Origin of the sequence: Streptomyces sp. NRRL WC-3618, assembly GCF_001280005.1 — a bacterium.
In the GTDB taxonomy this organism is placed as follows: Bacteria; Actinomycetota; Actinomycetes; order Streptomycetales; family Streptomycetaceae; genus Streptomyces.
Genome location: NZ_LGDW01000469.1, coordinates 1 through 48,905, shown reverse-complemented (window position 1 = coordinate 48,905; position 48,905 = coordinate 1). Strand labels below are relative to the sequence as shown.

Annotated in this window: 41 protein-coding genes and 2 pseudogenes; 16 read left to right on the top strand and 27 right to left on the bottom strand. The window is 71.3% G+C overall.

Annotated elements, in window-relative coordinates:
• Window positions 1–57: 57 nt before the first annotated feature.
• The 5 genes from ADL01_RS35340 to ADL01_RS35320 form a co-directional block, all read right to left on the bottom strand.
• A complete protein-coding gene (locus tag ADL01_RS35340) occupies window positions 58–765 on the bottom strand; it encodes an aspartate/glutamate racemase family protein (RefSeq protein WP_053746151.1) in 708 nt (235 codons plus the stop codon).
• 10 nt (window positions 766–775) lie between these two features.
• Window positions 776–1,120 (bottom strand): GNAT family N-acetyltransferase, encoded by a 345-nt coding sequence (locus ADL01_RS35335; RefSeq protein WP_053746145.1) that lies wholly within the window; start codon window positions 1,118–1,120, stop codon window positions 776–778.
• Window positions 1,121–1,173: 53 nt separating this feature from the next.
• A complete protein-coding gene (gene panD / locus ADL01_RS35330) occupies window positions 1,174–1,593 on the bottom strand; it encodes an aspartate 1-decarboxylase (protein ID WP_053746144.1) in 420 nt (139 codons plus the stop codon).
• A gap of 112 nt (window positions 1,594–1,705) precedes the next feature.
• Window positions 1,706–2,128 carry a DUF4267 domain-containing protein gene (locus tag ADL01_RS35325; protein WP_053746143.1) on the bottom strand — a complete coding sequence of 141 codons (423 nt, stop codon included), beginning with the start codon at window positions 2,126–2,128 and terminating at the stop codon, window positions 1,706–1,708.
• 44 nt (window positions 2,129–2,172) lie between these two features.
• Window positions 2,173–2,619 (bottom strand): DUF1772 domain-containing protein, encoded by a 447-nt coding sequence (locus tag ADL01_RS35320; RefSeq protein WP_053746142.1) that lies wholly within the window; start codon window positions 2,617–2,619, stop codon window positions 2,173–2,175.
• Between the two features lie 90 nt (window positions 2,620–2,709).
• Between ADL01_RS35320 and ADL01_RS35315 the strand changes: the two genes are divergently transcribed.
• Together ADL01_RS35315 and ADL01_RS35310 are read left to right on the top strand one after the other, a co-directional pair.
• Window positions 2,710–3,288, top strand: a complete 579-nt coding sequence (locus ADL01_RS35315; RefSeq protein WP_053746141.1) for a TetR/AcrR family transcriptional regulator — start codon at window positions 2,710–2,712, stop codon at window positions 3,286–3,288.
• A gap of 376 nt (window positions 3,289–3,664) precedes the next feature.
• Window positions 3,665–6,166, top strand: coding sequence for a glycosyl hydrolase family 95 catalytic domain-containing protein (locus tag ADL01_RS35310; RefSeq protein WP_078960944.1), 2,502 nt, complete (start codon window positions 3,665–3,667; stop codon window positions 6,164–6,166).
• Between the two features lie 95 nt (window positions 6,167–6,261).
• Here ADL01_RS35310 and ADL01_RS35305 read toward each other — a convergent pair whose 3' ends face one another.
• Together ADL01_RS35305 and ADL01_RS35300 are read right to left on the bottom strand one after the other, a co-directional pair.
• A complete protein-coding gene (locus ADL01_RS35305) occupies window positions 6,262–6,978 on the bottom strand; it encodes a glycoside hydrolase family 12 protein (RefSeq protein ID WP_053746140.1) in 717 nt (238 codons plus the stop codon).
• A gap of 743 nt (window positions 6,979–7,721) precedes the next feature.
• On the bottom strand, window positions 7,722–8,582 hold the full coding sequence (locus ADL01_RS35300) for a helix-turn-helix transcriptional regulator (protein WP_053746139.1): 861 nt from the start codon (window positions 8,580–8,582) through the stop codon (window positions 7,722–7,724).
• Between the two features lie 178 nt (window positions 8,583–8,760).
• Here ADL01_RS35300 and ADL01_RS35295 point away from each other — a divergent pair, with 178 nt between their 5' ends.
• A complete protein-coding gene (locus ADL01_RS35295; RefSeq protein ID WP_053746138.1) occupies window positions 8,761–9,555 on the top strand; it encodes an SDR family oxidoreductase in 795 nt (264 codons plus the stop codon).
• Between the two features lie 48 nt (window positions 9,556–9,603).
• Window positions 9,604–9,819, top strand: a complete 216-nt coding sequence (locus ADL01_RS35290) for a tautomerase family protein (RefSeq protein ID WP_053746137.1) — start codon at window positions 9,604–9,606, stop codon at window positions 9,817–9,819.
• Window positions 9,820–9,861: 42 nt separating this feature from the next.
• Here the strand turns inward: ADL01_RS35290 and ADL01_RS35285 are convergent, their stop codons facing one another.
• From ADL01_RS35285 to ADL01_RS35275, 3 genes are all read right to left on the bottom strand, one after another.
• On the bottom strand, window positions 9,862–10,467 hold the full coding sequence (locus ADL01_RS35285; RefSeq protein WP_053746136.1) for a hypothetical protein: 606 nt from the start codon (window positions 10,465–10,467) through the stop codon (window positions 9,862–9,864).
• A 97-nt stretch (window positions 10,468–10,564) separates the two neighbouring features.
• Window positions 10,565–10,969, bottom strand: a complete 405-nt coding sequence (locus tag ADL01_RS35280) for a hypothetical protein (protein ID WP_053746135.1) — start codon at window positions 10,967–10,969, stop codon at window positions 10,565–10,567.
• Window positions 10,966–12,102 (bottom strand): molybdopterin-dependent oxidoreductase, encoded by a 1,137-nt coding sequence (locus ADL01_RS35275; RefSeq protein WP_234354905.1) that lies wholly within the window; start codon window positions 12,100–12,102, stop codon window positions 10,966–10,968. The genes ADL01_RS35280 and ADL01_RS35275 overlap by 4 nt, the downstream gene beginning before the upstream one ends.
• Before the next feature lie 310 nt (window positions 12,103–12,412).
• Here ADL01_RS35275 and ADL01_RS35270 point away from each other — a divergent pair, with 310 nt between their 5' ends.
• Window positions 12,413–13,786, top strand: coding sequence for a ricin-type beta-trefoil lectin domain protein (locus tag ADL01_RS35270; protein WP_234354904.1), 1,374 nt, complete (start codon window positions 12,413–12,415; stop codon window positions 13,784–13,786).
• Between the two features lie 110 nt (window positions 13,787–13,896).
• Here the strand turns inward: ADL01_RS35270 and ADL01_RS35265 are convergent, their stop codons facing one another.
• Complete coding sequence (locus ADL01_RS35265) at window positions 13,897–15,792, bottom strand: ABC transporter ATP-binding protein (RefSeq protein ID WP_053746133.1); 1,896 nt, start codon at window positions 15,790–15,792, stop codon at window positions 13,897–13,899.
• Window positions 15,793–15,936: 144 nt separating this feature from the next.
• Between ADL01_RS35265 and ADL01_RS35260 the strand changes: the two genes are divergently transcribed.
• The 3 genes from ADL01_RS35260 to ADL01_RS35250 all read left to right on the top strand — a co-directional run bounded on the left by ADL01_RS35260 (window position 15,937) and on the right by ADL01_RS35250 (window position 19,489).
• Complete coding sequence (locus tag ADL01_RS35260) at window positions 15,937–16,899, top strand: lysylphosphatidylglycerol synthase transmembrane domain-containing protein (RefSeq protein ID WP_053746132.1); 963 nt, start codon at window positions 15,937–15,939, stop codon at window positions 16,897–16,899.
• 56 nt (window positions 16,900–16,955) lie between these two features.
• Window positions 16,956–18,155: a GTP-binding protein gene (locus ADL01_RS35255; RefSeq protein ID WP_053746131.1), complete on the top strand. Its 1,200-nt coding sequence runs from the start codon at window positions 16,956–16,958 to the stop codon at window positions 18,153–18,155.
• 209 nt (window positions 18,156–18,364) lie between these two features.
• Window positions 18,365–19,489 carry a mechanosensitive ion channel family protein gene (locus ADL01_RS35250; protein WP_053746130.1) on the top strand — a complete coding sequence of 375 codons (1,125 nt, stop codon included), beginning with the start codon at window positions 18,365–18,367 and terminating at the stop codon, window positions 19,487–19,489.
• Between the two features lie 23 nt (window positions 19,490–19,512).
• On the opposite strand, the gene ADL01_RS35245 is transcribed toward ADL01_RS35250, so the two are convergent.
• Entirely contained in the window at window positions 19,513–21,078 is a 1,566-nt protein-coding gene (locus tag ADL01_RS35245) for a M1 family metallopeptidase (protein ID WP_053746129.1), read from the bottom strand.
• A 190-nt stretch (window positions 21,079–21,268) separates the two neighbouring features.
• Between ADL01_RS35245 and ADL01_RS35240 the strand changes: the two genes are divergently transcribed.
• Window positions 21,269–23,488 (top strand): NADP-dependent isocitrate dehydrogenase, encoded by a 2,220-nt coding sequence (locus tag ADL01_RS35240; RefSeq protein ID WP_053746128.1) that lies wholly within the window; start codon window positions 21,269–21,271, stop codon window positions 23,486–23,488.
• Window positions 23,489–23,625: 137 nt separating this feature from the next.
• Here the strand turns inward: ADL01_RS35240 and ADL01_RS35235 are convergent, their stop codons facing one another.
• The 3 genes from ADL01_RS35235 to ADL01_RS35225 are packed head-to-tail and all read right to left on the bottom strand — an operon-like array spanning window position 23,626 to window position 26,365.
• Window positions 23,626–24,177, bottom strand: a complete 552-nt coding sequence (locus ADL01_RS35235; RefSeq protein WP_405777706.1) for a hypothetical protein — start codon at window positions 24,175–24,177, stop codon at window positions 23,626–23,628.
• A 59-nt stretch (window positions 24,178–24,236) separates the two neighbouring features.
• Window positions 24,237–24,881: an RNA polymerase sigma factor gene (locus ADL01_RS35230; protein WP_078960950.1), complete on the bottom strand. Its 645-nt coding sequence runs from the start codon at window positions 24,879–24,881 to the stop codon at window positions 24,237–24,239.
• A gap of 41 nt (window positions 24,882–24,922) precedes the next feature.
• On the bottom strand, window positions 24,923–26,365 hold the full coding sequence (locus tag ADL01_RS35225) for a S8/S53 family peptidase (protein WP_053746126.1): 1,443 nt from the start codon (window positions 26,363–26,365) through the stop codon (window positions 24,923–24,925).
• Window positions 26,366–26,589: 224 nt separating this feature from the next.
• Here ADL01_RS35225 and ADL01_RS35220 point away from each other — a divergent pair, with 224 nt between their 5' ends.
• Window positions 26,590–29,157, top strand: coding sequence for a CHAT domain-containing protein (locus ADL01_RS35220; protein ID WP_053746125.1), 2,568 nt, complete (start codon window positions 26,590–26,592; stop codon window positions 29,155–29,157).
• A 437-nt stretch (window positions 29,158–29,594) separates the two neighbouring features.
• On the opposite strand, the gene ADL01_RS35210 is transcribed toward ADL01_RS35220, so the two are convergent.
• Window positions 29,595–31,463: a helix-turn-helix transcriptional regulator gene (locus ADL01_RS35210; RefSeq protein WP_053746123.1), complete on the bottom strand. Its 1,869-nt coding sequence runs from the start codon at window positions 31,461–31,463 to the stop codon at window positions 29,595–29,597.
• Between the two features lie 99 nt (window positions 31,464–31,562).
• On the opposite strand from ADL01_RS35210, the gene ADL01_RS35205 reads away from it, so the two are divergent.
• On the top strand, window positions 31,563–32,648 hold the full coding sequence (locus ADL01_RS35205) for a M12 family metallopeptidase (RefSeq protein ID WP_053746149.1): 1,086 nt from the start codon (window positions 31,563–31,565) through the stop codon (window positions 32,646–32,648).
• A 467-nt stretch (window positions 32,649–33,115) separates the two neighbouring features.
• Here ADL01_RS35205 and ADL01_RS35200 read toward each other — a convergent pair.
• Window positions 33,116–33,922: pseudogene (locus ADL01_RS35200) on the bottom strand (glutathione S-transferase C-terminal domain-containing protein); the annotation flags it as partial.
• An 88-nt stretch (window positions 33,923–34,010) separates the two neighbouring features.
• Window positions 34,011–34,130 (bottom strand): putative leader peptide, encoded by a 120-nt coding sequence (locus ADL01_RS47605; RefSeq protein WP_324614651.1) that lies wholly within the window; start codon window positions 34,128–34,130, stop codon window positions 34,011–34,013.
• A 250-nt stretch (window positions 34,131–34,380) separates the two neighbouring features.
• On the opposite strand from ADL01_RS47605, the gene ADL01_RS35195 reads away from it, so the two are divergent.
• From ADL01_RS35195 to ADL01_RS35185, 3 genes are all read left to right on the top strand, one after another.
• The gene (locus tag ADL01_RS35195) at window positions 34,381–35,520 is read left to right on the top strand and encodes an acyl-CoA dehydrogenase family protein (RefSeq protein WP_053746121.1); all 1,140 of its coding nucleotides are present in this window, start codon (window positions 34,381–34,383) and stop codon (window positions 35,518–35,520) included.
• A gap of 81 nt (window positions 35,521–35,601) precedes the next feature.
• Window positions 35,602–36,714 carry an SDR family oxidoreductase gene (locus ADL01_RS35190; RefSeq protein ID WP_053746120.1) on the top strand — a complete coding sequence of 371 codons (1,113 nt, stop codon included), beginning with the start codon at window positions 35,602–35,604 and terminating at the stop codon, window positions 36,712–36,714.
• On the top strand, window positions 36,711–38,039 hold the full coding sequence (locus ADL01_RS35185) for an aspartate aminotransferase family protein (protein WP_078960942.1): 1,329 nt from the start codon (window positions 36,711–36,713) through the stop codon (window positions 38,037–38,039). The genes ADL01_RS35190 and ADL01_RS35185 overlap by 4 nt, the downstream gene beginning before the upstream one ends.
• 22 nt (window positions 38,040–38,061) lie before the next feature.
• On the opposite strand, the gene ADL01_RS35180 is transcribed toward ADL01_RS35185, so the two are convergent.
• The 5 genes from ADL01_RS35180 to ADL01_RS35160 all read right to left on the bottom strand — a co-directional run bounded on the left by ADL01_RS35180 (window position 38,062) and on the right by ADL01_RS35160 (window position 43,973).
• Window positions 38,062–39,615, bottom strand: coding sequence for an ABC1 kinase family protein (locus ADL01_RS35180; protein ID WP_053746119.1), 1,554 nt, complete (start codon window positions 39,613–39,615; stop codon window positions 38,062–38,064).
• A gap of 156 nt (window positions 39,616–39,771) precedes the next feature.
• On the bottom strand, window positions 39,772–40,344 hold the full coding sequence (locus ADL01_RS35175) for a hypothetical protein (protein ID WP_053746118.1): 573 nt from the start codon (window positions 40,342–40,344) through the stop codon (window positions 39,772–39,774).
• Window positions 40,345–40,435: 91 nt separating this feature from the next.
• Window positions 40,436–40,933, bottom strand: a complete 498-nt coding sequence (locus tag ADL01_RS35170) for an RNA polymerase sigma factor (RefSeq protein ID WP_234354903.1) — start codon at window positions 40,931–40,933, stop codon at window positions 40,436–40,438.
• Between the two features lie 387 nt (window positions 40,934–41,320).
• Entirely contained in the window at window positions 41,321–41,782 is a 462-nt protein-coding gene (locus ADL01_RS35165) for a (2Fe-2S)-binding protein (protein ID WP_053746117.1), read from the bottom strand.
• A 76-nt stretch (window positions 41,783–41,858) separates the two neighbouring features.
• Window positions 41,859–43,973 (bottom strand): xanthine dehydrogenase family protein molybdopterin-binding subunit, encoded by a 2,115-nt coding sequence (locus tag ADL01_RS35160; RefSeq protein ID WP_053746116.1) that lies wholly within the window; start codon window positions 43,971–43,973, stop codon window positions 41,859–41,861.
• 156 nt (window positions 43,974–44,129) lie between these two features.
• Between ADL01_RS35160 and ADL01_RS35155 the strand changes: the two genes are divergently transcribed.
• The gene (locus tag ADL01_RS35155; RefSeq protein WP_053746115.1) at window positions 44,130–44,816 is read left to right on the top strand and encodes a response regulator; all 687 of its coding nucleotides are present in this window, start codon (window positions 44,130–44,132) and stop codon (window positions 44,814–44,816) included.
• Window positions 44,817–44,818: 2 nt separating this feature from the next.
• Window positions 44,819–45,949 (top strand): sensor histidine kinase, encoded by a 1,131-nt coding sequence (locus ADL01_RS35150; RefSeq protein ID WP_053746146.1) that lies wholly within the window; start codon window positions 44,819–44,821, stop codon window positions 45,947–45,949.
• 132 nt (window positions 45,950–46,081) lie between these two features.
• On the opposite strand, the gene ADL01_RS35145 is transcribed toward ADL01_RS35150, so the two are convergent.
• The 4 genes and pseudogenes from ADL01_RS35145 to ADL01_RS35135 all read right to left on the bottom strand — a co-directional run.
• Window positions 46,082–46,864: a glucose 1-dehydrogenase gene (locus ADL01_RS35145; RefSeq protein WP_053746114.1), complete on the bottom strand. Its 783-nt coding sequence runs from the start codon at window positions 46,862–46,864 to the stop codon at window positions 46,082–46,084.
• 11 nt (window positions 46,865–46,875) lie between these two features.
• Window positions 46,876–47,001, bottom strand: coding sequence for a cytochrome P450 (locus tag ADL01_RS46915; RefSeq protein ID WP_234354902.1), 126 nt, complete (start codon window positions 46,999–47,001; stop codon window positions 46,876–46,878).
• Window positions 46,998–48,704, bottom strand: coding sequence for a 3-hydroxyacyl-CoA dehydrogenase family protein (locus tag ADL01_RS35140; RefSeq protein ID WP_053746113.1), 1,707 nt, complete (start codon window positions 48,702–48,704; stop codon window positions 46,998–47,000). The genes ADL01_RS46915 and ADL01_RS35140 overlap by 4 nt, the downstream gene beginning before the upstream one ends.
• Window positions 48,701–48,905 (bottom strand): annotated as a pseudogene (locus ADL01_RS35135) (crotonyl-CoA carboxylase/reductase); the annotation flags it as partial. The pseudogene ADL01_RS35135 and the gene ADL01_RS35140, both read right to left, overlap by 4 nt.

The following is a 48,905-nucleotide window of genomic DNA, read 5'->3' as shown; positions in this document are numbered from 1 at the left end:
GGTAGGGGCCGGGGGTGCGGCCTGGGGGGACGGGGCGGGGATACGGGTCCGGGTGTGTCACTGTGTCCTCCAGCCAGTGGGTGTGTCGGCTCTGGACTTCTCCCCCGCGTACCCGGCGCGCGCGCCTCCACTCACGGCCGCCGCGGCCGCCGCCAGGCCCGGTCGGGGACTCGACAGCACCGGTACGGCGGTCGTCGTCAGCAGCCGCGCCGGGGTCATGGAAGCCTGGGCGAGGACGATCGCGTCGGCACTGTCGCCGGGCACGGCGTCCACCGCTTCGGCCACCGCACGGACGTAGCCCTCCGTGTCGCCCGTCTGGAAGAGGGCCCAGGCGCCGTCCACGAACAGTCTCCGTACGTCGGCGGGGAGCCCGGAGCGCCGCGCCTCCTCCTCGACCAGGGTCACCGTGGGCCCGAAGGTGCTCTCCGAGGTCGCGACGACGACCACCCTCGGCCCTGCGACCACCGCGGCGGCGGCCATCGGACGGTCGACCCGCAGCACCGGCACCCCGACCTCCTCGGCGGCCGCCTCCGCGACACCGCCGATGGAGGAGCAGGTGCACAGCACGGCGACGGCGCCACCCGCGACCGCCTGGTCGAGGACCGCCCGGACGTCACCGGCCACGGCGTCGGGCCCGTCGGCGCGGGCCCGGGTCAGCAGGTCCTCATGGACCAAGTGGGCGAGTTCAAGGCCCGGGTGGTCCTCGTCGCGCAGGGCGTCGAACACCGGGACGTGCAGGGGGGAGGTGTGCAGGAGGGCGAGCACGGCGCGGCCGTCAGAAACGGTCGGGGTGCGCCGCAAGCCATTCCTTGGCGGCGCGGAGCAGCTCGGGGTCCGCCACCGGGGCCTCGGCGGGGTGACGCTCGGCCCACTTCACGACGTACGGGCACAGGGGGGCCACGTCGATACCCTCACGGGCGGCCATGACGTAGAGCTCGCGGGCCAGTGAGCCCGCGATGCCCTTTCCCTCGTGCGCCGGCTCGACGATCGTGTGGACCGGGACCAGCGCGCGGCCCCGCGCGGCCAGCACGAAGTACTCGATGTGGCCCACGACTTCGCCCGCCGCCACCGCCTCCAGGCGGCCCGCCGGTCGATCGTCGCGGATCTCGATGTCGCTCATGGACACTCCTCGTCGGGTCATCACATCGTGGGACGCGCCGTCTCGCCGACCGGTCAGACCCTGACCGCCTGCGGACTGCGCTCCTGGTCCGAGCCCGGCACCGGCTCGGCCGGGTCGGCGCCCAGCGCGACAACACGGTTGCCCGTGTCCACGTGGACCACCCTCGGCCGCAGCGCCCGCGCCTCGGCGTCGGTCACCTGAGCGTAACTGATGATGATCACCAGATCTCCGGGATGGACGAGGTGGGCCGCCGCCCCGTTGATCCCGACGACACCGGACCCCCGCTCGCCCTCGATGACGTACGTCTCCAGCCGGGCGCCGTTGGTGACGTCGACGATGTGTACGAGCTCGCCGGGCAGCAGGTCGGCGGCGTCGAGGAGGTCGGCGTCGATGGTCACGGAGCCGACGTAGTGCAGGTCGGCCTGGGTGACGGTGGCGCGGTGGATCTTGGATTTGAATACGGTACGAAGCATGAGGAGACTCCCGGTTCGTCTGCTCCCTGCCTGCTTTTTCCAGGTCAAGGGCGGTCCCCGGAGCGTACAACTCTTCGCATGTGCGGTCAGCTGCCGCCCGGTGTTCCAGGGCTCACACTGTCGGAGCGGGCACCGCCGGGGCGGTCGTGACCTTGCGGGTCTCGTGCAGCAGCAGCAAGCCGTTGACCACCATCAGCGTCCCGGTCAGGCCGTGTACGCCGAGCGCGGTGGCCACGGAGCCGTGGTGGGCCAGCACCGTGGTCATGTCCCCGTAGGCCGCGAGGGCCCCCACCAGCAGCGCCCAGCCCAGCGCCCGGCGATTGCCCGTCACCAGCAGGACCCCCAGGACCAGGGCCAGGACGACATCGCGGATTCCCTTGACGATCAGGAAGCCACCGCCGTCTCCGGACGGCCAGTTCGGCAGCCCGAAGCCCGGCGCCGTCGTCTCCGGGCTCAGGATGAACTCCGTCCCGAACCAGAGGACGAAGAGGACGAAGGCGGCGGCCAGGACGGTGTTGATCTTCTTCAGCGACATGTTCTTCTCCTTGCGAGGCGCAGGGGGATGGGGGGTGTGGGGGGTCAGGTGAGGGCTGCGACCAGCAGTGCGAAGGCGGCGACGATGACGGCGACGCGGACGTAGTGGAGGCGCTCCCAGCGGTTCAGTTGCTGCTTCCAGTCCGCGGGCCGGGTCTCGGGGGTCCACGTCTTGTTCCGGTTGTTGATCGGGACGAGCAGCAGCATCGACATCACCACGCTGAGGATCAGCAGCGCTCCGGCGATGACGACGAGGCCGGCGCCGTCGTGGTGCCGTCCGGCGATGGCCCAGACCGCGGCGAGGACGAGCGAGCCGATGTACCAGACCGGCATCACCGCGCCGAGCATCCGGCCCCCGTGGGCGTGGCCGAGTTGGCCGCTGTCCTCCGGCAGTGCGTTGAGGATCGGGTTCATGACGAAGGCGACGGAGAACTCCACCCCCACCATCAGGCCGACGATCACGGTGGTGACGACCTCGAGTGCGTTGAGCATGACGACTCTCCCGGCATCTAGCGTTGCTAGCTGATGAGGCAACGCTAGACCTACTGCCGCTCGGTTGTCTAGCGGTGCTAGGATCGGATCATGTCGGTACAGGAACGCAAGGAACGCGAACGGGCGGAGCGTGAGCGCCTCATCGTGGCGACGGCCCGCGAACTCGCCGAGCAGCAGGGCTGGGACGCGGTCACCACTCGCCGGCTCGCCGAGCGCATCGAGTACAGCCAGCCCGTCCTCTACAGCCACTTCCGCGGCAAACGCGAGATCATCGGCGCCGTCGCCCTCCAGGGCGCCACCGAGATGGCCGTGGCGGTGCGGGCCGCGACCGCCGCCGTGGACGGTCCGCGCGAGCGGGTGGCCGCCCTCGCGCACGCCTATCTCGGCTTCGCCGCGCGCAACCCGGCGGTCTACGACGCCATCTTCCAGCTCGACGGCGGCCTCCCGTATGCCCAGGAGGACACCCCGGAACCCCTCAAGGACGCTTTCGCCGCGCTGCTGGAGTGCCTCGGCGAGGTCGCCGGGGACGGCGTCGCCCCGGGGCTGTTCACGGAGGTGTTCTGGGCGTCCTTGCACGGGGTGGCGACCCTGACCCGGTCGGGACGGCTGCCACCGGAGGACACCGAGTCAAGGGTGGAGCTGTTGGTGGATCGGCTGGCCGTGGTCTGACACTCCGTCCCGGCAGGCACGCAGGCGGGGTCCTCGGGCCCCGCCTGCCTGCGGCCTACGCGGCGCAGCCGCAGACCACTGGGCCCTGTACCCCCGACGGGCACCCGCCCCGGAAGCTTCGGTGCTCAACGCGGGGCTCCGGCGAGGCGGCGGCGGACGTCGCGACCCGGTTCGGCCCGCCGCTTCCGGATGCGGCGCCGTCAGCCTTCTGATCGCCGCGAGCGGCATCCCGTCGCCCACTCCGACCCCGCCCTTACGGCGACGCGACCCCTCACCGCCATCATGTCGAGAGACGGTCGGCCGGGGACGGTGCCTCCACCGCCCCCGGCCGGCCCGCGATTGTCCACGGCACGACCGCACGAAGAACAGGAAAGCCATGCGTTCCGAACACCCTGCCGGGGGCGGCCCGACCGCGCCCACGTCGGCCCGAGTCGTCGCGCTGCCCGACCGGGGGATCCATGACACGGCCCCCGCCGATTCGTGGACCGACGGCTTCCTCACCGGCAACGGCGAATACGGGGCCGTGGTGTACGGGGACCCGGCGCTGGAGAAAGTCGTCCTCGACCACCACCGCCTCGTCCTGCCCAACGGCACCCGCGACGTCACCCCGCCCGTGCTCGCCGACCGGCTGGAATCGGTACGGGACATGGCGCTGGCCGGGGACTACGCCGGCGCGTGCCGTGACTTCGGTGCCGGGTGGGAGCTGCGCTGGACCCAGACGTACCACCCCGCCTACGAGCTGCGGATCGCCGCGACGGACGGTTCCGCCACCGACCGATACGTCCGGATCACCGACTTCCGTACGGGCGAGGTCACCTCCGCCTGGACGGACGGGCACGGCGCCTGGTCCCGCCGGGTCTTCGTGTCCCGCGCCGACCGGGTCGTCGTCCACGAACTGGTGCCGGCCCCGGGCCGTACCGTCGACGTCACCCTGGGCGTGCACACCGCGCTCGACGACACCGCGACCGACCACGGCGGCGGCGACACCCTGCACACCCGCATGACGTTCACCACCCTGGCCGACGTCGACGCAGGCTCGGGGTGGCTGAACCTGCGCGCCGCCTACCCCGAGGGGCTGGGCGCCCACGGGTACGAGGGCGTCACCCGTGTCGTGCCCATCGGCGGTACGGTCACCGTCAGCGGCTCGACCGTCGTCGTCACCGGGGCGGCCAGGCTCACCCTCCTGACCCGACTGGACAGGTACGAGACGCCCGCCGCCTGGGACACCAAGCCGCTGCACGCGGGGCTGGCCGCCCTGGAACCCGACTACGAGGCTCTGCTCGCCCGGCACACGAAGATCCACTCGGACCTGTACGACCGCTCCCGCCTCGACCTGTTCGCCCCCGAGGCCGACCGCCGTATGTCGACGACCGAGCTGATCGCCCGTCAGAACGCGGACCGGGGCGTCATCGACCCCGCCCTGCTGGAGCGGCTCTACGACTCGGGCCGCTATCTCTTCCTCAGTTCCAGCGGCGTCCTGCCACCCCGTCTGACCGGCATCTGGACGGGTGCGTGGACCGCCGCCTGGGCCGGTGACCTCACCACCGACGCCAACGTCAACCTCCAGGTCGCGGGCGGCAACATCCTCGACCTCACCGAGGCCATGCAGGGCTATTTCGACCTGGTCCTCGGCCAACTCGACCACTGGCGCACCAACGCCAGGAACCTCTACGGCGCCCGCGGTTTCCTCGCCCCCTCCCGTACCGACGGCGAGTACGGCCACATGCTGCACTTCAACGGCGACGACTTCCCCGGCCACTGCTGGACGGGCGGCGCCGACTGGCTGCTCCAGCCGCTCCTGGAGTACTACGAGGTCACCGGCGACGAGGCGTTCCTGCGGGACAGGCTCGGCCCCGCGTTGATGGAACTGGCCCTGTTCTACGAGGACTTCCTCACCCGCAGGGACACCAACGGCAAGGCGGTCTTCGTACCGTCCTTCTCCATGGAGAACGCCCCGGGCAGCACCGGCTCGTACCTGTCCGTCAACGCCACCGGCGACATCACGGCCGGACGACACGCCCTCCAGGCCGCGATCACCGCCGCGGATTCCCTCGGCGTCGAACAGGGCAGCGGCGAGGGCGTCGAACGCTGGACGGCGCTGCTCGACGAGATCCCCGGCTACCTGATCAACGAGGACGGCGCGCTCGCCGAGTGGTCCTGGCCCGGCCTGTCCGACCACTACGACCACCGTCATATCCAGCACCTGTACGGCGTCTGGCCCCTGCACGAGATCAATCCCGAGGAACATCCCGACCTCGTGCCTCCGGCGCTCAGGGCGCTCGAACTGCGCGGAGACCAGAACCTCTCCGCACACGGCAGCCTCCATCGCGCCCTGGCTGCCGCACGGCTCAAGGACGGCGCCCAGGTGTACGACAACCTCCGGAAGATCATCGGCAGCGACATGCTCTTCCGGTCGCTGATGACCTCCCACAATCCCGAACGGCACATCTACAACGCCGACGCGGCGAACGCCCTGCCCGCCGTACTGGCCGAGGCGCTGCTCTGCACGAGGCCCGGCGTCGTGGAACTCCTTCCCGCGCTGCCCGAGCAGTGGGCCAAGGGCAGCATCACCGGCGTCCGGGGCCGGGGCGGCATCCGCGTGCACAGCCTGGACTGGGATCTGCCCGACGGCACCGTGACGGTGTCCGTCACCTCGGACCGGACCCAGGACGTCACGCTGATCAGCCGCCGCGGTATCAGGGCCGTCACCACCTCCGCGCAGACTGCCCCCTCCGTGCTGGGCGCGCACGCCCGCGACATCTCCCTCACCGCCGGGCAAGGCACCCGCATCACGATCACCGTGCCGACGGGCACGCCGGCCGGGGCGCACCGCGGGCCGGAACAGAACGGACCCGGCCAGGCCGGCTCAAGCCGCTGACGGTGGACCACCCTGATGGACTGCAACGCGCGGCAGGCCGGGGTCGATCGTGTCCGACGACGGACACGGACCGACCCCGGCCCCGATGTCGACTGTCAGCCGCCGCTGACGGTCAGGTTGTTGGTGGTGAAGTTGAGTCCACCGGACGACGAGGTGACCTCGTAGCCGAACTGGACGTCGCCGATGATCTCGTTGCCGGGCATCCAGCCCTTGGTGTGGGCGATCCAGCTGAGGATCGGCTTGACATCCACGGTGCCGGAGTTGGAGTTGGACGTCCGCAGGAACGAGAACACCTGGTTGGACCCGTTGGTGCCCTTGTAGACGTTCCAGCTGTGGCCGCCGAGCGAGACGTTGCCCTGCGAGGAGCCGATCGGGCCGACGGCTCCGTGGTAGTTGACCCAGAGCATGATCTCGTACTGGTGGTTGTCGTCCCAGATGTCGTACGACGTGTTGTACGCACCGGACGACGGGACGCTGACGTTGTAGTTGCTGGTGAGCCAGCCGAGGGAGTCGATCGTCTTGTTGATCGTCTTCGTCGAGTTGGGGTAGGACTTGATGCCGCCGGTGTTGGGGTGGTTGGCCCAGACGCCCCAATTGGTCCCGGAGTTGGCCCAGATGCACTGGCTGCCGGCGCCGGAACCCCAGATGTTGTTGTAGAGCTTGTAGCCGTCCAGGTTGGTGCTGCTCCACTGGTCGCAGGAGTTCCAGACGGCCGCCGAAGCGGGGGCGGAGGCGAGTCCGACGGTGGCACCGAGAGCCATCGCCGGCGCCAGAATCGCCGTGCTGATCTTGCGTATCGCGTTGGTAACCATGGTGTCCCTTCCACGGGTGGGGGGAGTTGTGGGGTTGCTGCCACGCCCCTTGACTGAGGACTTGGTCCTCTCCGGCGACGAAACGGATCGGCTGCGCGTCTCCGGAAGAAGTCATGACTTCGATACGGGCGGTGCAGGTACGCCCGCGAGTCGGCCCCATCAGGAGCGACGGCGACAGCGCGGGCAGGGGGAACAGTCGGTGGGGGGCGACTGGGGAAGCGCTTCGAGGAGTACGGCGGTACGGCGGGTGGAGTGCGGGTGGCGTCGGCGTTGCGAACTGCGCTGAGCCGAAGCGGACATCCAACTACTGCGAACGCGTTTCGCAGTCGAAGCGCTTCGATTGCAGTGAGGTTAAGTGAACACTCGCGGGCACACAAGAGTCGCTTCCAAGATTCCCCGGAGGGAAAGGAAGGGGACTTTCCCTAACATGTGGAGATGTGGTGATGTCGGCCTCTTGACATCCGACCTGAATCCTCAACATCGAAGCGCTTCGAAGGCGTCATCGCCCTCATCGCATGGATCCCCTACGCCCGCACACCCTCGCCGAGACCGACGCGGGACGACTGTTGCGAAGGACTTGCGTATACCTCTGCACAAGGCGCCGACCCGATCAGGCGTCTTCGCAGTGGCCTTCCACCGGCGGGTCCAACCAGGATCGGCAGTCCCTCGCGCTGTGACAGCGCCGGACGGGGGCCGCGCCGTGTGACGGGGCGGCCCCCTCGGCGCGCGGGAGCGGGTTCGTGCTAGCGGAGGGTGCTCTCGTCCGTGGACATGTCCTGGGTGCCGATGACGGAGAGCAGCTCCAGTTGGGCGGCGCCCTCCGTGCCCGGTGGGGCGCTGAACCACAGCAGACGCTGGCGTCCGTCCTCGCTGAACAGGTTGTGGCAGTCGAGTTCGACGACTCCCAGCGTGGCGTGGACGATGCGTTTGTGGTCGGTCCGCCGCAGGGCGACGTCATGCGTGTCCCACAGGGCGGCGAACTCCTCGCTGCGACGCCGTAGTTCGGCCACCATGCCGGCCACCTCCGTGTCGCTGCCCCGCCGCGCGGCGACGGCCTGGAGGTCGGCGACGAAGGCCCGGGAGTGCTGCGGATGGTCCTCGGTGGGATAGATCGCGCGGGAGCCCGGGTCGGTGAACCACCGGTACACGAACCTCGCCGCCACACCGCGCCGCGCGGGAGCGCGGCCGAGGAGTGCGGCGGCGAGCTCGTTCTGTACGAGGGTCTCGTGCAGGTCGGTGATGATCTGCGCGGGCGTCCCGGTGAGCCGGTCGAGGAGGCCGAGGAGGGCCGGCTGGGCGTGGGCGTTCGGGCTGTGCGCCGCCGAGGGCACGGGCCGGTCGGCCAGGTGGAACAGGTGGTCGCGTTCGTCGCCGCCCAGCCGCAACGCCCGTGCCAGCGCGGCCAGCACCTGCGACGAGGGCTGGACGTCGCCGCCGCGTTCGAGCTCGGTGTAGTAGTCCGCCGACAGGCCGGCGAGCTGGGCGACTTCCTCGCGTCTCAGGCCGGGGACGCGGCGGCGTGGTCCGGTGGGCAGTCCCACGTCGGAGGGCCGTACGCGGTCGCGCCGGGACCTCAGGAACGCGGCGAGCTCAGGAAGGTTCACCTTCCCATCATCACGCGCGTCGAGGAGGCGCAGCCAGGGGACGCCAACCCCAGGGTCGGCAGAGCCCTGGCTGATCGCCGCGCACCGGACGACTGTGGTGTGCACGGCGGGCCGAGCCGAGCAGACGGCTTCGGGTCCGCAGCCCCCTCCGCCTTCCCTTCGTACACCGGAGTTCCCCGTGCCAAGCTCGAACGTCCAGGCGAGTGCTGCCGTATCCGGCCTCGCCCCAGACACTGACCCCGACCGTCCGCGTGTCGCCGTCGTCACCGGCGGCTCCCGGGGAATCGGGCGCCGGACCGTCCAACGGCTGGCCGCCGACGGGTTCGCGGTGGTGGTCGGCTACGCGGGCAACCAGGACCTCGCCGAGGCCGCCGTCAAAGAGGTCACCGCTTCCGGCGGCCGGGCCGTCGCCGTACGCGCCGACGTCGCCGACGAGCAGGCGGTGGCCGCCCTGTTCGCCACCGCCGCGTCGGAGTACGGGGGTGTCGACGTCGTCGTCCACGCGGCCGGCCGAGCCCAAACGGCGCTCATCGCCGACCTGGACCTGACGGAGCTGGACGCGCTGCACCGCACCAACATCCGGGGCACCTTCGTCGTCGCCCAGCAGGCCGCCCGCACGGTGCGCCGGGGCGGGGCCATCGTCACGTTCTCCACCTCCGTGGTGGGCCTGGCGTTCCCCGGGTACGGCGCCTACAGCGCGAGCAAGGGCGCGGTGGAGGCGGTGACGCTCATCCTGGCCCGTGAGCTGCGCGGCCGGGACGTGACTGTCAACGCCGTCGCGCCCGGTCCCACCGCCACCGATCTGTTCCTCGACGGCAAGGACGACGAGACGGTGGCCCGGCTGGCCGCGCAGCCGCCGCTGGAACGGCTCGGCACCCCGGCCGACATCGCCGAGACCGTCGCGTTCCTGGTCTCCCCCGCCGGTCACTGGATCAACGGCCAGGTCGTCCGCGCCAACGGCGGCATCGTCTGACCGGGCGGCCGTACCCCTTTCAACACCCCACCCAGAGAGAGAACCGTCATGCCGTTCGCGAACTTCAAGGTCCCCGCCGAAACCCTCACCGAGAAGCAGAAGGAGCAGATCATCACCCGCGTCACCGAGCTCTACGTCGACATCTACGGCGAACGCGCCCGCGCCACCACCCTCGTCCTGGTCGAGGAGGTCACCGACGGCGGCTGGGGAATCGGCGGCAACGTACTGACGCTCGCCAAGCTCCAGCAGACGCCGGAGAACTGACCGAAGCGCCGTCACGGGGGGGGCCACCGAGGCCGCCGACTGTCAGGGGCGGCTCGGTGAGTCCGCTGCGGGCCGGGCCGCCGCCACCGTCAGGAGGGCGAACGCCACGGCGAAGCCGACCATGGTGAACACCCCCTTGGGCCAGAAGATGTGGCTGTCGACGAACGACCAGCAGGCGGCGAACAGGACGGCGGCGCCCGGCAGTACGCGCACGCCGTGCCGCCGCCACAACACCGCGCAGGTGGCGAACGACGCCACGGCAAGCCCGTACACCCCGGACCGGCCCAGTTCGTCTCCGACGACGAACAGGTGCCCGGCCGCGCCGTGGACGCCGTGGTCCACGACGGTGCCGGCGGAGATGCCGGCCACCGCGTCCAGGCCGGAGTAGTAGGCGGCGAACCAGAGGCAGCCGGCCCAGGAGACAACCGTCAGGGCACCCTCCGCGTCAGGGCGCGGCCTGCCCCACAGGGGGACGATCAGTCCGAGGACGAGGAGGGGGAAGACGGGCAGCAGCGCGATGTGCAGCCCGGCCCAGTGGCCGGCCGTCGCCGCCGACAGATGCCGGGGATGTATCAGGCCGGCGACTGCGAGCAGCAGGGGAGCGGCGGTGACCAGAACGGTCACGCGCACCGTACGGAAGGATCTCATCCGGTCACGCTAGGCGTACGTCCGCCGCTCACCCCCCTCCACTGACCACACGTAAGACCTCTGTAAGACGGCCCGTTCGCCGGCGGGATTCAGAAGTTCACGCGGCAGGCCGACGACGGCTGTCCCGGACCTTCCGCACGGCCAGCCATACCGCCGTCACCGAGGCCACGACCACCATCGCGACAAGCCAGTTGCGCGGGTAATCCAGGGGCAGCACCGACGGGTTGGCCTTCTTGCCGGGCCGGAGCAGCACCGGCAGTGCCACCGCCGTGAGCGCGCCCGCGACCAGCAGCGCGCCCCGGACCGGCCCGCGCACACCGCCCCGCACGAGCGCGAACCCGACCAGCAGCACCACCGGGGCGATCAGCACGTCGTGCAGCGCGATCGCCCCGCCCAGCCACACCAGCACATCCGGCAGCTCGCGGATGTCCGTCAGCAGGGACACTCCGACTCCCATGAGCGCCAGTCCCGCGGCGCCCGCCGCCACACGCAGCGTCCTCATGCCAGTACCTCCAGTCGGCCGACCCACTTGGTCTGCAGCACACCCGGTCTGTTGGGGGCGATGAGCCGCGCCGGGTAACCGTGGTCGGGGTCGAGTTCCGCGCCGTTCAGACGCAGGGCGAGCAGGGTCAGCGGGTCACGCGCGTGCGTGTGCCCCATCTCCGACACCCGGTAGCCGCCGCGCAACTGCAACGACACCACCCGCACGCGCGCGTGCTCCGGCGCCCCCGCCCGCTCCAACAGGTCCGCGACCCGTACGCCGGTCCAGTGTGCCGACTTGCTCCAGCCCTCCACACAGGCGATCGGCAACTCCACCTCGTGCTGCGGCAGAGCTCTCAGTTCGTCCAGTGTCAGCGTGTACGGGCGCGGGCCCGCCACCACCAGGCGGTACTCCTCTTCGTGGAGCGGGCCGACGCCGGCCGCCGCGGCGGTCCGGTTGACCGGCAGGCCCTGCGGACCCTTGTCGGGATGACGGGGCGCGAACAGCAGAAAGTCTTTCAACGGGGTGAACGACTGCCCCACGGTGGTGAGCGTGACGGCCCCGACAGCCGCTCCCAATGCGGCCAGCAGCGACCGCCGGTCCGAACCGTCCTCGGCGGGCAGGGCGAGCGTCCCGGGCGAGCGGCGACTCCAGTGCGCCTTGATCTCCGGGGCCTGGACGGCGATATGGAGCACCAATGCCCCCACGACGAGCCACGCCACGGCGTAGTGCACAGGCACGAACGAGAAGGGCCACGGATACCACTGGACCGTGTTCAGCAGACCGGTCGCCACCTCGAAAACGGCGCCTGCCACCAGCATCGCGACCGACAGCCGCTCCAGGGCATGCCGAACCGAACGCACCGGCGGCCATGCGAACAACCGCGGATACACCGTCCACAGCTTCGCCAGCAGCAGAGGTACGGCCGCGATGCCCGAGGCGACATGCAGTCCCTGGGTGAGCCGATAACCCCAGGAGGGGCGGCTCGGCAGGCTGTTGGCCAGCCACCCCGGGGGATGTTGCGAGAAGTGGCTGATCAGACCAGTGACGAAGCACAGGACGAACGCCGTCCCCAGCCACCGGCCGATCGCGGTCGCCGTGCGGGCATCGTGCAGTCTGCCCCTGAACACCGGCGGAGAGACACTCAGTTTCATGTCCTCCATCCCACTCGGCGCAAGGCCGTTCCGGAACGTTCGAACTCTTACGGAACAGGGACATCCGATCTGCTCCGGGACGCGGAACACACACGACGCACGCTTATTGACGTGTCACCGACAATGGTGGCTTGATGTATGGGAGCGCTCCCACAACGCTCCCACCGGCGTCTTGATTCCGAAGGCGAACGCCCGCCTTCGGCTTCATCGCCCCCACCTCGGCGACAGCTGACACTCCGCCAGCCGCCGTCAGCCGCACCGCGCGAGCAGCTATTTCCTGACGCACCATCACTCATCGTTAGGAGCCGCCATGAAATCCCGCACCCGCACCGTCCCACGAGTGGCCACTGTCGCGGCCGCCCTCCTTGGCCTCCTCCCGCCCTTACTCGGCTTGGGCGCCCAGGCCCAGGCCGCGCCCACCGGCTCGCCCGTCCAGAACGGCGTCTCGATGCGGCCGGTGTCGGCGCCATCCCTGTCGGCGCACCCTCTCTCCGCCGACAACCCGTACCAGCGGGGCCCGGCCCCCACCGTGAGCAGCGTCGCGGCGCAGAGGGGCACCTTCGCCACCGCGCAGATGAGCGTGGCGCCCGGCAACGGATTCAACGGCGGGAAGATCTACTACCCGACGGACACCAGCCTCGGCACCTGGGGCGCCATCGCGGCGGTGCCCGGCTACACCGCGCGCTGGGACGCCGAGGGTGCCTGGATGGGCCCGTGGCTCGCCTCCTTCGGGTTCGTCGTCATCGGCATCGACACCAACAGCCCGAACGACTACGACACCGCCCGAGGAACCCAACTCCTCGCAGCGCTGGACTACTTGACCCAGCGGAGTCCGGTGCGCGACCGCGTCGACCCCAACCGGCTCGGCGTGCTCGGACACTCCATGGGTGGCGGTGGCGCCATCAGCGCGGCCGAACGGCGACCGTCGTTGAAGGCCGCCCTCCCGCTCGCGCCCTTCTCCCCCTCGCAGAACCTCTCCACCCTGCGGGTGCCCACGATGATCATGGGCGCCCGGGACGACGGTACGGTCACTCCGTCCTACCTCGACGGCCTTTACGGGGGCATGCCGGCCACCACCCAGAGCGCCTTCGTCGAGCTCACCACCGGGGGCCACGGCTTCCCCGTCTGGGGGAACTCGAACGTGACGCGCCGAACGATCCCCTGGCTCAAGATCTTCCTCGACAGCGACACCCGGTACACCCAGTTCCTGTGCCCGTCGCTCGCGGACTCCAGCGGCGTCTCCAGGTCCCGGACCAAGTGCCCCTACGTTCCGCCGGGCGGCACGACCCCTCCGCCGAGCGGCGGACAGATCGTCGGCGCCGCCTCCGGCCGCTGCCTGGACGTACCGAACTCGTCGCAGACCAACGGCACCCAGCCCCAGCTGTGGGACTGCGCGGACAGCGCCAACCAGAAGTGGACGCGCACCGACGCCGGGGAACTGCGCGTGCTCGGCGGCAAGTGCCTGGACGCCGAGGCCTCGGGCACCTCACCCGGTACCCGGGCCGTCATCTGGGACTGCCACGGCGGCCAGAACCAACGGTGGAACGTCAACGCCAACGGTACGGTCACCGGCGCCAGCTCCGGCCTGTGTCTGGACACCTTGAACGCCGGCACCGGCAACGGCGCCCGGACCGTCCTGTCGACCTGCAACGGCGGGGCCACCCAGCGCTGGACCCTCCGGTAGGTCGGACTCGAACAGAGCGGCCGGATCCGGTCCGAGGACGGACACCGGTCCGAGGACGGACGAAGCCGAAGTGCCAGGGCCTGCCGGGCACTTCGGCCACTCCCCCGTGACTACGCGGCCTCCGTCACCTCGGCCTGCTCGTCGGGGCGGTGCGCGAACTGGGTGCGGTACAGCTCCGCGTACCGCCCGTCCAGGGCCAGCAGTTCGTCGTGTGTGCCGCGTTCCAGGATCCGGCCCGCCTCGACGACGAGGATCAGGTCGGCCGCGCGGACCGTGGACAGACGGTGGGCGATCACGATGGCGGTGCGGTCCGCCAGGGCCTCCGCCAACGCCTCCTGGACGGCCGCCTCCGAGGTGTTGTCCAGGTGGGCCGTCGCCTCGTCGAGGACGACGACACGCTGGCGGGCCAGCAGCAGGCGGGCGATGGTCATGCGCTGGCGTTCGCCGCCGGAGAGACGGTAGCCCCGTTCGCCGACCACCGTGTCGAGGCCGTCGGGCAGGTCGCGGACCAGTTCGTCGAGGCGGGCCCGGGTCAGGGCGGCCCACAGCTCGTCGTCGGTCGCCGTGGGGCGGGCCAGCGTCAGGTTGGCGCGCACGGTGTCGTGGAAGAGGTGGCCGTCCTGGGTGACCATGCCGAGGGTGGCGCGCAGGGAGGCGGCGCTCAGGTCGCGGACGTCGACGCCGCCGATGCGTACGGCGCCCTCGTCGGTGTCGTACAGGCGGGGCAGGAGTTGCCCGATGGTCGACTTTCCGGCGCCGGAGGAACCGACGAGGGCGATCGTCTGACCGGGTTCGGCACGGAAGCTGACTCCGTGCAGGACCTCCGTGCCGCCCCGGGTGTCCAGGGCGGCCACCTCCTCCAGGGAGGCGAGGGAGACGCGGTCTGCGGAGGGGTAGGCGAAGCGGACGTTGTCGAACTCGACCGCGACCGGGCCCTCGGGGGCCTCGGCGGCGTCCGGCTTCTCCTCGATGAGGGGCTTCAGGTCGAGCACCTCGAAGACGCGCTCGAAGCTCACCAGGGCGCTCATCACCTCGACGCGCGCCCCGGCGAGCGACGTGAGCGGCGCGTACATGCGGGTGAGGAGCAGGGCGAGTGCGACGACCGCGCCCGGTTCCAGGGTGCCGCGCAGCGCGAACCAGCCGCCGAGCCCGTACACCAGGGCGAGCGCCAGGGCCGACACCAGGGTGAGGGCGGTGATGAAGACCGACTGCGCGAGGGCGGTGCGTACGCCGATGTCCCGGACCCGGCTGGCGCGGGCCGCGAACTGCGCGGACTCCTCGTCGGGCCGCCCGAAGAGCTTGACGAGGGTGGCGCCGGGGGCCGAGAAACGCTCGGTCATCCGGGTGCCCATCGACGCGTTCAGGTCGGCGGCCTCTCGCTGGAGCTTGGCCATCCGGCTGCCCATCCGCCGGGCGGGGAGGACGAAGACCGGCAGCAGCACCAGGGCGAGAAGGGTGATCTGCCAGGACAGGGTGAGCATCACGGCGAGTGTGAGGACCAGGGTGACCAGGTTGCTCACCACTCCGGACAGGGTGTTGCTGAACGCGCGTTGCGCGCCGATGACGTCGTTGTTGAGGCGGGAGACCAGTGCTCCCGTGCGGGTCCGGGTGAAGAACGCGACCGGCATGCGTTGCACATGATCGAACACGGCCGTCCGCAGATCGAGGATGAGTCCCTCCCCGAGTGTCGACGAGAGCCAGCGGCCGAGAATCCCGAGGACCGCCTCGGCGACCGCGATGACCGCGATGAGCAGGGCGAGCCGGATGACCGTGCTCTCGTCGCCGCCCGACACGATCGTGTCGACGACGCGGCCCGCGAGGACGGGCGTCACGACGGCGAGCAGCGCGGTGAGCACACTCAGCACGACGAAGCGGATGATGCGGCGGCGGTGCGGGCGCGCGAACTGCGCGATACGGCGCAGGGTCGCGCGGTCGAAGGGACGCCGCTCCTGCTGGGCGTTCATGACGCTGTGCAGCTGCATCCAGGCTGTGGTCTCCATACTCATGGCACTGACGGTACGACCTCGAGCGACCTTGAGGTCAAGCGCGGATCCTGGGGCGAGCGGCGCGTGTGCCGTTGCCCGGCGCGTCGGCCGGTGGCCGTGTGCCCGCAACCCGGTGTTGGTGCGGCAGGGAGAACCTCTCCGGTTGTGACAGCGGTTCTCTCTCCCCCGGCCCGGCGCCGACGCATACCGGTACGGCAGGTCCTGTGCCTGCTCCCGCTCCTCCTGGTCGCCGTGGTCGCGGTACGCCACCGGCAGGTGCTCGCCGAGGGCTTCGGCCAGCTCTGGACGGCCAAGTGGCCCTGGCTGCTGGTCGCGGCCGGCGCGACCTGTCTGACCTGGGTGGCCGCCGCCGTCAGCCGGCAGGGAGCCGTCGTCGAGCGGTTGCCCAGGCTGCGGCTGCTCGCCACGCAGTTCGCGGCGGGCTCGGCCAACCATCTGCTGCCGACGGGGCTCGGCGCGGGGGCGGTCAATCTGCGGTTCCTGACGGTGTGCGGTCTGCCGCTGGCCCGTTCCTCGGCGGCGCTCGCCCTGTACATGCTCGCGGAGGCCGTCGGCCGGCTGGGCCTGCTGGCGGCGCTGCTGATCGCGTTCCCGCACGCCCTGCGGCTCGGCACCCTCGTTCCCGGCATGGCGCTCGGCCCGCTGCTCATCGGCCTGGGCGCGGTGCTGCTGGCGGCGACGGGCGCGCTGGTGTGCGTACGGCGGCTGCGTACGGCCGCCCTCTCCTTCCTGCGCACGGCGCTCGGCGAGGCCCGTTCCGTGCACACGCGGCCGTCCCGGGCACTGGCGTTGTGGGGCGGTTCGCTGGCGTTCCCGGCGTTCCAGGCCGCCGGGCTGGCCGCGGTGGGGACGGCGCTGGGGCTGCCGGTGCCGCCGTGGCACATGGCGCTCGCCTATCTCGCCGCGACGGTCGCCGTCGCGCTGATCCCCACGCCCGGCGGTATCGGCTCCGTGGAGGCGGCGCTGATCGTGGCCCTGGTCGCGGTGGGCGGGCCGGTGGCTGTCGCCACCGCGGTGGTGCTCGCGTTCCGGATCATCACCGTGTGGGTGCCACTGCTGCCGGGGGCGTTGACGCTGGGGGCGCTGGTGCGGTTCAAGGTGATCTGAGGCCACCCGGGGGCCCGTTTGTGAAAATGGTTTCCAATAAGCTAGCGTGCGGACGCATGGCCACCACTTCCACCGACGCCCGCCTGCCCGTGACCGTGCTCTCCGGTTTCCTCGGCGCCGGAAAGACGACGCTGCTCAACCACGTCCTCGGCAACCGTCAGGGCCTGCGGGTCGCGGTCATCGTGAACGACATGAGCGAGATCAACATCGACGCGTCCCTCGTCCGGGACGGCGGCGCCCTCTCCCGTACCGAGGAGCGGCTGGTGGAGATGACCAACGGCTGCATCTGCTGCACCCTGCGGGACGACCTCCTGGAGGAGGTAGAGAAGCTGGCCCGCGCGGGCCGCTTCGACCATCTGCTCATCGAGTCGTCCGGAATCTCGGAACCCATGCCCGTCGCGGCCACCTTCGCCTTCGCCCGCGACGACGGCGCGAGCCTGCTGGACGTCTCCCGCCTCGACACCATGGTGACCGTCGTGGACGCGGTGAACTTTTTGCCGGAGCTGGACCACGGGGACGACCTGCTGGAGCGCGGGATCACCCCGGTCGAGGGCGACGAACGCACGGTGAGTGATCTCCTCGTCGACCAGGTCGAGTTCGCCGACGTCATCCTCCTCAACAAGACGGACCTGGTTCCCGAGGAGACCGCCGACCGCCTGGAGGCGACCCTGCGGCGCCTCAACCCGGCCGCCCGGGTGCGCCGTACGGTCCGTGGCGCGATCGACCCCGCCGAACTCCTCGGCACGGGCCTGTTCGATCTGGAGAAGGCCGAGCAAGCTCCGGGCTGGGTGGCCGAGTTGAATGGCGACCATGTGCCGGAAACGGAGGAGTACGGCATCTCCTCGCTCGTGCTGCGCGACCCGCGCCCCTTCCACCCCGGCCGCCTCTGGGACCTGCTCACCGGCCCGCTCGACGCGGGTGACTACGGCCAAGTGCTGCGCTCCAAGGGCTTCTTCACCCTCGCCTCGCGCCCCGGCACCACGGGCCTGTGGTCACAGGCGGGCTCGGTGGCGCGCTTCGAGCCGATCGCCGCAGGCGATGCCACGGGTGGTGAATCCCCCGTACAGGGACAGGAGTTGGTGTTCATCGGCATCGGTCTGCGCCGTCAGTCGCTGCGACTGGCACTGTCCCGCTGCCTGTTGACGGAGATGGAACTGGCCACGTACGCAGCCGACTTGGCACACACGGCGTACGAGGACCCCTTCCCCGCGTGGGAGGTGCACCCGGCGGACGTCTGTGACGCGCTCCCCGTCTGAGCTGCTCAATGGCGGGTTTGCCACTGCTCGGTGACGATCGGCCGGCCGGATGCGGCAGGATGAGCGGTCGCCGGACTTCGTACAGACGTCCGGGCGTTGATCGCACAGTTCCAGGCTTCCGAACATTCGAACAGGTGGCAAGTGACGAGACTTCACATCCGGCCGTCGGTGGCGCGGGGCGCCGCGGAACCACTCCTCGGAGGTGACCGGTGAAGCGAGAACTCACCGTGGACGATCTGGTCCTCGCGGGCATCGCCCTCGCCGTGGGCCTGCTGGCGGCCTTCCTGCTGCGCATGCTGCTGCGCTGGCTGGGCAGGCACGCCGACCGCACCCGCTGGAGCGGGGACGACCTCATCGTGGACGCGCTGCGTACGGTGGTGCCGTGGTCGGCGTTCACCGGGGGCGCGGCGGCCGCCGCGGCCGCGCTGCCGCTGACCAGGACGGTCGGGCACAACGTCAACCAGACGCTGACCGTGCTGCTGATCGCGGTCACGACGCTGACGACCGCGAGAGTGGTCAGCACGCTGGTGCGCACGGTCACCCAGTCCCGGTCGGCGGTCGCCGGATCGGCGACGATCTTCGTCAACATCATCAGGGTCGTCATCCTGGCCCTGGGCTTCCTGGTCGTCCTGCAGACGCTGGGCGTGTCCATAGCGCCGATGCTCACCGCCCTGGGAGTCGGCGGTCTGGCCGTCGCGCTCGCCCTCCAGGACACCCTCGCCAACCTCTTCGCGGGCATCCACATCCTCGCCTCGAAGACCGTCCAGCCCGGCGACTACATCAAGCTGAGCAGCGGCGAGGAAGGGTACGTCGTCGACATCAACTGGCGTCAGACGACGGTCCGCCAGCTCTCCAACAACCTGGTCATCATCCCCAACGGGCAACTCGCCGGGACGAACATGACCAACTACAACCGCCCCGAGCAGATGCTGACGATCCTGGTCCAGGTCGGCGTCGCCTACGACAGCGACCTGGAGCAGGTGGAGCGCGTCACCTGCGAGGTCGTGACCGAGGTGATGACCGAGATCACCGGCGCCGTCCCGGACCACGAGCCGCTGGTGCGCTTCCACACCTTCGGCGACTCGCGGATCGGCTTCACGGTGATCCTGGGGGTCGGCGAGTTCAGCGACCAGTTCCGGATCAAGCACGAGTTCATCAAGCGCCTGCACAAACGCTACCGGGCGGAGGGCATCAGCATCCCGGCGCCCGCCCGGACGGTCGCCCTCCAGCAGGGCGCGGTGGTCATTCCGCAGCAGCGGACCGGCCATGCGGAACCCGATCCGGGGTTCGGCCTGGAGCAGGGCGGAGCGTCGTCCGCCCTGCTCGACAGATGAGACTCACGTCTCGGCGGGCAGGCTCAGAGAGTCGCCGAGTTGTCGTGATGGCCGGCCCTGCGCTTCCTCGGCGCGGTCAGTGACGTGTGGACCGGGGTGACCGTCCAGTCCGGGTGACCGGGCATCCGCGGTGTCGTCGTGCCGTACAGCCACTCCCGCAGGAAGCCGGAGAGGTCCTGGCCGGCGATCTCGGAGGCGACCGAGATGTAGTTCTCGGTCGTCGCCGTGGCGTTGCGGTAACGGTCGAGGAAGGTGTGCTCGATCGCGCCGAAGACGGCCTCGCCGACGAACTCGCGCAGCGCGTAGAGGACGAGGACGCCGCCCACGTAGCGCTGGCTGTCGAACAGGTTGGCCTCGTTGGGCGCCGCGACCGGCCCGGAGTCGTGGCGCCACTGGTCGCCGCGCGCGTACGTGTCCTTCATCCGCGCTTCCATGGTGGTCAGACCGAGGGAGTCGGTCCAGCCGCGCTCGTAGCGGTAGAGCAGTCCGTAGAAGTCGGCGTGGCCCTCGTTGAGCCACAGGTCGGCCCAGTTGCCGGGGCTGACGCTGTTGCCGAAGTAGGAGTGGACCAGCTCGTGCATCATGTGCGAGCCGATCTTCTTCTCCTCCTGGAGCAGGAAGTTCGGCTTGTACAGCGTGAGCGTCTGCGTCTCCAGGCCCGTGAAGTCGAAGGCGGTCGGGCTGTCGGAGTTGCACGGCAGCAGGCCGTACGTCTCGAACGGGTAGGCCCCGAGCCGCTGCTCCAGCCACGCCACCAGGCCCGGGGTGAGTGCCAGCGCCGGTTCGAGGGCCGCGGCGCGCGCGACCGGGACGACGTCCCGCAGCGGCAGCCCGTTCGGCCCCTGCCGCTCCTTGACGACGTAGTCGCCGACGGTGATCTGTACGAGTTCGGTGGCGATCGGCGATCGCGAGCGATAGGTGTACGCGGTCCGGTCGCCGTCCAGGCTCTCCGTGCGCACCAGAGCGCCGCTCGCGACGCCGCGCAGGGTGCTCGGCACGGTGATCCGGACCGTGAGGTCGGCCTTGTCGAGCGGATGGTCGTTGCACGGGAAGACGGTGTGCGCGGAGTTGGGCTGCGGGCACACCGCGAACCCGTCGGGCGTGGGCACCCAGGCGGTGTGGGTCAGGGCGCGGCGCGGGTCGGCGCCGTACGCGACACAGATCGTCGTCCAGGTGTGCGCCGGCAGCGCGCAGTCGGGCGTGATCCGCAGCTTCTCGTCGACCTGCTCGTACGTGGCCGTGCGGCCGGCGACGCGCACGGAGCGGATGTCCAGGCCGAGGGCGTCGAGGGAGAGGCGGCTCAGGGCCTGGGTGGTGCGGACGCGCAGGGTCGCCTCGCCCTCGACCAGCTGGGTCGTGGCGTCGTAGGCGAGGTCGAGGTGGTAGGCGGCGACGCGGTAGCCGTCGTTGCCCAGGCTCGGGTAGACGGAGTCACCGAGGGTCTCGGCGCCCGGGGTGGGATTCTTCTTCCTCGAAGCCGACTTGGACGTCCCCCCGGACGCCGCGTGGGCCGAAGGGGCCAGGGTGGTGGCCGCGGCCGTGCCGAGCAGGGCTGCCGCAGGGGCCGTCAGTCTGGTGCGATATCTCATGGGTCGCTTTCGCTCGGGCGCCCGGCTGGTCAGGTCCGGCCGCCGGTCAGGTGTGCGGGTCTACCCCCTAGACCACAAGGTCGGCGCAGTCGGTTGCACCGACGCCCGAACACATCCCGAGCGACTCGCGCACGGACCTCTGAGATATCTTGATGTCGAGCAATGTTGCAGACGTGGAGCGGAGCACCCGGTGACTGACTCGACCATCATTTACACGCACACTGACGAGGCGCCCGCCCTGGCGACCCACTCGTTCCTGCCCGTCATCCAGGCGTACGCCTCGCAGGCCGGGGTGAACGTCGAGACCCGGGACATCTCGCTGGCCGGCCGCATCATCGCCGTCTTCCCGGAGTTCCTGGAGGAGGGCCAGCGCATCGCGGACGCCCTCGCCGAGCTGGGCGAGCTGGCGAAGACGCCCGAGGCGAACATCATCAAGCTGCCCAACGTGTCGGCCTCGATCCCGCAGCTCAAGGCGGCCGTCGCCGAGCTGCAGAGCCAGGGCTACGCGCTGCCCGACTACCCGGACGACCCGAAGTCGGACGAGGAGCGCGACATCCGCGCCCGCTACGACAAGATCAAGGGTTCCGCCGTGAACCCGGTGCTGCGTGAGGGCAACTCGGACCGCCGCGCCCCCGCCTCGGTGAAGAACTACGCCAAGACCCACCCGCACCGCATGGGCGCCTGGACCCCCGAGTCCAAGACCAACGTGGCGACGATGGGCGAGAACGACTTCCGCTCCACCGAGAAGTCCGCGGTGATCTCTCAGGCCGGTTCGCTGCGCATCGAGCTGGCGGGCGAGGACGGCTCGACGACCGTCCTGCGCGAGTCGGTACCCGTCCTCGCGGACGAGGTCGTCGACGCGTCCGTCCTGCACGTCGCCGCGCTGCGCGAGTTCCTCACCGCGCAGATCGCCCGCGCCAAGGCGGAAGGCGTGCTGTTCTCCGTGCACCTCAAGGCCACGATGATGAAGGTCTCCGACCCGATCATCTTCGGCCACGTCGTGCGCGCGTTCTTCCCGAAGACGTTCGCCCAGTACGGCGAGACCCTCGCCGCGGCCGGCCTGTCCCCGAACGACGGTCTCGGCGGCATCTACAAGGGCCTCGAGTCGCTGCCCGAGGGCGCCGCGATCAAGGCGTCCTTCGACGCCGAGCTGGCCGAGGGCCCGGCGCTGGCCATGGTCGACTCCGACAAGGGCATCACCAACCTGCACGTCCCGTCCGACGTCATCGTCGACGCGTCCATGCCGGCCATGATCCGTACCTCCGGCCACATGTGGGGCCCGGACGGCCAGGAGGCCGACACCCTCGCGGTGCTCCCGGACTCCTCCTACGCCGGCGTCTACCAGGTCGCGATCGACGACTGCCGCGTCAACGGCGCCTACGACCCGTCGACCATGGGCTCCGTCCCGAACGTCGGTCTGATGGCGCAGAAGGCCGAGGAGTACGGCAGCCACGACAAGACCTTCGAGATCCCGGCCGCCGGTACGGTCCGCCTCGTCGACCAGGCCGGCAACGTGGTGATCGAGCAGCCCGTCGCCGCCGGTGACATCTTCCGCGCCTGCCAGACCAAGGACGCCCCGATCAAGGACTGGGTGAAGCTGGCCGTCACCCGTGCCCGTGCCACCGGCGACCCGGCGGTGTTCTGGCTGGACGAGACCCGCGCCCACGACGCCAACCTGATCGCCAAGGTCAACGCCTACCTGCCGGAGCACGACACCGAGGGCCTGGACATCCGGATCCTCAACCCGGTCGAGGCGACCAAGCTGTCGGTGGAGCGCATCCGGCGCGGTGAGGACACCATCTCCGTCACCGGCAACGTGCTGCGCGACTACCTGACCGACCTGTTCCCGATCCTGGAGCTGGGTACCAGCGCCAAGATGCTGTCGGTCGTCCCGCTGATGGCGGGCGGCGGCCTGTTCGAGACGGGCGCCGGCGGCTCCGCCCCGAAGCACGTCCAGCAGCTCGTCAAGGAGAACTACCTGCGCTGGGACAGCCTGGGTGAGTTCTTCGCGCTGGCGGCCAGCTTCGAGCACCTCGCCACGACCACGGGCAACGCACGCGCCCAGGTCCTCGCCGACACGCTCGACCGGGCGACGGCGACCTTCCTCAACGAGGACAAGTCGCCGACCCGGCGTGTCGGCGGCATCGACAACCGGGGCAGCCACTTCTTCCTGTCCCTGTACTGGGCGCAGGAGCTGGCGGCGCAGACGGAGGACGCGGACCTCGCGAAGTCGTTCGCTTCGTTCGCCGAGGCGCTCACCGCGAACGCGGAGACGATTGTCGCCGAGTTGATCGCGGTTCAGGGGAAGCCGGCTGACATCGGTGGGTACTACCAGCCGGACGTGGAGAAGGCGAAGACGGTCATGCGTCCGTCGGCCACGTGGAACGAGACGCTGGCGACGTTGAGCTGACGCTCGGCTGGGTGTGCGGTTCTTTTACCGCGGCCCGGAGGGCTTGTCGCGCCCCGCGGCGGAGCCGCAGATCGAACACAGCCCCGCGCCCCTTTGGGGCGCGGGGTTCCGCGCCGGAGTTCGCCGGTGCCGTCGTGTCAGGCGCGGAGCCACTCCGTCATTACCGTCTCCGCGTCCGTGCGCAGACGGAGTGCGAACGGGCCGGTCACCGGTAGTTCGGCTGCGAAGCGGCCCAGGTTGTCTGCGGTGAGTGCGGGTGGTGAGGTGAGTTGGGGGCCGCTCAGGACCTCGATCCTCGCCCCCTGCGGTGGCAGCAGCTGGCCCATCAGGCCGTGGGCGGTCACCTCTACGTCGACCGTCAGCTCGTCCGTGCGGAAGGTCAGCATGCGGGGGGCGTCGACGGCACCTCTGATGGGAAGGCCGTGGACCAGCGAGTCGAAGGTCAGCTCGGCCAGTCGGGTGTCGAGCGCGTACAAGGCGTAGGCCTCGACGGCGGTCTGCCGGAGCTGCGCCGGGACCGGATCCATGATGGCGGCGGCCTGGCGGAGCGTCTCTTCCAGGAGGTCGTTGTCCAGCGAGTCGTCGCCTTCGAAGGGTCCCGAGTCGTCGGGCCCGTCGTCCAGTTCGTCGTCGGCGTCGTCGAAGCCGTCCATACCTTCGGTACCGTCGATACCTTCGCTGCCGTTCATGTCGGCCGGGCCGTCCGTTTCGTCGAAGGCGTGGGGGGATCCGTCGTCGTGCGCGCTGGTCATCGCACCCCCCGGGCGGCGAGCCGCACCCGCAGCCGACGCAGGCAGCGCTGGCGCAGGGGGCCGATGCTGCCGACGGCGATGCCGAGGCCGACCGAGATCTCCTGGTAGCTCGGCGGCGGCGTGGACATCAGGATGCGCAGCAACTGCCTGCACCGGGCGCCGAGTTCCTCGAACTCCTGCCATAACGTCCGGATGCGCTCCGCCTCCATGGAGGCGTCCTCGGACTCGATCACCCACTGCTCGGGCGTACGGTCGTCACTCATCCGGTCGAGCAGCTGGGCGTCGTCCGTCGGTGTCATCCGGTGCGCGCTCTTGATGACCTTGAGGCACTCGTGCCGGGCGGTGCTGGCGAGCCACGAGCCCGCCTTCTCCGGCTCACGGATACGGCCCAGGTGCTGGGCGAAGCGGAACCACACGGTCGAGTACACCTCGCGGGCGTCCGCGTCGGACAGCCGGTGGGCACGTGCCACCGACCACACCAGCGGGCTCAGCCCTTCCACCAGCGCTTTCCAGCCCGCGGCGTCACCGTCGACGGCGGACTGGACCAACGCGCCGACCGCAGCTCGGTCCACGTCCCCACCCCTCGTGTACGGCCAGTCATCGTACGCCGTGGAAGGGGGTGCTCCACTCGTCCTGCGCATGGTCCTCACTCGTTTTGTCCTTTTGTGGAGGCCTGTTGACCTCATCGGGCGGGCGGGGTGTTCACGACCGGCACCGGGCTCCAGGTGGGCGGGATCAGCGCGGGTACGACCGCGCCCCGGACCTCGGCGAACTCGGTGTTCGCCGCGAGGAGTTGCTGCCTGGCGGCGCGTGGGTCGGTCTCCTTGTGGGCGGTCATGTGGGCGGCGATCAGCGCCGCGACCACCGGGGTGGCGAAGGAGGTGCCGCTCCACTGGGCGAACCCCTCGAACATCACCTGGTCCGGGGTGCCCGAGCTGGTCTCGTGGTCCCCCGAGAGCACGCCGAGGTGCTCCGGGGACTGGCAGGTGCAGGCGTAGGTGAAGTGGTAGCGGCAGGTGGCGTAGGTGCTGTGCTGGTAGACGTACGGCACCGGTGCGTCGAAGCCGGTCAGGGCGCCGGTGAGACGCTCGCCGGGGGCGTAGACCTTCACCCACGAACCATGGTTGGTGAAGCAGGCGCCGAACTCGCCGTCGCTGCGCAGGGCGCCGACGGAGATCACGGACTGGGCGTACTCGGGCTTGCCGGCGTAGGCGGCGGGCCAGAAGGGGGTCGCGCTGGCGTTGTTGCCGGCGGCGGCGACCAGCAGGGTGCCCGGCTGGTCGCGCAGGGCCTCCATGAACGCGGCGAGACCGAGCAGGCCTTCCGTGCTGCCGTTCGAGGTGCCGGCGGAGAGACTGATGATGGCCGGCCAGCCGTCGCGCTCGACAGCCTCGAAGAGCTTGTCGCCGAACTCGGACTCCAGGATCGCGCCGGCGTCGTTGAGCGTGTTGCGGGAGACGACGTTCGTGTTGGGGGCGACGGCCGCGACGAGCCCCGAGATGAACGTGCCGTGTCCCGCGTACTGGTGGAGCACGCCGTCGCCGTCGCACTCGTCGACCTGGGTGTCGCCCTGGACGTGGGCCATCGCCGGGTAGGACGCGTAGTCGTGCATGAGACCGGTGTCGATGACCAGGACGCCGACGGCGTTGTCCGCGTCGTAGCCGCTCTCGGCCACCGCCGGGTTGGGCCCCGCCGCGAACGGGACGGGAACCGGCTCGTCACCGGGACAGGCGTTGACGGGCGCGATGTGCACCACGTGGTTACGGCTGACCAGGCGCCGCCCCGCGTTGCCCTCCGTCTGCCTGAGCGCGCGCAGGGCGCCCGCCACCGCGCGGTCGCCGCGCGGGCCGCCCTCCCCGGGGTCGCCGACCCGGATGCGGGTGATGCCCGACCGGTTGGTCTCCGGGCTCTCCCGGCGCACCTCGTCGGCGGTCAGGCCGGCGAACGTGGTGAAGTGCGCGCGCACGGTGTCCTCTACGATCCGCGCCTCCTCGCCGTCGCGGGCCAGGACCACACCCTTCTCGTAGATGAACTCGGCCGCGTCGTCCGGCCCCATGGCCAGCTCCACGCCGGGCATGGAACGCTGGATCTGGTCGAACTGCTCCTGGAAACGCTGAGGTGCCATGGAATGTCCTCCCCCTTGAACCGATCCCGTGTTGCCTCTGGTGCCTCTATGGAGAGCCGTCGGGCCCTCGCGTGATACACGTGCCGGGCACGCTTGTTGATACATGGGATCGCTCGGCGAAGGACAGCGGGTTATCCACGACCAAACCTGTGTGACGGAGGGTCCGGAGCACTACCATCCGTTGGGTGACTGCGGGAAGCGACACGGTTCTCGAACTACTTCCGATGGTGTTCGCCCGCCCCAAGGACGCCCTCGCGCGCGCGGAGAACGTCCTCGGCAACGATCCGACGCCGTTGCACGCCTCCGTCGCCCATCAGGTGATCGGCCTGTGGCAGCGGGACTTCGGCGACATGCGCCTCGCCCTGCGTCATCTGCGGCGCGCCCGCGATCTCGCGGCCGACGCCGGGTCGGCGGAGCGTGAGGCGGACGTCCTCGGCACGCTCGGCGTGGCGCTGGTGCACGCGGGCCGTACCCGGCAGGGTTTGGAGGCCTTCGAGCAGGGCGTCGACCGGGGTACCGGCCACACACGCGCGCGCGTGCTGTACCGGCGGGCGTACGCGTGGTGGGTGCTCGGGCATCACCGCGAGGCGCTGGACGACGTACGGCGGGCCATTCCGGTGCTGCGGCAGGCGGACGACGTCATCTGGACGGCGCGGGCGCTGACCCTGCGGGCGACCGTGCATCTGGCGCTCGGGCGCCCCGAGCGGGCCGACGCCGACTTCACGGCCGCCGAGCAGATGTGGGACACCACCGGCCAGGAGCACGACAAGGCCGACGTCGTCGAGAGCCGGGCGCTGGCCGCGTACCGGGCGGGTGACATCCCGGCGGCGCTGCGCCTGTTCGACGAGGCGGCGGAGCGGTACGACCGGCTGGGCACGCCGATCTTCATGTTCTACATCCGGCGCTGCGAGGTGCTGATGGCCGCCGGGCTCGCCCCGGAGGCGGTCGCGGAGGCCGACGCGGCGCTCGGCGTGCTCGACGGCATCGGCGGCCAGAGCACCCGCAAGGCGGAGCTGCTGCTGACCGCGGCGAAGGCCGCCCGGCTCGCGGACGATCCGCACACCGCGATCGCCCGCGCGGCCGTCGCCGTACGCCTGTTCGCCGGGCAGCGGCGCAGTTGGTGGGAGGCGCACGCCCGGCTGGTGCTGATCGAGGCGCGGGTCGCGACCGGGCGGACGTCGGGGCGGCTCGTCGCGGACGCGGCGGCGCTCGCCGACCGGCTCGCCGCCTTCGGGTCACCGGCGGCGCCCGAGGCCTCGCTGCTCGCGGGGCGGATCGCGCTCGCGCTGGGCTGGCGGGAGGACGCGGAGAAGCATCTGCGGGTCGCCGCCCGCAGTCGGCGCGTCGGTCCGCCGCTGGCCCGGATGACGGGGTGGGCGGCGCAGGCGCTGCGTGCGGAGGCGGCCGGGTCGGGGCGGGGCGTGCTGGAGGCGTGCCGACGCGGGCTCGCCGTGCTGGACGACCACCGGATGACGCTCGGCGCGTCGGAGCTGCGCGCGCGGGCCACCGCGCAGGGTGCCGAACTGGCCGCCCTGGCACAGCGGGCGACCCTGGTCTCCGGTGGGCCGCGGCGGCTGCTGGTGTGGAGCGAGCGGTGGCGGGCCACGGTTCTGTCGGCGCCGCCCGCCCGGCCGCCCGACGATCCGGCGCTCGTCCAGAGCCTGACCGCCTTCCGGGAGATCGCCGCCCGGGCGGAGGAGGCCCGGATCGACGGCCGTCCGGTGCCCGCGCTGGAGCGGGAACAGCGGCGCCTGGAACGGGAGGTGCGCTCCCGCACCCTCCACATGCGCGGCGAGTCCCCCGGCGCCGAACGCCGCTTCGACCCCGCTCGGCTGCTGGAACGCCTGGGCCGCGGTGCGCGGTTGATCGAGATCGCGGTCGTCGACGGCCGGGTGCAGGTGCTGCTGTGCGGCGAGGGGCGGGTGCGCCGGTTCGAGGCGGGGCTGCTCTCGGACGCGGTGATCGAGGCCGAGCATGTGCAGGCCGGGCTGCGGCGGCTCGCGCATCCGGGGGCGGAGGGCAGGCTGCCGTTGCTGGAGGCGTCGGGGCGTCGTCTCGAGGAACTGCTGCTGGGCGCGGCCGTGCCGCACCTGGGCCGCGGCCCGGTGGTCGTGGTTCCGCCGGGAAGGCTGCACCGAGTCCCCTGGGCCCTGCTTCCGTCCCTCCGGGAGCGGGTGCTGAGCGTGTCCCCGTCGGCGAGCAGTTGGCTGCGCGCCCAGGAGACCGGGCCCCCGCCAGGTGGCCGGCACGTCCTGGTCCGTGGGCCGGGTCTGGCGAGCGGCGGGGCGGAGGTACCCGACCTGGCCGACCGGTACGGGAGACCGACGGTCCTCGAACACGAGGGCGCGCGGGTACCGGCGGTGCTGGACGCGCTCGACGGGGCCGCGCTGGCCCATATCGCGGCCCACGGCACCTTCCGGGCGGACAGTCCGCTCTTCTCGTCGCTGCGGATGGCCGACGGCCCGCTGATCGTGCACGACTTCGAACGCCTCGGTCGCAGCCCCTACCGGATCATCCTCTCCAGCTGCGACACCGGCCGCCTCGCGACGGTGGGCGCGGACGAACTCCTCGGCCTGGTCACGGCGTTGCTGCCGCTGGGCACGGCGGGCGTGGTGGCGAGCAGCGCACCGGTCAACGACGCGGCCGTCGTCCCGCTGATGCTGGCCCTCCACAAGGGCCTCAGCGGGGGCCTCTCCCTGGCGGAGGCCCTGCGCGACGCCCGCACGGCACTACCCGGCGACGCGACACACCAGGCAACGGGGTGGGCGTTCTCGGCGTTCGGCTCCGCCTGAACCTGCCGCTCCCCCGTCCCCTGACGGCGGTCAGACGCACGGCGCGGAGCACGCGGTGAGGCTCAGTGCATCGGGCGGCTTCCGCGCCTGCGTGGGGTGGGTGACGGGCATTGCCGCAGCTACGGCAGCGCACCGGCACTTCTCAGGCGCCGCAGCGTGGAACGCTCCACAGCCCCCAAACCGGCGATCACACCGACCGCCCGGCCGACGCCTCCCCCAGCAGCCACGGCAGCGCGCCGGTCAACAGCCGGACCTGGCCCCCCGGCACCCGCACTTCCCAGCCCCCCGCAGCGTCGAACGCCCTCCACCGACCCCCCGCCGGGAACACAACGCCAGACGCCCGGACGGGCACCCTCAGCGCTCGCGCCACCAGGCGGACGGACAACGTCGGCCAAGCCACGAAACGGCGGGCACGCACCCCGCCTCCAAACCGGCGATCACGCCGACCGCCCGGTCGGCGCCTCCTCCAGTAGCCACGGCAGTGCGCCCCGGTCGTTCGCGCCGAGGCGGGTGTACGCGCTGTACAGGTGGTTGCCGACCGTGCGGATGGACAGGGTCAGGCGGTCCGCGATCTGGCGGTTGCTCAGGCCCGCCGCGGCCAGGGTGACGATCTGGCGCTGGCGGACGGTGAGTTCGCCGAGGACGAGGCCGGACAGGGCCGGGGTGCGGGCGCCCTGGCAGCGGCGGGCCAGGGTCATCGCGCGGGAGCGGGATCTGCGGGCGGCGCGTGGGTCGCGGTGTGCCGGGACAGCCTGGGCGTGTGCTTCGGCGGCGAAGAGCAACAGGCCCCGTCGCTCCAGGAGTTCGGCGGCGCGGTCCAGTGCCGGGCCGTCCTGGCGGACGAGCGCGTCGGCGTGCCGGGCCAGGGGTTCGGCCTTCTCGCCGGGCAGTTGGGCGAGCCGCTCCGCGACCAGGTGCGGAGCCCCGAGGCGTACGGCGTCGTAGAGGACGTATGCCTCGCCCTCCCCGTCCGCGGAGTCGGCGGTCGGTTCCAGCACGCCGGTGACGTCACCGTGCGCCGACCGGAGCCAGGTGGTCGCCCGCCCGGGGGAAGCGTGGCCGGCGAGGGCCTCGCCGACGGTGGCGGCCTCGCTCAACTGGGCTGCGGCCAGAGCCAGTTCCGTACGGCAAGAGGGGTCGTCCGGTGTGCCCCGGAGGCCTTCCCTGGCCCAGGACAGGGCCTCGCGCAGTTCTCCGCGCAGTCGGGCGAAGCGGGCTCGCACGGTCGCGTAGTCGGCCGGTACGGCGGGGTGCGAGGCCGCGCTCTCGGCCGTCAGCCAGTCTCCGACGGGGCCCGCCGGTTCCTGGACGTCGGCGCGCTCGATCCGCTCCGCGAGTTCCGCGCGCTCCCTGTCCAGGGCCGACGCGCACTCGGCCCGGGGACGGGCCAGTCGCCGGGCCCGGAGCTGCCCGGCGCCCGCGCGCAGGACGGGGCCGTGCAGGGGGTGGGCGAGGCGCACTTCGGACTGGGCGTCGACGCGGATCAGACCGTCGGCTTCAAGGGCCTCCAGCGCGCCCAGGTCGACGTCGGCGAGGCCCAGCGGGAGCGGTTCGCTGAACGCCAGGCGTTCCAGCGCGTCCCGCTCCTCGGCGCGGGCCCGGTGCAGGGCCTGCCCGGCCCGTTCCCGTACCGCCGCTGTCACGGGCACGGGTCCGCGCCACATCAACTCGTCCGCGTCCAGGGTGAGTTCGCCGCGTTCACGCACCGCTCCGAGCAGGTCGCGCAGCAACCGCAGGTCACCCTGGCAGAGGTGGTGCAGGCGGCGTGCGGTGAGCGTCTCGACCGGGCCGCCGGCGCCCACCTGGATCAGCTGGGCGGTGTCCTCGATGGGCAGCGGCTCCAGGGCGAGCCGCGGCAGCACCTCACCGGTCCACAGCCGGGACACCGCACCGGGTGCGGGGGCGCCGTCCGTCGCCACGACGAGCAGCCGGGTCCGTCCGTGCACCGCGAGCTGGTGGACCAGGGCGGCCGAGGAGTCGTCGAGCAGATGGGCGTCGTCGACCAGCAGAGTCCGTACGCCCGTGAGGAGTTGGAACGCGCGGTGCAGGGAGACCGGCTCCGGGAAGACGTGGGCGAACGCGGCGAAGGCGATACCCCGGGTCTCCGGCGTGCCGGTCACCTTCACGCAGTCTGTGCCCCGGACGGCCTCCGTGACAAGACGGGTCTTGCCGTGCCCGGAGGGCCCCGTCACCACGACGCCGTGCCGTTCGGCCGCCAACGACCGTCGGACCAGCTCCAGTTCGAGGTCCCGGCCGGTGAACGGCCAGGGCAGTTCCAGGGTCTCGGCGTCCCGTAGCGAAGTCATCACATGAACAAGAGCAGGGCTACTCAGCTTTGATACAGGGTGACTTGAGTAGCCCCCGACTCAGGCGCCCGAGTGCCCTTGGGCCGCAACCTGTTTCCCATGAACGCACGGTTCTGCTCACTCCCGCAGCAGCCGGCCCCCACGTTTCCACCGGGGTTGCCGGCCGAGCGGCTCAGCGCGCTCCTGGCGGGGCGTCTGAAGTGGGTGAACGGCACCGTGCTCCACTACTACTTCTTCGACCGGGACGGCGACGGCTCGGTCATCCCCCTCCCGGGGACGGGGGAGACGCGGTGGGAGTCGTGGGTCGGCGCCGAGGCACAGCGCGATGTCGTCCGCGACTGTTTCGGGGAGTGGCTCGGCCTGGGGATCGGGCTCTCCTTCGTCGAGGTGCGCGACCGCTCGGAGGCAGAACTGCGCATCGGGTTCCAGACCGGTGACGGTTCGTACTCCACGGTCGGGCGGGACGCACTCTCGGTGGGCCTGGGGCGGCGCACGATGAATTTCGGCTGGGATCTGACCGCGCCCGGGGAGCGCGCGACGGCCCTGCACGAGATCGGGCACGCCCTGGGCCTGCTGCACGAGCACCAGAGCCCCTTCGCCGGCATCCACTGGGACGACGAGGCGGTGTACGACGACCTGGCGGGGCCGCCGAACTTCTGGGGCCGCGACAGGACGTACGTCAACGTCCTGCGCAAGCTCGACCCGGACGAGGTCAACGGCTCCGTCTGGGACCCGCTGTCGATCATGGAGTATCCGTTCTCGGCGGGGCTGATCCTCGAACCGGAGCAGTTCCGGTCCGGGGTACGGCCGCCGGGGACCCTCTCCCCGGCCGACAAAGAGCTCGTGCTGCGCTGGTATCCGCCGACGGGCACACGCGCGCCGGCCGAACTCGTGCCGTTCCGGTCCGCTCCACTGCGCCTCGGCGCGGGCGAGCAGGCCGACTTCGGCATCGCGCCGCCGGAGACCCGCGACTACACCGTGGGCACCTTCGGGGAGAGCGACACGGTCGTCGCGGTCTTCGAGGAGATCGACGGCGAACCGCGTTACCTCTGCGCCGGGGACGACGGCGGCGCTCCGCACAGCGCCCAGGTCAGGGTCCGGCTCGTGAAGGGCCGCAACTACTTCGTCCGCGTACGCCTCTACTCCACCTGGGGATCGGGGGAAACGGCCGTCATGTGTTGGTGAAACTGGGGGCAGTACCAGCACATGACGGCCGCCGCGGACGCATCAGACCACCCGACGGGCACTCGGGGGAGCGGTCGAGGACGTCACCCTCTGGGGGGAGGGCGACGTCCTCGACCACGCCATGTCCGTACGGCGACTGAAGGACACCACCCGCTCCGCCGCCTCCTCGGCGTCGGGGCGGGCCAGGCCCAGGTGGTCGCGGTCAGGGTGAGGTGCGGGACGAGGAGGAAGCCGTCGCCGGCGGGGGCAGCCTGGACCAAGTCGCTGACGGTCTCGGTGACGGGGGCCGGGGAGCCGACGAAGTTCTGGCGGTCGCCGGTCACGACGGCGAGGTCCCTGATGGACCGGGGCGACGGGCAGGATCAGCGACGGCCGGCGCCTCGGCCGTACTGGGCCAGGGTCCAGCCGGCGGAGCGTGCCGTGTGCGCGGCCCAGGCCAGGAGCTGCACAGGGGTACCCGCCGCCTACAGGCCCTCGTAGTGAGCGAGACGCCGGCGGGTGGCGGCGGAGGGATCGGGGTGGGGGCCGAACGCCGGGTGGGCGGCGAGTCGGTGGGCGTAGGTCCACAGGGCCGGGTGGTCGGCGACGCGGCGCTCGGCCGCGGTGTCCAGGTGCCGACGGTGCACGGTGTCGAGGCGTACCAGGGCGACCCACAGCTCCACGTCGGCGGCGGTCAGCCGGTCGCCCAGCAGATACGGGTCGGCGGCCAGCCGTGCGTCGAGCGAGCCCAGGGTGCGCAGCAGGGAGGCGAGCGCGTCGGCGCGGTCGGTGTCGTCGGCGTCGGCGGCTGCGGCGCGCTGTGCGCTGGACGCGGGCCCGTGGAAGTGCTGGGCGCACAGCCGCTCGACGGCCTCGATCTCCGCCTCCAGACCGCACGGGTACAGCGTGGGACGGCCGCCGCCGAAGTGCCGGGACAGGTCGCGCAGGATGTCCGGGGTGTGCGTGCTGACGATCCGCCCCGACCAGTCGTCGCTGAGCACGGGGGCCGTGGCCGCGCCGGAGTAGCGGTGCGCGCTCGCCTCGTACAGCGGGCGCAGTGCGGAGTGTCCGCCGCCGGGGGCGTCGGGGACGGCGGGCAGCCAGGTCACCGGACAGACCGTGTCGAGGCCGAGGAGGCTGTGGGTGACGGCGATCCGGAGACAGTCGGGGTCGGCCGGGGAGAGGTGGAGGCGGTACCGGCGCGGCACGGGGTAGTGGCCGCTGCGTGAGTCCAGGCCGAGCCGGCCGCGGAAGGAGGGGCCGGGACGGGCGGCGGCCAGTGGTGCGACGGACATGAGTCTCCCCAGATGTGGTGCGCGGACGTACGCGCGGCGGAAGGCGTAGTCGGGGGGCCACCGGTAGGGCGCGGGGTGGCGGCCGGGCTCAGCGCAGGGGACTGATGGAGCTGCAGACGCGCTGCAGGTCGATGTGCCGGCGGGAGGTCAGCAGCGGGGTGGGCCGGGGTGCCTGAGCCACCCGAAAGGCCTTCGACCCCACGCGCATCGCCATTCCCTACCTTTTCACTAGGATTCCCATGGGGAGTCTCGATCGGCTCGCGGCCCACGTCAAGGGCGTCTCGTACGGCGGACGGCGCACTGCGGACGGCGTACGGCGCACGGCGGTTGCGCCGGGCCCTGGTCCGCCGGGCCTCATCTCCCCTTCGCCGAGGGGTCCTCACCGCCTGCTCGTAAAGCTCGTGAAGAGACGAACGACGACGTGAACGGCATTCGGGTCCAAGGAAGCAGGGGACGACATGAGATTCCTGGAGCGCGAGCGCGCGGCCCTCACCAAGTTGCTGCCCGGCCTCGACGACGGGCTGCGGGCCCTGCCGCTGATGGTTCTGGAGGGCCCGGAGAGTCCGGGCATCGGGCTGTTCAGGGAGTGCGGAGGCCCGGGACTGCTGGCGCCGACCACCCTCCAGGGGCGGGGTGCGACCGCTCTCGAAGCGGTGCGGGTGCAGCGGGCGCTGGGCAGCCGCTCCCCCTCGCTGGCCGTGGCGACGACCATGCACCACTTCTCGATGGCCACCCTCGTCGGGCTGAGCGAGTCGGGCGGGGGCGAGGGCCTGGAGTGGATGCTCGTCCAGGGCGTCGCGGCCGACAACCGCCTCATGGCGTCCGGTTTCGCGGAGGGGCGCACCGGCACGGGCATCCTCTCCCCCGCCATGTCCGCCACGGTGACTCCCGACGGCGTACGCATCACCGGCGTGAAACGGCCGTGCAGTCTGGCCCGTTCCATGGATCTGCTCACCGCCAGCGTGATGGTGCCGTGCGAGGACGGCGAGGGCGAGGAACTGGCGGTGGCCCTGGTGCCGGCCGAGTCGGAGGGGCTGAGTGTCAGCGGCTTCTGGGCGAGCAGTTTCCTCGCGGGCGCCGAGAGCGACCAGGTCACGCTGGACGACGTCCTCGTGCCGCCGGAACTGCTGGTGCGCACCGCGTCCCCGGCCGGAGCCCGGCTCGATCAGGTGCAGGCCGCCGGGCTCGTCTGGTTCGAGCTGCTGATGACCGGAAGCTATCTCGGCGCCGCGAGCGCCCTGGTGGAGCGGGTGCTGCGCAAGGACCGGGTGCCCGACGCCGAACGCGTGCGGCTGCTGGTGGAGACGGAGGGCGCGATGGCCGCCGTGGAGGGCCTGGCCCGGCGGGTGGACGAGGCGGCGCCCGACGAGTCCGCGCTCGCCGACTCCCTGTACGTGCGCTACACCGTTCAGGACGCGCTCGCCCGGATCGTCCCGCGCGCGGTGGAACTGCTCGGCGGGCTCGCCTTCATGGCCTCGGACGAGATCGGCTACCTCGCCGCCTGCGTCAACGGCCTCGCCTTGCATCCGCCGTCGAGGTCACGGATGACCGGCCCGCTGGCCGCGTATCTGGACGAGGCACCGCTGACGGTCGCCTGAGGGTTTTCGGTACGACACCCACAGCGCGCCGTACGACCTGACGCCGATTCGTCGCCCACCCGAACCGAGGGGAAGTTCACCATGCCCGAATCCCGGCCCGGCACCCGGCCCACCGTCCTGCTCACCGGCGGCACCGGAGTGCTCGGCAGAGCTCTGATCGACGAGCTCCTGCCCCACTTCCGCGTCATCTGCCTACGCCATCGCACCCCGGTCGAGGATCCCCGGGTGCGGGAGTTCCGCGCCGATCTGTTGGAGCACCGACTCGGGCTTCCCACCGCCGAGTTCATCCGTCTCGCCGCCGACGTGGACGTGGTGCTGCATTCGGCCGCCGCCACCAACTGGCAGTGGGAACCCGACCTGATCCGGCGCGCCAATCTCGACGGCACCCGCACGATGCTCGACCTCGCCGCCCTCGCCGACGCTCCCTTCTTCCACATGAGCACGGCGTTCGTCGCCAATCCGCTGGCCCCTCAGGAGCAGGAGCGCTTTCCCGGCGCCGCCGCGTATCTCGCCTCGAAGACGGAGGCCGAACAGGCGGTCCGGGAGGCTCCGGTGCCCGGGGTGATCATGCGGCCGTCGGTGGTGATGGGCGACTCGGTGACCGGCCGGATCGCCGGGGTGCAGGGGCTGACGCGGGCGCTCGGCGCCATCGTCAAGGGCCAGGTGCCGGTCATGCCGGGCGGGCCGGACTCGCGGATCGACATGGTGCCCCAGGATGTCGTGGCCCGTGCGGTGGGCGACCTCATCCGCGGCGGGGTCACCGGGGGCGAGTACTGGCTGACGGCCGGCTCGGAGGTGCTGCTGCAGACCGAAGTCATCGACACCTGCCTGGAGTTCGCCGACCGGTACGGGCCCCGGCCGTATCCGCCCCGGCTGATTCCGCTGGAGTCCGTGCACCGGCTGCTGCTGCCGCTGATCGAGGGTCCCACGTTCCCCGAGTCGCTGCGCCGCCGCTTCCACACGTACGCGGAACTGCTGCTGGTCTTCCAGCGGGCGCTGCCCTTCGAGTCGTCCCTCGGTACGCCGCACTGCGGCAGGCCGGTGTCGAAGGAGGAGCTGCGCCGGGCCCTGGTACGCAACCTGGTCGCCTGGGCAGCCCGCCCCGGCGGCATGCGCGGCCGGCAGCGCATCCCGTCGGCCGGCACCCCCGCAGGCCCCCAGCAGGCAGTCCAGGCAACGGAGTTGGCGTCATGACGACTGTTCCGATCGACTCCGGTCTCCGGCCGGACCACCACACCACCACCTTCGCCACGCCCGACAGCCGCGCGCATGTCGCCCACCTCTACCGCGAGCATCTCTCCTCCGGCCGGGCCGTCATGGGCACCGTGCTCGGCGGCATGCTGGAGACCGCGTCCGACGGGGCGTGGATCTTCACCGAGGACGGCCGCCGCTATCTCGACTTCGGCGGGTACGGGGTCTTCATCCTCGGCCACCGGCACCCCGCCGTGACCGCGGCCGTGCACTGTCAGGTGGACGCCCATCCGCTGGCCTCCCGGGTCTTCCTGGAGCCGGTCGCGGCCCGCGCCGCCGAGGCTCTCGCCGCCCGCACCCCGGCCGGACTGGACCGGGTGCACTTCGTCAACTCCGGTGCGGAGGCGACCGAGGCGGGCCTCAAACTGGCGCGCGCCCACGGGCACACCGCGCTGGTCAGCATGGCCGGCGGCTACCACGGCAAGACCCTGGGCGCGCTCTCCGCGACCGCCAACGCCAAGTACCAGGACCCGTTCCGCCCGCTGCTGCCGGACAGCGACGTCGTGCCGTACGGCGACCCGGAGGCGCTGGAGGCGCTGCTCGCCCGGGTCGGCGAACGGGCCTGTGTGATCGTCGAGCCGGTGCAGGGCGAGGGCGGGGTACGGATTCCGCCGCCGGGCTATCTGGCGGAGGTGAGCCGGCTGTGCCGGGCGTACGGCGCCTTCCTGATCGTCGACGAGATCCAGACGGGGCTGGGGCGGCTGGGCTCGTGGTGGGGTCTGGACGGGGAGGGGCAGGAGGATGTCGAGGCCGTCGGGGAGGTCACGCCGGACGTTCTCCTCGTCGGCAAGGGGCTGAGCGGCGGAGTGGTGCCGGTCGCGGCGATGGTCGCGACGGCGGCGGCGTACGGGCCGTTCTCCCGTGACCCCTACCTCCACACCTCGACGTTCGCCGCCTCGCCGATCGCCTGCGCGGCGGCGCGGGCCGCGGTCGAGGCGCTGGCCCGGGAGGATGTCGTCGCCCGGGCCCGGGTGCTCGGCGAGCGGCTGCTCGAGGGCGTGCGCGCGGCCTGCGCGCCGTACGTCGGCGGGCTCGTCCACGAGGTGCGCGGGCGGGGGCTGCTGATCGGCCTGGAGTTCACCGAGGAGCGGGCTGTCGGCGAGCTCGTCCTCGAACTGGTGGGCAGGGGCGTCCTCGTGAACCACTCCCTCAACGCCTCCCGGGTGGTGCGTCTGACGCCGCCCGCGATCATCGGCGACGACGAGGTACGGCTCTTCCTCACGACTCTGGCGCAGGCGCTGCGGGACGTGGCACGGCGGATGGGCTGACGCCCGCGAAGGGGAAGAGGGGTCAGTGATGCGGGCGGCGGCGGTCGAAGAGGAGGGCGGCGGCGCCGAGCGCCATCAGGCCCCGCGAGGGGGTCCAGGGCCGCTGCCCGCCCATGCCCGCGGGGGTGTGCGGTTCATGGAGCTGGAGGGCGAACTGACGGTTCGCGGCGTCGGAGAGGAGACCGCGCAGCTGCTCGGGGGCGGCCACGGCGAAGGACAGGAAGTCCATCGTGTTGCGGGCCGCCTGGTCGAGGGAGAAGTACTCCCGCAGCAGAGCCATGACGATCCCCCGTGCCTCGGCCTTGAAGACGTCCGCGAGGCCGATGTCCGGAGCCAGGCAGCGCACCGAACCCTCCAGGTTGGCGAAGGACTTGCCCAGCAGCGAGATGGCGGGCGCCGACCCGATACCCCGCTTCGTCGCCTTCTCCAGCACGGTCGTCAGCGACACCCCGAAGTTGATGTCCTCCAGGGAGGCCGTGGCGACCTTGGGCACCAGCGCGGCCATGTCGGCGGCGAACGCGGGCAGGTTGGACCACGGGGTGACGCGCCCCATGTCCGCCCAGGCCCAGGCGAGACCGTGGCCGTCGTTCTGGGCGAGAGCCATGAGAAGGGGCAGCAACTGCAGGCTCGTACGCCGGTCGAGGCGGCCGATCATGCCCCAGTCGATCAGCGTGGCAGGGCCGCCGGGCAGCGCGAAGACGTTGCCGGCGTGCGGGTCGGCGTGGAACATCCGGTCGACGAAGTAGCCGCGGTACATGAAGCGCAGCAGGTCCTTGCCGATGTCCGTGCGCTCCCGGTCGCTGAACTGACCGCGGTCGAGATGCCGTACGGAGGAACCGGGCGCGAGGGACTGCACCAGCACCTTGGGCGTGGCGTGGATGACCCGGGGCACCGCGAGGGTCGGATAGCGCCGGATGTGTTCGCGGGCCTCGTCCATGTTGCGGGCCTCGCCGGTGAAGTCGAGTTCCGGTTCCATGGCGTCGAAGATCGAGCCGAGCATCGCCTCCATGTCGATGACCTCGTTGAAGCGGGGCGCGGCACGGGCGACGATCCTCGACGCCCTGCGCATCAGGGCCATGTCCGCGCGGACCGCGTCCCGGATACCGGGCCGCTGCACCTTCACCACCGCCGGGCGCCCGCCGGGCAGGGTCACCCGGTACACCTGGGCGAGGGAAGCCGCGCCGAGGGGGCTTTCGGTGTCGACGTCGTCGAAACGGCGCTTCCAGTCCGGGCCGAGCTGTTCCCTGAGCACGGGTTCGAAGACGGCGAAGGGCTGGACGTCGACCTGGTCGTGCAGGTTCTGCAGCTCGGCGATCATGGAGGCCGGCACCATGTCGGGCCGGGTGGAGAGGATCTGCCCGAGCTTCACATAGAAGGGGCCGAGGCTTTCGAGCGCGTGCCGTACGGCTCTGGCGCGCCGGGTTCCGTCGTCGCCCTCCCCCGCGTCGTCCTCGCCGTCGGCTCCGCGCCGGGAGCGGCGCCGGTCCCGGGCGAGGCGGCCGGCCTCTTCGGCTGCGAGGCTTCCCAGCACCTTCACGACCAGCCGGAGCCGGCTGCCGAGCAGGGCACTGCTCATGTGTCACGACCTTCTGTGTGTGCCGCGCTTTTTGGGTGTGCCGGTTTTCCTAACGGGCGGGGGTCGGTGGGGGGGGGGGGGGGGGGGGGTGCCCGCCCGGGGGGGGGGGGCCGGGGCCCGCCCCGCCGGCAGCTGCCCTGCGTCAACTGCCCCGCGTCAGCTGCTCTTCCTTGCCGCCGGTGTCCGGCCGCCACCGCCCGTCAGCGCTCCGGCGACGCCCTGGACGCTCTCCAGGACGCCGACCAGGGTCCCGACGAGCTCGGAGAGCTGGGCGATCTGACGCGGCAGCTCCGCCAGCCCCTCCGCCATGTCAGCCGCCCCCGACACGACCGACGACGCCCCGCCCGCCACCTGTCCGAGCATGGCCAGCGGATTCGCGCCCCCGCCCGCGAGTGCGGCGAGGGGGTTCGGGGCCGCGCCGGTGAGCGCGGCCAGGGGGTTGGGGGCCGCGCCCGTCAGAGCGGCGAGCGGATTGGCGGCGGTGAGGTTCGCCAGCGCCGCCCCGGGATTCGCCACGCCGCCGAGCGCCGAGAGCGCCTGGACGTTTCGCAGCACATCGCCGGGGAGTGCGTTCAGCGCCTGGTAGGGATATGCCGCGGAGATCCAGTCCGCCGCACGGTAGTCGTCGCCCCGTCGGTCGAGAATATCGTCGAAGGCCTTCTTGGTACTGTCGGCGATATCACCGATGAAGTCCTTGAGAGTGTCCTGGGTATTGTTGTTCCTGCCCACTACGACGCCTTTCTTGTCGACTGAACTCCCGTAACCCGGAAGTCGTTCACAAGAGGCCGGACATTCACCGAAAGAATATTTCGGCCGTCCGTTACCTGTGGTGTGCCGTGACCCCGTCCAGCGTCTGGGCGCACACCAGCCGCAGCCGTGCCCGCCCGCGGGTGAACGCGCCTTCGGCCGCCTTCAGGGAGATCTGGTGCATGCGGGCGAACTCCATCGTGGAGATGCCGTCGGCGCGGGCCAGCATGACTTGGCGCTCACGGCCGCGCAGTTGCTGGACCTGGTGCAGCAGCCAGCGTCCGAAGTCCTCGTCGCAGACGTCCTCGTCCGGCAGCTCGGGCCTGCTGACGTGCGCGGTACGACCCACCAGCCGTCGTCTGCGCTCGAGTTCGCGATAGTGGTCGACGCACAGTCGCAGCGCGACCGAGGTCAGAAAGGGCCCGATCCGCTCCCGGTCGAGGTTGTCGTGGGCCGCCGCCCGCAACATCGTTTCCTGGACACAGTCCTCCGCGTCCTGCGCGGTCGGCAGCCGTCGGCGGACCAGCCGCATCAGTCGTTCCCGGTGGCCGGCGATCTCTCCCCAGGACACCTCCCGGAGAAGTTTCCCATCGCCGATGACGATTTCGTTTGAGCAGGTTTCCGAATTCATGCAGTACACGGCCCCGAAATGATCCCCTGGTGCGGATCCAGAATATCCGCACGGCCTATCCCCATCCGACGAGAAAGGACTGTCCGGGTCAACTCACGGACAAACCGAGCCGATTGCCTACCACTCGTCCGAATGGAAAAACGGGGAACCATATCCGCCGCACAACACATCGTGCTATAAAACCCGTACGGCGATCGGGGCGGTGCATTTGTGCAGAAACGTCACATCAGGAACAGGCGGGGGCAATAATTCCCCGACAGCATACCCATATCAGCCATCGAGGAATTGAACTCGCCAATACCGGCCGACCTGCTTTTGTCTCGAAGGTCAGCCCTCGGTCATCGCCGCGGCCTGTTTGATGGCTTCGCGGATCCGACAGTACGTGCCACAGCGGCAGACGTTCTCGATGGCGTCGATGTCGGCGTCGGTCGGCTCGGACGTCCGCCGCAGCAGCGCCGCCGCGGCCATGATCTGGCCCGGCTGGCAGAAGCCGCACTGGGCGACATCGCGGTCGAGCCACGCCTGTTGCACGGGGTGCAGGGTGTCACCGTCGGCCAGCCCCTCGATGGTGGTGACCCTGCGGTCCGCGCAGTCGGCGACGGGCACGACACAGGGCTGGATCTCCGCGCCGTCGAGATGACTGGTGCAGGCGCGACAGACCCCGACCCCGCAGCCGTACTTGGGGCCGGTCACATGCAGCAGGTCGCGCAGCACCCACAGCAGCGGCATGTCGGCCGGGGCCTCGACGGTGACCGGTTTGCCGTTGAGGTCGAAGGTGTAGCGGGGCATCGGAACCCTCTCGGAGGCGAGGTCGGGTGGGGTGGGGACAGGGGGCAGTGGCCGGGGCAACAGGACAGTTGCGGGGTCAGAAGTTGAGCGGGAAGCGCCGGGGCTTGGTTCCCGTGGCGCGGGCGTACGCGTTGGCGACCGCGCCCGCCGCCGCCGGCACCCCGAGTTCCCCGGCCCCGCCGGGCTCCCCCTTGGACGGCATGATGTGCGCCTCGAAGCGCAGCGGGGCGTGCCGCTGACGGGCGTAGTGGAAGTCGGCGAAGCTGCCCTCGCGCACCGCGCCCCGGTCGATGTGGAGGCCGGCCCGCAGGATGGTGGAGATGCCGTCCATGGTGGTGCCCATGAGCTGGGCCTCGAGTCCGCGTGGATTCACGGCGGTTCCGACGTCGGCCGCCATCACGGCGCTGGTCACCCGTGGGTTCTTCGGGTCGGTGGCGTCGATCTCGATCAGGCAGGCCACGCAGGAGCCGTACTCCTCGTGGACCGCCATGCCCTGTCCGTGTCCGGCCGGCATGGGCCGCCCCCAACTCCCCGCGGCCGCGGCCTTGTCGAGTACGGCGCGCACGGCCTTGTTCCGGAGTGTGGTGCGCCGGAAGGCGACCGGGTCCTTGCCGAGGCTGCGGGCGATCTCGTCGACCATGATCTCCTCGGCAGTGCGGGTCGTGCCGGAGTCCACCGAGCGCCAGGCGCCGAGCGGTATCGCCGCCAGTTCCACGCCGCCCCAATCCCCGGACAGTCGGCCGAAGTTGTACAGACCGCTGTCACTGGGCAGCGGGCCCGCGTCCCGTACGCCCCTCGCCCGCGCGACCACGGAGGTCACGCCGCCCTGCGCGGCGGTGCCCTCCCTCTCCCACGCCTCGCTCACCGAAGCCGTCGCGTGGGCGAAGGCGACCACCCGGCCGCCCTTGTGGCTGGCTCTGATCCGGTGGTGAGTGGCCGGGCGCATCCTGCCGTGCCGCAGGTCGTCGCCGCGGCTCCACATCAGCTTGACCGGCATACGAGCCGCCTTGGCGACCAGCGCCGCCTCGATCGCGAACTCGTGGTTCAGCCGCCGTCCGAACGAGCCGCCACCGCGCATCACATGGACCTTGACCTTCGACGCCGGCAGTCCGACCGCCGAGGCTATGCCGTCGCGCGCGTCCATCGGCGTCTGGGTGGAGAACCAGAGCTCGGCGCGGTCCGCGCGGACGTCCGCCACCACGGTCAGCACTTCCATCGGGGCGTGGCCGACGAACGCGAACTCGAACTCGCCCGCCACCTGCGTCGATCCGCTCGGCGCGGCGCCCAGCCTCGGGACGGCGGCGCGCAGCCGGGATCTGATGACCGCGTCGGAGAGCGCGGCCAGCGGGCCCGGCGCCCAGGTGATCCGCAGGGCGTCACGGGCCTGGAAGGCGTGGTGGAAGGTGTCCGCGACCACGGCGACCCCGCCCGCGATCCGGACGACCGCGCGGACGCCCGGCAGGGCGCGGGCCGCGCGGTCGTCGACCGCGCGGATCTTTCCGCCGAGCGTCGGCGGCCGGGCCACCACGGTCGGCTTCGCGCCGGATACGCGCAGGTCACCGGCGTACTGCGCCTTGCCGGTGACGATGTCCCGCGCGTCGATCCGGGTCGTCGGCTTCCCGATCACCCGGTGCCGGGAGGCGGGTTTGGGCTTGCTGGAGACCCTGGGCCGGGTGATCCTCGCGGCGAGGCCGGTCAGTGATCCGAAGGTGGCGGTACGGCCGTCCGGTGCGATCACCATCGTGTCGTGGGTCCGCAGCGTGCGTGCGGGCAGGCGCCAGCGCAGGGCGGCCGCCGTCACCAGCCGGGCGCGCGCGGTGGCGGCCAGAGCCCGGGCCGGTCCGTAGAGCGAGCGGACCGAGCTCGAACCGCCGGTGTACTGGTTCCCCTTGGTGCGGGCGTCGGCGAGCGGGATGTCGACGTCGGCGAGCCGGGCGTCCAGTTCCTCGGCGATCATCATGGCGACGGCGGTGGTGACGCCCTGGCCCACCTCGACGCGCGGCAGCCGGACGACCACCCGGTTCGCCGCGGTGACCTCCAGGACCAGCATCTCCTCGTCGTTGCCGATCACCACGACGCCGGGCCGGGCGCTCGCGTCCGCCGCACGGGGCTCGGCGCCCTCCGCCGAGGAGGTGTCACAGCCGATCGGCGCGGCCACGGTCAGAGTGGTCGCGGCCAGTGAGTAGACCATGAACCTTCGACGCGACCACTGCCGCTCCATCGCCACCCCTGTCGCCGCCCGCCGTCTGTGCCTCTGCTGTGTATGAGGGGCAACGAGGCTTCGTGGTTGCATGTTCTCCCGTGGCTTTCGCCGCGGCGGCGGCTACGAAAGCAAGGCGGAACGTACGTGATCCGGGTAGTGGTGGTGGACGACGAGGCCCTGGTGCGGTCCGGCTTCAGGCTGATCCTGAGCGCGTCCGACGACATCGAGGTGGTGGCGACCAGCACGGGCGCCGAGGCGGTCGAAACCATCCGACGGGAGCGGCCCGACGTCGTCCTGCTGGACATACGGATGCCGGACGTCGACGGACTGACGGTGCTGCGCCAGGTACGGGCGCTCCCGGAGCCTCCGGTGGTGGCGATGCTGACGACGTTCGACGCCGACGAGTACATCCTCACCGCCCTCAGCTCCGGCGCCGCCGGCTTCCTGCTGAAGGACACCGAACCCGACCAACTCGCCCAGCTGGTACGGACCTTGATGGCGGGCGGGGTCGTCATGTCACCGAAGGCCTCCCGCGCCGTGTGGCAGAGCCACCCGGGTGCCGCCGCCCGCACCGAGGATCCCGACACCGCCCGCGTGGGCCGGCTCAGCGAACGCGAGCGCGATGTCCTCGTACTGATCGCGGAGGGGCTGTCCAACGCGGACATCGGTACCCGTATCCATCTCAGCGCGGGCACGGTGAAGGACCACGTCAGCGCGATCCTCACCAAGTTGAGGGTGAGCAGCCGGGTCCAGGCGGCGCTGCTCGCCCAGCGGGCCGGACTGCTGGACGGGCCGGTCGGCGAGCGGCGCCGCTCGGAGTCCGGGCTGTGAGCGTGGCCGGCCCACGTCCGGCGTGGTGGGCGCGGGTCCTGGACCGGGCCGTCGACGGCGTCGTCGTCGTGGTCGCGGCGGTGGACGCGTTGATCAGCTTGTTCGGCCAACCGGCCACCTGGAGCGCGGCCGCCGTGCTCGGCTGCGGAGCCCTGGTGTTCCGTAGGCGTTTCCCGCTCGCCGTCTTCCTGCTCACCCTTCCCGCCACGCTGATGCTGGACCTCGTGTTCGCCCCGTTCGCCGCGCTGTTCACGCTCGCCGAACGCTCCCGCGACCGCCGTCTGCTCGCGGTCTGCGCCCTGCTGTTCGCGCTGTCGTCGGCCGTTCCCTGGCCGCTGGACAGTCTCTCCTCGCACGAGCGTGCCTGGACCTTCGTCTACTTCTTCTACACGCTCGCCACGGCCGCGGCCCCCGTGCTCCTGGGCCAACTGCTCCAAGCACGCCGGGATCTGTCCCGTCAGCTCGTCGAGATCGAGGAGGCGCGGGAACACGAACGGCTGCTGCACTCGCAGGCGGTCCTGGCCCGCGAACGCGCCCAGCTCGCCCGCGAGATGCACGACGTCGTCTCGCACCAGGTCAGCCTGATCGCCGTACAGGCAGGAGCTCTCCAAGTCGCCGCGAGGGAACCGGAGTTCAGGGAGGGCGCCCGCACCATCCGGACGCTCAGCGTCGACACCCTCGACGAACTGCGCCACATGGTCACCCTGTTGCGGGCCTCGGGCGGCAGCACTACCGAACTCACGCCCCAGCCGACCCTCGCCGACCTGCACAAACTCGTCGCGACCAGCGGCATCGAGACCGAACTGACCGGCGAACTCCCCCCGGACATCGGCACGCCCGCCCAGCGGACGGTGTACCGCACCGTGCAGGAAGCCCTCACCAACGTCCGCAAACACGCCCCGGGTGCCCGCGCGACGGTACGCCTGTGGCACGCCGACGACGCCACCGAATTCGGCGTGACCGTCACCAACACATCCCCGACCCGCCCGTCCCTGCCGCTCCCCGGCTCCAGCCAGGGCCTCGTCGGCCTCCGCGAACGCGCCGAACTCCTCCACGGCACCTTGCGGTCCGGCCCCACCCCGGACGGCGGGTACGAGGTCGGCCTCAGGATCCCGGGCGACCCGACTCAGTAGCCCAAGTGGTTTGTGGTGGGCCCCCAGCGGCAGGTCGAACCAGGAGAAGACCCTTCACGGAGTCGGTGACGGCGGAGGACGCGAGCGGGCCTCGGCCCTGGGCCGCGGCCCGCGTTGGCCGCTCCGTCGCCCTCATGCCCGCTCGGTGCGGCCGCCGTCGATCGTCACCACCGTGGCGTTGATGTACGACGCCTCGTCGGAGAGGAGGAAGGCGGCCAGGGCGGCGACCTCGTCGGGGCGGCCGAACCGTTGCGCCGGGATCCTGTCGAGGGCCTTGTCGATCTCTTCCGGGGCGTGCCGGCGAAGCGTGCTCAGGTGGTCCTCCAGCAGCGGGGTCAGGATGGTGCCGGGGGCCATGGCGTTGACGGTGACGCCGTACCGGCCGTACTCCACGCCGGCGTTACGCGTCAGGCCGACCACGCCGTGTTTGGAGGCGTGGTAGTCGGATCCCAGTCCGTTGCCTCGGATCCCGAAGATCGACGCGGTGTTGAGCACCCGTCCGTGACCCTGTTCGCGCATGACTTTCAGCACGTGCTTCAGGCCGAGGAACACGCCGGCGAGGTTGATCGCGACGGTCCGGGCGAAGTCCTCGTGGCCGATGTCCTCGGTGCGCCGTTGCGTCGGCTCGACTCCCGCGTTGTTGAAGAAGCAGTCGATCCAGCCGTGATGCTCGACGGTCCGGGCCACGTACCGTGCCACGTCCGCCTCCTGGCTGACGTCCGCCACGACCGTCCGTACTTCCGTGCCGGGCGCGGCCTTCCCCAGCTCCACCACGGAGTCGGCCAGCCCCGGCTCGTTGATGTCGACCAGGACCAGCCGGGCGCCCTCGGTCGCGAGCCGGACCGCGGTGGCGCGGCCGAGTCCGGAGCCGCCGCCGGTGATCAGGGCGACCTTGTCGGTGAACCTGTGCTGCACGCCGCTCTCCCTCACGCCGTCCGGACGGGCAGGGACCGCAGCCCGTGGTGGAGCGCGCTGGGGCGCCAGTTCAGTTCCTCGGGGTCGACCGTGAGCGTCAGTGGGGGGAAGTCGGGCACGTCCTGAACGGCTTTCACCGCGACCTCAGTCCCTTCCGGTTCTTGCGTCCCAACCAGCCGGCCGCCACGAGTTGTTCGAGCACGGGCGACGGCGCGAAGTCCGGCTCCCGGAACGCCTTGTACAGCTCGCGCTGCACGGCCAGGGAAACGTCCAGACCGATGGTGTCCAGGAGAGCGAACGGGCCCATGGGGTGGCCGAAGCCCTGCTCGATCGCCGCGTCGATTCCCGCGATGTCCGCGTCGTGCCGGTCCAGCAGGTTCACGGCGCGGCCGAGGTAGGAGAACAGTAGATAGTTGACGATGAAGCCGGCCCGGTCCGAGCAGTTCACCGTCGTCCTGCCCAGCCGCTCGCAGAGGGCCCGCGCGGTGTCGGCGCTCTCCTCGCTCGTGGCCTCGGTGCGGACGAGCTCGACGAGCCTCATCACGGGCGCGGGGTTGAAGAAGTGCATGCCGACCACCCGGGAGGGTCGTCCGGAGGCCTCGGCGCACGCGGTGACCGAGAGGCTGGACGTCGTGGTCGCCAGCAGCGCGCCGGGCTTGCAGGCCGCGCCGAGCCGGGCGAACAGCGCCCGCTTGACGTCGAGATCCTCCACCACGGCCTCGATCACCAGGTCGCAGCCGCCGACCGCGCCGATGTCGTCGGCGCCGACAAGCAGCTCCAGCGCCCCGGTCTTCGCCCGCGAAGTGACCCGGCCCCGGCGGACTCCCCGTTCCAGCGACTCGCCGATCTGTGCCAGGGCGCCGGACGCCTTGTCCGCGTCGCGCGCGACCAGCACCGTGGGGAAGCCCGCCACCGAGGTCATCTCGGCGATGCCGCGGGCCATCGTGCCTGACCCCACCACGCCGATGCGGTGGACGCCGATCCCTTCACCGGGGAGGGGAGCGGAACGTCGTGCGTCCGCCGGTGCGTCGAGACCGTCGTAGGTGTAGAAGCCGTGCCCGCTCTTTTGGCCGAGGCTCCCTTGGCGCACCAGCCGGGTCAGCACCGGTGCGGGTGCGAAGGAGTCATCACCGGTGCGGGTCCACAGGCCGGCGAGTGCGGACAGTGCCGTGTCGAGTCCGATGCGGTCGAGCAGTTCGAGTGGTCCTGCCGGCAGGCCGCATCCCAGGCGCATGGCCAGGTCGATACTGTCCCGGTCCGCGTCGCCCCGCTCGTACAGGGTCATGGCGCGGTTGAGGTAGGCGTACACCAGGGCGGTGGCGTCGGCCCCGTGCCGTGCGTCCACGGCCACCGGTGTCAGGCCGAGCCGGGCGACCAGGTCACCGACGGCGGCCACGGTGGCCGGGGAGGTCATCGCCGTGGGCACCGGCTCGACCGGTCCGCCGGGCAGGGGCGGGGCCAGGAAGCGCAGCCCCATCGTGTCGCCCGGCCGGCCGGAGGCGATCGCGAGCCGGGTCAGCGGGAGGGACGAGGTGGTGGTGACCACGGCAGTCCCGTCGGCGCAGCCGGTGTGGAGCCGGCGCAGCACTTCGGTCTTGACCACCTCGTCCTCGGGGACGGCCTCGATGACCAGGTCGGCCCGGTACACACCCGCGGTGTCCTCGGTGAGGTGAACGAGGGCGGAGCCGGTGTCCTCCAGACGTTTCCTCAGCCGCGCCAGGACGGCGGGGTCGGAGTCGACCCCGATCACCTCGTGGCCGGTTTCCCGCAGCATGCCGAGCAGCGCCTCACCGACTGTGCCCAAGCCGACGATCCCGACCACGGGCCTGTGCTGTGTCATGACCGAGGTGCCTCCTCTTCCACGCGGGGGGCGTTGGTGCTCTCCCGGAAGCGGTTGATGGCGTGGATGTGTTGCGCGCGCATCTCCTCGTCGCGGACGCCCAGGCCCTCCTCGGGGGCCAGGCACAGGACGCCGACCTTGCCCTGGTGGAGGTTGCGGTGGACGTCGTAGGCGGCCTGCCCGGTCTCCTCCAGGGGGTAC

Bases quoted from the DNA above. Each gene is read 5' to 3' on its own strand.
- ADL01_RS35305 (WP_053746140.1), bottom strand. From the start codon at position 6,978: ATGGTTACCAACGCGATACGCAAGATCAGCACGGCGATTCTGGCGCCG.
- ADL01_RS35180 (WP_053746119.1), bottom strand. From the start codon at position 39,615: ATGAGCAGTGCCCTGCTCGGCAGCCGGCTCCGGCTGGTCGTGAAGGTG.
- ADL01_RS35225 (WP_053746126.1), bottom strand. From the start codon at position 26,365: ATGGCACCTCAGCGTTTCCAGGAGCAGTTCGACCAGATCCAGCGTTCC.
- panD (WP_053746144.1), bottom strand. From the start codon at position 1,593: ATGCTTCGTACCGTATTCAAATCCAAGATCCACCGCGCCACCGTCACC.
- ADL01_RS35210 (WP_053746123.1), bottom strand. From the start codon at position 31,463: ATGACTTCGCTACGGGACGCCGAGACCCTGGAACTGCCCTGGCCGTTC.
- ADL01_RS35165 (WP_053746117.1), bottom strand. From the start codon at position 41,782: ATGCCCCGCTACACCTTCGACCTCAACGGCAAACCGGTCACCGTCGAG.
- ADL01_RS35195 (WP_053746121.1), top strand. From the start codon at position 34,381: ATGAGATTCCTGGAGCGCGAGCGCGCGGCCCTCACCAAGTTGCTGCCC.
- ADL01_RS35190 (WP_053746120.1), top strand. From the start codon at position 35,602: ATGCCCGAATCCCGGCCCGGCACCCGGCCCACCGTCCTGCTCACCGGC.
- ADL01_RS35245 (WP_053746129.1), bottom strand. From the start codon at position 21,078: ATGAGATATCGCACCAGACTGACGGCCCCTGCGGCAGCCCTGCTCGGC.
- ADL01_RS35220 (WP_053746125.1), top strand. From the start codon at position 26,590: ATGGTGTTCGCCCGCCCCAAGGACGCCCTCGCGCGCGCGGAGAACGTC.
- ADL01_RS35160 (WP_053746116.1), bottom strand. From the start codon at position 43,973: ATGGTCTACTCACTGGCCGCGACCACTCTGACCGTGGCCGCGCCGATC.
- ADL01_RS35235 (WP_405777706.1), bottom strand. From the start codon at position 24,177: ATGAACGGCAGCGAAGGTATCGACGGTACCGAAGGTATGGACGGCTTC.
- ADL01_RS35255 (WP_053746131.1), top strand. From the start codon at position 16,956: ATGGCCACCACTTCCACCGACGCCCGCCTGCCCGTGACCGTGCTCTCC.
- ADL01_RS35205 (WP_053746149.1), top strand. From the start codon at position 31,563: ATGAACGCACGGTTCTGCTCACTCCCGCAGCAGCCGGCCCCCACGTTT.
- ADL01_RS35310 (WP_078960944.1), top strand. From the start codon at position 3,665: ATGCGTTCCGAACACCCTGCCGGGGGCGGCCCGACCGCGCCCACGTCG.
- ADL01_RS35315 (WP_053746141.1), top strand. From the start codon at position 2,710: ATGTCGGTACAGGAACGCAAGGAACGCGAACGGGCGGAGCGTGAGCGC.
- ADL01_RS35185 (WP_078960942.1), top strand. From the start codon at position 36,711: ATGACGACTGTTCCGATCGACTCCGGTCTCCGGCCGGACCACCACACC.
- ADL01_RS35320 (WP_053746142.1), bottom strand. From the start codon at position 2,619: ATGCTCAACGCACTCGAGGTCGTCACCACCGTGATCGTCGGCCTGATG.
- ADL01_RS47605 (WP_324614651.1), bottom strand. From the start codon at position 34,130: ATGCGCGTGGGGTCGAAGGCCTTTCGGGTGGCTCAGGCACCCCGGCCC.
- ADL01_RS35290 (WP_053746137.1), top strand. From the start codon at position 9,604: ATGCCGTTCGCGAACTTCAAGGTCCCCGCCGAAACCCTCACCGAGAAG.
- ADL01_RS35285 (WP_053746136.1), bottom strand. From the start codon at position 10,467: ATGAGATCCTTCCGTACGGTGCGCGTGACCGTTCTGGTCACCGCCGCT.
- ADL01_RS35270 (WP_234354904.1), top strand. From the start codon at position 12,413: ATGAAATCCCGCACCCGCACCGTCCCACGAGTGGCCACTGTCGCGGCC.
- ADL01_RS35335 (WP_053746145.1), bottom strand. From the start codon at position 1,120: ATGAGCGACATCGAGATCCGCGACGATCGACCGGCGGGCCGCCTGGAG.
- ADL01_RS35140 (WP_053746113.1), bottom strand. From the start codon at position 48,704: ATGACACAGCACAGGCCCGTGGTCGGGATCGTCGGCTTGGGCACAGTC.
- ADL01_RS35325 (WP_053746143.1), bottom strand. From the start codon at position 2,128: ATGTCGCTGAAGAAGATCAACACCGTCCTGGCCGCCGCCTTCGTCCTC.
- ADL01_RS35280 (WP_053746135.1), bottom strand. From the start codon at position 10,969: ATGAGGACGCTGCGTGTGGCGGCGGGCGCCGCGGGACTGGCGCTCATG.
- ADL01_RS35265 (WP_053746133.1), bottom strand. From the start codon at position 15,792: ATGAGTATGGAGACCACAGCCTGGATGCAGCTGCACAGCGTCATGAAC.
- ADL01_RS35275 (WP_234354905.1), bottom strand. From the start codon at position 12,102: ATGAAACTGAGTGTCTCTCCGCCGGTGTTCAGGGGCAGACTGCACGAT.
- ADL01_RS35230 (WP_078960950.1), bottom strand. From the start codon at position 24,881: ATGCGCAGGACGAGTGGAGCACCCCCTTCCACGGCGTACGATGACTGG.